Source organism: Mycobacterium sp. 852002-51057_SCH5723018, assembly GCF_001667035.1.
Classification (GTDB): domain Bacteria; phylum Actinomycetota; class Actinomycetes; order Mycobacteriales; family Mycobacteriaceae; genus Mycobacterium.
Genome location: NZ_LZIR01000111.1, coordinates 113442 through 167420 on the forward strand (window position 1 = coordinate 113442; position 53979 = coordinate 167420).

Annotated in this window: 48 protein-coding genes and 2 pseudogenes (1 of these 50 cut by a window edge); 18 read left to right on the plus strand and 32 right to left on the minus strand. The window is 68.7% G+C overall.

Features of this window, described 5'->3' with window-relative positions; translation table 11 throughout:
- Nucleotides 1-1324, minus strand: the 5' portion of a protein-coding gene (locus A5764_RS22825) for an NADP-dependent succinic semialdehyde dehydrogenase (RefSeq protein WP_067117594.1). 95 nt of this gene lie to the left of the window's left edge; the window shows 1324 of its 1419 coding nt (coding positions 1-1324); the start codon lies at nt 1322-1324; its stop codon lies off the left edge, out of view.
- Nucleotides 1325-1401: 77 nt separating this feature from the next.
- Between A5764_RS22825 and A5764_RS22830 the strand changes: the two genes are divergently transcribed.
- Complete coding sequence (locus tag A5764_RS22830) at nt 1402-3048, plus strand: acetolactate synthase large subunit (RefSeq protein WP_067117597.1); 1647 nt, start codon at nt 1402-1404, stop codon at nt 3046-3048.
- 16 nt (nt 3049-3064) lie between these two features.
- Here the strand turns inward: A5764_RS22830 and A5764_RS22835 are convergent, their stop codons facing one another.
- From A5764_RS22835 to A5764_RS22855, 5 genes are all read right to left on the minus strand, one after another.
- Nucleotides 3065-3496, minus strand: coding sequence for a hypothetical protein (locus A5764_RS22835; protein ID WP_156664819.1), 432 nt, complete (start codon nt 3494-3496; stop codon nt 3065-3067).
- 323 nt (nt 3497-3819) lie between these two features.
- On the minus strand, nt 3820-5268 hold the full coding sequence (locus A5764_RS22840; protein WP_067117603.1) for a lipase maturation factor family protein: 1449 nt from the start codon (nt 5266-5268) through the stop codon (nt 3820-3822).
- Nucleotides 5269-5353: 85 nt separating this feature from the next.
- Nucleotides 5354-9592 (minus strand): alpha-(1->3)-arabinofuranosyltransferase, encoded by a 4239-nt coding sequence (locus tag A5764_RS22845; protein WP_067117605.1) that lies wholly within the window; start codon nt 9590-9592, stop codon nt 5354-5356.
- Nucleotides 9593-9707: 115 nt separating this feature from the next.
- The gene (locus tag A5764_RS22850) at nt 9708-9881 is read right to left on the minus strand and encodes a DUF2613 domain-containing protein (RefSeq protein WP_065443914.1); all 174 of its coding nucleotides are present in this window, start codon (nt 9879-9881) and stop codon (nt 9708-9710) included.
- A gap of 112 nt (nt 9882-9993) precedes the next feature.
- Nucleotides 9994-10242 carry a DUF2613 domain-containing protein gene (locus A5764_RS22855; protein ID WP_067117608.1) on the minus strand — a complete coding sequence of 83 codons (249 nt, stop codon included), beginning with the start codon at nt 10240-10242 and terminating at the stop codon, nt 9994-9996.
- A 136-nt stretch (nt 10243-10378) separates the two neighbouring features.
- Between A5764_RS22855 and A5764_RS22860 the strand changes: the two genes are divergently transcribed.
- The 3 genes from A5764_RS22860 (at nt 10379) to A5764_RS22870 (ending at nt 13505) form a co-directional block, all read left to right on the plus strand.
- The gene (locus tag A5764_RS22860; protein ID WP_067117611.1) at nt 10379-11536 is read left to right on the plus strand and encodes a glycoside hydrolase family 3 N-terminal domain-containing protein; all 1158 of its coding nucleotides are present in this window, start codon (nt 10379-10381) and stop codon (nt 11534-11536) included.
- A gap of 78 nt (nt 11537-11614) precedes the next feature.
- Complete coding sequence (locus A5764_RS22865; protein WP_067117614.1) at nt 11615-12232, plus strand: TetR/AcrR family transcriptional regulator; 618 nt, start codon at nt 11615-11617, stop codon at nt 12230-12232.
- Between the two features lie 16 nt (nt 12233-12248).
- Nucleotides 12249-13505: a chloride channel protein gene (locus A5764_RS22870; RefSeq protein WP_067117617.1), complete on the plus strand. Its 1257-nt coding sequence runs from the start codon at nt 12249-12251 to the stop codon at nt 13503-13505.
- Here A5764_RS22870 and A5764_RS22875 read toward each other — a convergent pair.
- Together A5764_RS22875 and A5764_RS22880 are read right to left on the minus strand one after the other, a co-directional pair.
- Complete coding sequence (locus tag A5764_RS22875; protein ID WP_067117620.1) at nt 13502-14347, minus strand: MaoC/PaaZ C-terminal domain-containing protein; 846 nt, start codon at nt 14345-14347, stop codon at nt 13502-13504. The two genes, A5764_RS22870 and A5764_RS22875, sit on opposite strands and share 4 nt — an antisense overlap.
- A 28-nt stretch (nt 14348-14375) precedes the next feature.
- Nucleotides 14376-15740: a 3-oxoacyl-ACP reductase gene (locus A5764_RS22880; protein WP_067117623.1), complete on the minus strand. Its 1365-nt coding sequence runs from the start codon at nt 15738-15740 to the stop codon at nt 14376-14378.
- Between the two features lie 183 nt (nt 15741-15923).
- On the opposite strand from A5764_RS22880, the gene A5764_RS22885 reads away from it, so the two are divergent.
- Nucleotides 15924-17237 (plus strand): acetyl-CoA C-acetyltransferase, encoded by a 1314-nt coding sequence (locus tag A5764_RS22885; RefSeq protein WP_067117625.1) that lies wholly within the window; start codon nt 15924-15926, stop codon nt 17235-17237.
- Nucleotides 17238-17530: 293 nt separating this feature from the next.
- Here the strand turns inward: A5764_RS22885 and A5764_RS22890 are convergent, their stop codons facing one another.
- Nucleotides 17531-19366, minus strand: coding sequence for an acyl-CoA dehydrogenase (locus A5764_RS22890; protein WP_067117628.1), 1836 nt, complete (start codon nt 19364-19366; stop codon nt 17531-17533).
- Between the two features lie 201 nt (nt 19367-19567).
- Between A5764_RS22890 and A5764_RS22895 the strand changes: the two genes are divergently transcribed.
- Together A5764_RS22895 and A5764_RS22900 are read left to right on the plus strand one after the other, a co-directional pair.
- Nucleotides 19568-20584 (plus strand): isopenicillin N synthase family oxygenase, encoded by a 1017-nt coding sequence (locus A5764_RS22895; RefSeq protein WP_067117630.1) that lies wholly within the window; start codon nt 19568-19570, stop codon nt 20582-20584.
- Nucleotides 20585-20634: 50 nt separating this feature from the next.
- On the plus strand, nt 20635-21123 hold the full coding sequence (locus A5764_RS22900; RefSeq protein ID WP_067117633.1) for a flavin reductase family protein: 489 nt from the start codon (nt 20635-20637) through the stop codon (nt 21121-21123).
- A gap of 31 nt (nt 21124-21154) precedes the next feature.
- Here A5764_RS22900 and A5764_RS28545 read toward each other — a convergent pair whose 3' ends face one another.
- The 5 genes from A5764_RS28545 to A5764_RS22920 form a co-directional block, all read right to left on the minus strand.
- Nucleotides 21155-21310, minus strand: coding sequence for a hypothetical protein (locus A5764_RS28545; protein WP_156664820.1), 156 nt, complete (start codon nt 21308-21310; stop codon nt 21155-21157).
- A 29-nt stretch (nt 21311-21339) separates the two neighbouring features.
- Complete coding sequence (locus A5764_RS22905; protein WP_067117636.1) at nt 21340-22086, minus strand: succinate dehydrogenase/fumarate reductase iron-sulfur subunit; 747 nt, start codon at nt 22084-22086, stop codon at nt 21340-21342.
- The gene (locus tag A5764_RS22910) at nt 22087-24015 is read right to left on the minus strand and encodes a fumarate reductase/succinate dehydrogenase flavoprotein subunit (protein WP_067117638.1); all 1929 of its coding nucleotides are present in this window, start codon (nt 24013-24015) and stop codon (nt 22087-22089) included.
- Between the two features lie 42 nt (nt 24016-24057).
- Entirely contained in the window at nt 24058-24879 is an 822-nt protein-coding gene (locus A5764_RS22915) for a hypothetical protein (protein ID WP_067117641.1), read from the minus strand.
- Nucleotides 24880-24958: 79 nt separating this feature from the next.
- The gene (locus A5764_RS22920; RefSeq protein WP_067117645.1) at nt 24959-25264 is read right to left on the minus strand and encodes a hypothetical protein; all 306 of its coding nucleotides are present in this window, start codon (nt 25262-25264) and stop codon (nt 24959-24961) included.
- Between the two features lie 113 nt (nt 25265-25377).
- Between A5764_RS22920 and A5764_RS22925 the strand changes: the two genes are divergently transcribed.
- Entirely contained in the window at nt 25378-26136 is a 759-nt protein-coding gene (locus A5764_RS22925; RefSeq protein WP_067117648.1) for an isocitrate lyase/phosphoenolpyruvate mutase family protein, read from the plus strand.
- Between the two features lie 70 nt (nt 26137-26206).
- Here the strand turns inward: A5764_RS22925 and A5764_RS22930 are convergent, their stop codons facing one another.
- Complete coding sequence (locus tag A5764_RS22930; protein ID WP_067117651.1) at nt 26207-26647, minus strand: Hsp20/alpha crystallin family protein; 441 nt, start codon at nt 26645-26647, stop codon at nt 26207-26209.
- A 214-nt stretch (nt 26648-26861) separates the two neighbouring features.
- Between A5764_RS22930 and nirB the strand changes: the two genes are divergently transcribed.
- Both nirB and nirD read left to right on the plus strand, forming a co-directional pair.
- The gene (nirB, locus tag A5764_RS22935; protein ID WP_082951852.1) at nt 26862-29450 is read left to right on the plus strand and encodes a nitrite reductase large subunit NirB; all 2589 of its coding nucleotides are present in this window, start codon (nt 26862-26864) and stop codon (nt 29448-29450) included.
- A gap of 2 nt (nt 29451-29452) precedes the next feature.
- Nucleotides 29453-29827: a nitrite reductase small subunit NirD gene (nirD, locus tag A5764_RS22940; protein ID WP_067117653.1), complete on the plus strand. Its 375-nt coding sequence runs from the start codon at nt 29453-29455 to the stop codon at nt 29825-29827.
- Here nirD and A5764_RS22945 read toward each other — a convergent pair.
- The 9 genes and pseudogenes from A5764_RS22945 to A5764_RS27790 all read right to left on the minus strand — a co-directional run bounded on the left by A5764_RS22945 (nt 29817) and on the right by A5764_RS27790 (nt 37682).
- Nucleotides 29817-30269 (minus strand): hypothetical protein, encoded by a 453-nt coding sequence (locus A5764_RS22945; protein ID WP_067117656.1) that lies wholly within the window; start codon nt 30267-30269, stop codon nt 29817-29819. The two genes, nirD and A5764_RS22945, sit on opposite strands and share 11 nt — an antisense overlap.
- Before the next feature lie 24 nt (nt 30270-30293).
- Nucleotides 30294-31079: a sirohydrochlorin chelatase gene (locus A5764_RS22950; RefSeq protein ID WP_067117658.1), complete on the minus strand. Its 786-nt coding sequence runs from the start codon at nt 31077-31079 to the stop codon at nt 30294-30296.
- Entirely contained in the window at nt 31070-32218 is a 1149-nt protein-coding gene (locus A5764_RS22955; RefSeq protein WP_067117661.1) for a uroporphyrinogen-III synthase, read from the minus strand. The genes A5764_RS22950 and A5764_RS22955 overlap by 10 nt, the downstream gene beginning before the upstream one ends.
- Before the next feature lie 77 nt (nt 32219-32295).
- Nucleotides 32296-33705 carry a NarK/NasA family nitrate transporter gene (locus A5764_RS22960; protein WP_067117664.1) on the minus strand — a complete coding sequence of 470 codons (1410 nt, stop codon included), beginning with the start codon at nt 33703-33705 and terminating at the stop codon, nt 32296-32298.
- A 338-nt stretch (nt 33706-34043) separates the two neighbouring features.
- Complete coding sequence (locus A5764_RS22965) at nt 34044-34589, minus strand: GNAT family N-acetyltransferase (RefSeq protein ID WP_067117667.1); 546 nt, start codon at nt 34587-34589, stop codon at nt 34044-34046.
- Between the two features lie 35 nt (nt 34590-34624).
- Nucleotides 34625-35539, minus strand: a complete 915-nt coding sequence (locus tag A5764_RS22970; protein WP_156664825.1) for a 5-oxoprolinase/urea amidolyase family protein — start codon at nt 35537-35539, stop codon at nt 34625-34627.
- A gap of 29 nt (nt 35540-35568) precedes the next feature.
- Complete coding sequence (locus A5764_RS22975) at nt 35569-36231, minus strand: allophanate hydrolase subunit 1 (protein ID WP_067117670.1); 663 nt, start codon at nt 36229-36231, stop codon at nt 35569-35571.
- Nucleotides 36232-36343: 112 nt separating this feature from the next.
- Nucleotides 36344-37336, minus strand: a complete 993-nt coding sequence (locus A5764_RS22980; protein WP_067117674.1) for an ABC transporter substrate-binding protein — start codon at nt 37334-37336, stop codon at nt 36344-36346.
- Between the two features lie 9 nt (nt 37337-37345).
- Nucleotides 37346-37682 (minus strand): annotated as a pseudogene (locus A5764_RS27790) (hypothetical protein).
- A gap of 129 nt (nt 37683-37811) precedes the next feature.
- On the opposite strand from A5764_RS27790, the gene A5764_RS22985 reads away from it, so the two are divergent.
- Nucleotides 37812-39206, plus strand: coding sequence for an MFS transporter (locus A5764_RS22985; protein ID WP_067117677.1), 1395 nt, complete (start codon nt 37812-37814; stop codon nt 39204-39206).
- Here the strand turns inward: A5764_RS22985 and A5764_RS22990 are convergent.
- Nucleotides 39203-40465 carry a DNA polymerase domain-containing protein gene (locus A5764_RS22990; protein ID WP_067117680.1) on the minus strand — a complete coding sequence of 421 codons (1263 nt, stop codon included), beginning with the start codon at nt 40463-40465 and terminating at the stop codon, nt 39203-39205. The two genes, A5764_RS22985 and A5764_RS22990, sit on opposite strands and share 4 nt — an antisense overlap.
- A gap of 59 nt (nt 40466-40524) precedes the next feature.
- Here A5764_RS22990 and fadD2 point away from each other — a divergent pair, with 59 nt between their 5' ends.
- Nucleotides 40525-42204 (plus strand): long-chain-fatty-acid--CoA ligase FadD2, encoded by a 1680-nt coding sequence (fadD2, locus tag A5764_RS22995; protein WP_067117754.1) that lies wholly within the window; start codon nt 40525-40527, stop codon nt 42202-42204.
- A gap of 10 nt (nt 42205-42214) precedes the next feature.
- On the opposite strand, the gene A5764_RS23000 is transcribed toward fadD2, so the two are convergent.
- From A5764_RS23000 to A5764_RS23025, 6 genes are all read right to left on the minus strand, one after another.
- Nucleotides 42215-42550, minus strand: a complete 336-nt coding sequence (locus A5764_RS23000; protein WP_369807360.1) for an ATPase — start codon at nt 42548-42550, stop codon at nt 42215-42217.
- A gap of 560 nt (nt 42551-43110) precedes the next feature.
- The gene (locus A5764_RS28550) at nt 43111-43428 is read right to left on the minus strand and encodes a hypothetical protein (RefSeq protein WP_156664821.1); all 318 of its coding nucleotides are present in this window, start codon (nt 43426-43428) and stop codon (nt 43111-43113) included.
- 208 nt (nt 43429-43636) lie between these two features.
- Nucleotides 43637-45847 (minus strand): acyl-CoA dehydrogenase, encoded by a 2211-nt coding sequence (locus A5764_RS23010; protein ID WP_067117689.1) that lies wholly within the window; start codon nt 45845-45847, stop codon nt 43637-43639.
- 51 nt (nt 45848-45898) lie between these two features.
- Nucleotides 45899-46882 (minus strand): 2-hydroxyacid dehydrogenase, encoded by a 984-nt coding sequence (locus A5764_RS23015; RefSeq protein WP_067117692.1) that lies wholly within the window; start codon nt 46880-46882, stop codon nt 45899-45901.
- Entirely contained in the window at nt 46858-48009 is a 1152-nt protein-coding gene (locus A5764_RS23020) for an alpha/beta hydrolase (protein ID WP_067117695.1), read from the minus strand. The genes A5764_RS23015 and A5764_RS23020 overlap by 25 nt, the downstream gene beginning before the upstream one ends.
- Nucleotides 47988-48635, minus strand: coding sequence for a TetR/AcrR family transcriptional regulator (locus A5764_RS23025; protein WP_067117757.1), 648 nt, complete (start codon nt 48633-48635; stop codon nt 47988-47990). Before A5764_RS23025 ends, A5764_RS23020 begins: the two co-directional genes overlap by 22 nt.
- A 98-nt stretch (nt 48636-48733) precedes the next feature.
- On the opposite strand from A5764_RS23025, the gene A5764_RS23030 reads away from it, so the two are divergent.
- Nucleotides 48734-49315: a VOC family protein gene (locus tag A5764_RS23030; protein WP_067117698.1), complete on the plus strand. Its 582-nt coding sequence runs from the start codon at nt 48734-48736 to the stop codon at nt 49313-49315.
- Nucleotides 49316-49359: 44 nt separating this feature from the next.
- Nucleotides 49360-49908: a hypothetical protein gene (locus A5764_RS23035; RefSeq protein ID WP_067117760.1), complete on the plus strand. Its 549-nt coding sequence runs from the start codon at nt 49360-49362 to the stop codon at nt 49906-49908.
- On the opposite strand, the gene A5764_RS23040 is transcribed toward A5764_RS23035, so the two are convergent.
- Nucleotides 49841-50536: a TetR/AcrR family transcriptional regulator gene (locus tag A5764_RS23040; RefSeq protein ID WP_156664822.1), complete on the minus strand. Its 696-nt coding sequence runs from the start codon at nt 50534-50536 to the stop codon at nt 49841-49843. The two genes, A5764_RS23035 and A5764_RS23040, sit on opposite strands and share 68 nt — an antisense overlap.
- A gap of 92 nt (nt 50537-50628) precedes the next feature.
- On the opposite strand from A5764_RS23040, the gene A5764_RS23045 reads away from it, so the two are divergent.
- The 4 genes and pseudogenes from A5764_RS23045 to A5764_RS28560 all read left to right on the plus strand — a co-directional run.
- The gene (locus tag A5764_RS23045; protein WP_067117701.1) at nt 50629-51534 is read left to right on the plus strand and encodes an oxygenase MpaB family protein; all 906 of its coding nucleotides are present in this window, start codon (nt 50629-50631) and stop codon (nt 51532-51534) included.
- Nucleotides 51535-51773: 239 nt separating this feature from the next.
- Nucleotides 51774-52082 (plus strand): PE family protein, encoded by a 309-nt coding sequence (locus tag A5764_RS23050; RefSeq protein ID WP_067117704.1) that lies wholly within the window; start codon nt 51774-51776, stop codon nt 52080-52082.
- 2 nt (nt 52083-52084) lie between these two features.
- Complete coding sequence (locus tag A5764_RS28985; RefSeq protein WP_231989789.1) at nt 52085-53881, plus strand: PPE domain-containing protein; 1797 nt, start codon at nt 52085-52087, stop codon at nt 53879-53881.
- A 27-nt stretch (nt 53882-53908) separates the two neighbouring features.
- Nucleotides 53909-53979: pseudogene (locus A5764_RS28560) on the plus strand (type VII secretion protein EsxS); the annotation flags it as partial.

The following is a 53979-nucleotide window of genomic DNA, read 5'->3' on the forward strand; positions in this document are numbered from 1 at the left end:
CGAGCTCGCGCCCGTAGCCCGATCGCTTGACGCCGCCGAACGGCAATTCGGGGTAGGACACGGTCATTCCGTTGATGAAGACCTGGCCGGCCTCGATGTCGTCGATGAAGCGCTGTTGCTCGGCCTCGTCGCGGGTCCAGGCGTTGGAGCCAAGGCCGAAGGTCGTGGCGTTGGCGATCTCGATGGCGTCGTCGATGTCGGCGGCGCGATAGATCGAGGCCACCGGGCCGAACACCTCTTCGGTGTAGAGGGCCATGTCCTTGGTGATGTCGGTGACCACCGTCGGCGGGTAGAACCACCCCGGCCGGTCGAGAGGCTTGCCGCCGCAGCGGATCGTCGCGCCGGCCGCGGCCGCGTCGTCGACCTGCTTGGCCACGTCGTCGCGGCCCGACTCGGTGGCCAGCGGGCCGACGTCGGTGTCCGGGTCGGTCGGGTCGCCGACCCGCAACGCCTGCGCCCGCTCGACGAACTTCTCGACGAACTCGTCGTAGATGTCGGCGTGGGCGATGAACCGTTTGGCCGCGATGCAGGACTGGCCGTTGTTCTGCACGCGGGCGGTGACCGCGGTCTTGACCGCCTCGTCCAGGTCGGCCGACGGCATCACGATGAACGGGTCGCTGCCGCCGAGCTCGAGCACCGAGGGCTTGATCTCCTCGCCCGCGATGGCTCCGACCGACTGGCCGGCCGGCTCGCTGCCGGTGAGCGTGACCGCCGCGACCCGCGGGTCGCGCAGGATCTTCTCCACGGCGCCCGAGGGAACGAGCAGCGTCTGAAAGCAGCCCTCCGGGAAGCCGCCGCGGGCGATGACGTCGGCCAGATACAGCGCGCACTGCGGCACGTTCGACGCGTGCTTGAGGATCCCGACGTTGCCGGCCATCAGCGCCGGCGCCGCGAATCGGACCGCCTGCCACAGCGGGAAATTCCACGGCATGACGGCCAGCACCACCCCCAGCGGCTGCCACCGGGTGTAGGCCTTCGTCGCGCCCACCTTGCCCGCGTCGGCCGGCTCGTCGGCCAGCATCTTTTCGGCGTTCTCGGCGTAGTAGCGGAATCCCTTGGCGCACTTGATCGCCTCGGCCTTCGCCGAGGCCACCGTCTTACCCATCTCCAGGGTCATCATGGCGGCGGTCTGGTCGGCCTCGGCCTCCAGCAGGTCGGCGGTGGCGTTCGCCCACTCGGCGCGCTGGGCGAAGGTGGTGGAGCGTCGGTAGTCGAGGAAGCGCTCGTGGGCGCGGGCGATGGCCGCCTCGACTTCGTCGTCGGTTGCCGGGTTGAAGGTCTGGACCGTCTCCCCGGTGGCCGGGTTGATCGTGGCGATGGGCACGCTGACATCCTTCGTTTAGTCGTTGAAACCGTCCACTACCCAGCCTGCCACTATCGTGGCCTTCAGGGAGGTGCCGGATGAGCAAAGCGGCCGAGCTGATGGTCAAGTGCCTGGAAAACGAGGGCGTCGCCGTGGTCTTCGGGCTGCCGGGGGAGGAGAACATCCGCTTCGTGCAGGCGCTGGCGTCCTCGGACATCCGCTACGTGCTCACCCGCCACGAGCAGGCCGCGGCGTTCATGGCCGAGATGTACGGGCGCGTCACCGGCCGCGCCGCGGTGGTGTCGACCACGTTGGGGCCGGGCGCGATCAACATGCAGCTCGGCGTCGCCGACGCCACCAGCGACAGCACCCCGATGGTCGCGATCTCGGCGCAGGTCGGCCAGAACCGTCAGTTCAAGGAATCGCACCAATACGTCGACCTGGTGTCGATGTTCGCCCCGATCACCCGGTGGGCGGCGGGCATCCCCACCGCGCAGGCGATACCCGAGATGTTCCGCAAGGCCTTCAAGGTCGCCGAGGCCGAGCGTCCGGCCGCGGTCTACCTCGCCGTGCCCGAGCATATCGACGCAGACGATACGGAATACGACCTGAACCCGTTGCCGCGCAACGTTGTTCGCCCCGACGCGCCGGCGGCGCGCCAGGTGGAGCGCGCCGTCGACATCCTGCGCCAGGCGAAGCGACCGGTGGCGCTGGCCGGGCACGGCGCCGCCCGCGCCGATGCCACCAAGGCCCTGCTCCGCTTCTCCGAGCAATTCGGCATCCCGGTGGCCAACACCTTCCACGGCAAGGGCGTCATGCCCGACGACCACCCCAACAGCATCGGCACCCTCGGCTTCATGCGGCACGACTACGTCAACTTCGGCTTCGACAACGCCGACGTGGTGATCGCGATCGGCTACGAGCTGCAGGAGTTCGACCCGGTCCGGATCAACCCGCAGGCCGACAAGAAGATCATCCACATTCATCGCTTCCCGGCCGAGGTCGACGCGCACTATTCGGTGGACGTCGGCATCATCGGCGACATCAGCGCCTCGCTGGACGCGCTCACCGACGCGCTCGAGGGCCACGCCTACGAGGCCGACCCCGACGTCCCCGGCTTCGGCATGCTGGCCGAGGAATTCGAACGCGGACAACAGGATTCGCGCTACCCGCTGGCGCCCGCGCGTGTCGTCGCCGACACCCGCGCCGCGCTGGGCCGCAGCGACGTGGTGCTGGTCGACACCGGCGCCACCAAGATGTGGATGGCGCGGCTCTATCCGACCTACGAGCGGAACACCTGCCTGATTTCAAATGGCCTGTCCACCATGGGCTTTGCACTGCCGGGCGCCCTCGGCGTCAAGCTGGCGCTCCCGGAGTGCAAGGTGCTGGCCGTCGTCGGCGACGGCGCGTTCATGATGAATTCGCAGGAGATCGAGACCGCGGTGCGGGAGCGGATACCGCTGGTGGTGCTGATCTGGGATGACGGCGGCTACGGCCTCATCGAATGGAAGATGGATCTCGAACTCGGCGAGCACCACTACGTGAAATTCGGCAACCCCGACATCGTCAGCTACGCGGAAAGCTTCGGCGCCAAGGGATATCGCATCAACAGCGCCGACGAGCTGCTGCCCACGCTGCGGGCCGCGCTCGACGACGACGGCGTCTCGCTGATCAGCTGCCCCGTCGACTACTCGGAGAACCTGCGGTTGACCGACCGGCTCGGCGAGCTGGACGAGACGCTGTAACCCGCACCCGCGCGCATCATGATGAGGGTGCCTGTTTGATCTGTATCTGGTCGGTTTGCGCGTATCCCGCCGGGTGCCCGCAGGCCGGAACGATGTAGACGTGCTGGGCTGTGCCGGCAAGGGAATCCGGATCCCACGATAGGTGGGCGTTCGTGGCGTACTGGGCGTAACTGCCGTCCGCGCAATTCACGTTGTTGAGCGTGTCCATCACCCATTGACCATCGACCAACCGCGCCTGGCCGCCCCCGGCCCCGGCCTTGATATACACGCATCCGTCACCGCACGAACTGACCGTCCAATTGGTCGTGAAGGTCGCGCCGGCAGGGGTGGTCGCGGTCTCGACGTAACTGCCGTTCATGGTCGGTGTGTCGGCCCACGCTGTGCCGGCTGCCCCCGCAGCTAGACCGGCGAACACAGCAGTGGCGGCGAAGCCCCGTGCGATAGCCATGCTCTCGTTCCTTTCAGGTGCTCGGTTGTGATGGTCTATCACAGGTTGAGACTCACGGCGATTCGAAGAACTTCACTGCCTCGCCCAGGCCGGTGTCAGGGCGTCGCTGATCTGCTGCCCTGCCCGACGCTGAGCATGACGGTGACCATCCTGCGAGGCGGGACTGCGAAGAACTTCGTGGCGATTGGACGCGTTTTGAAACTCACGAGTGCCAGTGCCGTTCTCGGGGCGGACCTCGACGATGACGCGGGCCGCCGAATCGCCACGGTGACGTTGGTATCGCAGCTCATCCGACATCACCAGGCTCGCCTGACCGGCCGCCCTCAACCGGCGGGTGCCCTCGTCGCTTTCTCGAGCGCCACCGGCCGGACGTATCCACCGATGAGGGCGCGATGCCACCACTGCCGCTCGCTTCGCAGCTCGGCGAACGTGGTGAACCGGTACTCGTACAGCTGCGCGCGCACATACCGCGGCGGCGAATCCGGAAACGGGTTGTGCCGCAACAGGCGCAGCGTCGGTCGGTCGTTGCGCAGCAGCCGCTGCAGCAGCGGCGTCAGCCACGCCTGCGCGTAGCCCGGCGAGATGGCGGCGAACCACATCAGCCAGTCCAGCCGCAGGTGATACGGCGCCCATTGGCGGGGTAGCCGGCGCACGTCGCCGGGCTTGCCCTTGAATCCGTATTCCTTCCAGACGGTCTGCGGCGTGAGGCGCTCTTCGTCGGTGCCCTCGATCACCACCTCGCGGCGCTCGCGGCCGATGCTGCCGAATGCGCCGTAGGTGTTCACCAGATGGAATGGGTTGAAGGACATGTTCATTCGCTGGCGCGGGGACAGCATGTTGCGCACCGGCCAGTAGCTCATGAACAGCACCGCGCCGGCGAGCGCGATCACCAGGCCCGCGAACCACAGCGGCGGCGCGTCCCAGGCGGGGTGCACCGGTAGCCGGATCAGCGCCGCTATCGACGCGTCGTCGATGGCGCTGAACGCCAGGACGATCGTCACCCAATTGAGCCAGGCGAAGTTGCCCGAGGCCACCAGCCACAGCTGGGTGACCACGACGATCCCGGCGGCGACGCTGGCCACCGGCTGCGGCGCGAACAACCCGAACGGCACGATCAGTTGGGCGAAATGGTTCCCCGCCACCTCGACGCGGTGCAGCGGCCTCGGCAGGTGATGGAAGAACCAGCTCAACGGCCCGGGCATGGGCTGGGTCTCGTGGTGGTAGTACAGACAGGTCAGGTCGCGCCAGCACGGGTCGCCGCGCAGTTTGATCAGCCCGGCGCCGAACTCGACGCGGAACAGCAGCAACCGCGCCATCCAGAGCGTCAGCAGCGGGGGCGCCACCCGGTCATTGCCGAGGAAGATCATCAAGAAGCCGGCCTCCAGGAGCAGCGACTCCCAGCCGAACCCGTACCAAACCTGTCCCACGTTGACGATCGACAGGTACAGCACCCACAGCGTCAGCCACATCAGCATCGAGGCCCACAGCGGCGCCAGATCGGCGGCGCCGGCGACGATGGCCGCCGACACCGCCGCGCCCAGCCAGGAGGCCCCCGCGAATAGCCGGTCGGAATAGCGAAGATGAAACAGGCTCGGCGTCCGCCAAAACGACTGCCTGGCCAAAAACCGTAGCACCGGCAGCATTCCGTGCTCCCCGATGAGCGCCCGGAACTGCAGCGCGGCCGCGACGAACGCGAGCACGTAGATGGCCGCGACGCCGCGCTCCAGCACCAGCCTGCCCAGCCAGTATTCGGGCGCCGAAAACCATCCCATGGCGGTAACTCCTCGGGCGGTGGCGATCACACCGAGCCGTATATCCAGTCAAGCAGCAGGAGAACCGGTAGCCAACACCCGGAGGTCATTCGTCGGCGGCCGCGCGGCTCCCGGGGGACACCGTAACAAGCGACGCGGCGAGAACGGCGAGCGAAATCAGCGCCAGCAGTTGCACATTCGCCGAATGCCCGGCGTAACCGTCGACCGACCGCCAGGGATGGCGCGACAGCGCCGCCCCGGCCAGGATCAGCCCCCCAGCGCTCAGAGCGACGGTCGCGCCGTCGCGCCACCGTTGGCGGTGGCGCAACAAGTACCGCAGGCCCAGGGCGGCCCCGACCACCGCCACCCCCACCGCGCCCGCGATGACCGCCCCGGCGGCCAGGACCGCGACCGCCGCCCAGGCTCCCGATGGCCACGGTTGTGCGGGCGGGTCGTCGCTGCGCCCTCGCCGGGTGCGCCATAACGCCAGCGCGGCCAACAGCGGCAGCAGCGCCAGTCCCACGGCCAGCCCCGCGCGGTACAGCGTGTTGGAGGCGAAGGTCAGCGTGATGATGCCAGGGTCGCCCGCCGGCACCACCCAGCCCTGCTGCCAGCCGTTGACGGCGACCGGCGTCAGCCGGGTCCCGTTGCTGGTGCGCGCCACCCAGCCCGGGTTGATGCTTTCGGGGATGACCAGCACCCGGGAGGCGGCAGAGGCGGGGGCCCGCACCTCGCGCCGGCTCGGACCCCACGCGCCGGTAGTGGCGGGAGTCACGAAGGTGCCGGTAGCGCCGGGTACTTCGGCGGACCCGGGGGTCCAGAGCTGGGCCCCGTCCACGACGAACTGGGCGCCGGGGCTGATCAACAGCTCCTGTTGGCCCGCGGGCAGCGCGATCGGGTCGCGTTCACACGGCAGCGCGGCCACCGGTCCGCCATCCAGCAGGGCACCCGCGGTGGTGTGGATCGAGGTGTGCACGAACCTGCCGGCGACGGCGATGACCGGTCCCCCATCGCAGCCGACGGTGATCTCCCGGGACCGGTTGCGCGGGGCGTCGGCGGGCGCGATGGCGCCGCCGTCGGTGCCCAGCACCGCCACCTCGGCCAGCCCCGGCGGCTTGAGCTGGTCGAATCCCAAAGCGTTGCGGTCGATGACGTCTTGCCAGTCGAGCAGGCTGATGCTGACGGTGTCGGTCACCCTGGGTTGCAGAGACAGGGTCTGTGGTTCGCCCGGCTCGAGTTCCCGGACCTGGGGGCCGTCACCGAGGTTGACGGCCACCACCGTCGGGTGCGCCGGCAACTCGGACCGGCTGGGGACCAGGCGCAGCCCGGCGACCTCGGTGGGCCGCGGCAGGGTGACGGTCAGCGTCGGCGGCGACTTGTGCTGCACCACGCGCTGCGGCGCCGTCCAGGCGGTGGCGGGGTCGCCGTCGGTGGCCGCATATGTCGATCCGAGTACGTCCACCACGTCCGAATCGCCTTGGGCCCGAGTGGTATTGGGCTCGGTGATCAGGTCGGCCAGCTTGGGGCCCTGCCGCGGCCGCACCCACAGCGTCGGGGTCACCGACACCGGGTCCGCGACGGTCAGGGTGCGGCTGAAGTTCACCGGCTCCTCCGGCGCCAGCGCCATCGACGCCGCGCAGCGCACGCCGTCGGGCCCCTGGGCGCAGCCCGGCCTGCCGAGCAGTTCGGATCCCAGATCCCACCCCGCGATCGCCGAGCCGGGCGGCGGCCCGGGCACCTGCACCGTGTGCCGCAGCGCCACCGGATGGGCGAATCCGGACGCGTCGTATTGGGTGATCGAGAGGTCGGTGATGCCGAACTGCACACCGGCCGACCCGTCGTCGGTGCCTGCGGCGGTGATGCGCACCCAGGGGGTTTCGCCGTAGGGCAACGCCGCGGCCACTGGCTTGCCGGGCTCGTCGAACCGCACCGTGGTGCTTCCGGTGGCGGTCTCGATCAGGATGCGGCGCACCTGGGCGCCGACCGTTGTGGCGCTGGGGGTGAGCGTGATCGCGCCATTGGTCAGCGGGTGGTCGAAATCCACCTGCAGCCATTGGCCCACGGCCGCCTGCAGCGCGTTGGAAACCCAGGCGGTGGCCGAGTCGCCGTCGATCGCGGCGGCGGGGTTGGTCGCCGGCGCGACGTCGGGCATCGCGGTGGAATCCGACGACGAGCTCGACACGGTGATCCGGCCCCCTGTCCAGGCGCCGTACACGGTATCGGCGCCCGGGGCCGGATAGTCGGGCACCCGGTTGTAGGTGTGCCGGGCATCCCCTGGCGCACGGATCGCCGACGAATGTTGGTCGACGCGGCCGTAGTCGATCTCGCGGGCCACCGGGGAGTCGGTGACGGTCACCCCGGCGCCCGGGGGCAGGCCGGCCCCGCGGGCATCCGGGGTCATCAGCACCGGCCCCAACGGCGGGTGGCCCAGCAGCCGCCGCCGCTCGTCGAGGCGCAGCAGCCCCTCCGGTCCGCCGTCGACCCGGGCCAGCCGCTCGGCGTCGACGAGGTAAGGGCCGCCGGGATCGCCCTGCACGGCGACGCGGTAGATCTCCACCGCCGGGTAGCGGGGGCGAAGCCCGCTGTCGGCGACGAAGCCCGCCAGCGTGCCGGGCCCGACCGGTGCGCCGAACTGGGCCACCTTCTGCAGTCCCGGCGAGCCGTCGATGGCGCGGTGCACCAGGATGGGCCGCGCCGAGCGCGAGTTCTCCGGGTCCAGGTCGTTGCGCAGCACCAAGTACGAAATACCTTGGCGGGCAAGGGTATCGGCCAGGCCGGCCGAGGGGCGTCCGGCGGCGAACAGGCGTTGCACCGAGTCCAGCGCCCGGATGGTCTGCGGCGGGGTCAACGGGATGGAGTCGCGGACCCCCCAGGGGCTGTCGCCGAGCACCTGCAGCGGCTCGTCGTGGCTGTTGCCCCACACCTGGGTGGCGAACGGCGCGCCCGGGACCACCAGCACGCGCCCGGGCGCCGGCGTGCCCTTGTTGTGTTCGCTGAGCCAATTGGCGGCGTCGTGCCAGTACCGGGGTATCGCGCCGAACGTGCCCGGCGGGGCGAGCCGGCCGGTCCACGCCAGCGAGGTGCTGACCAGCAGCGCCGTCAGCACCACCACCGTCACGGCGACCCGCTTGTCGCGCTCGGGGTGGGCGAACGACCGCAGCCACACCGACACGGGCGCGCTACTCGGCCCCCAACCAGGAAGCGGTACCCGGCCCAGCAGCTGCGCGACGCCTAACACCAGGGGGAGCCGGACGACCGACCCCAGCTTGTGCACGTTGCGCAGCGGCGCGCCGGCGGCGTCCAGGAACGCCTGCACCTCATGCGCGACGGGCGACCCCAGGCCGCCGCCGTAGCCGACGGCCATCAGCACGATCCCGATCAACAGCATCGTGACCAGCCGTCCGCGCGCCGGCATCCCGGGGCTGGCCAGCCCGGCCAGCCCGGCCGCCGCGACCAGGCTGGTGGCCAGGATGGCCGCCGACCCGGTCACCAGCGGTGCGCCGGCGGTCGCCGTCGGCGCCACGAACGGGGTCCAGGCGTCGGTGCCGCGCAGGATCTCGGTCAGCGACGACCACTGCGTCGTCACGCCGGACGATTCGATGAAGTCCAGGAACGGGGGACTGACGTGGCGCAGCAGGGCCAGCGCCACCACCCACCACAGCACGGCCAGAACCAGGGACACCAGCCCCCACGCGGTGTAGCGCCACCACAGCCGGTTCGGCCGGTGACAGGCCCACCAGATCACCGCGGGCAGGCACCCGGCCAGCGTCGCGATGGCGTTCACGGCGCCCATCAGGGCCACGGCCAGCCCGGCCTGCGCGGCCAGGGCCCGCACGGATCTATCCGTCCCGAGTTTCGACGCCCGCGCCGATTTCAGAGCCAGGATGGTTGGCAGCAACACCCACGGCGCCAACATCATCGGCAAGGTCTCCGACGAGATGGAGCCCAGCGTGGTCAGCACCCGCGGGGCCAGCGCGAACGCCACCGCGCCGATCACCCGGGACGCCGGGCTGCCGATCCCCAGCGCCTCGGCGACCCGCAGCACCCCCCAAAAACCGACGGTCAGCAGCAACGCCCACCACAGCCGCTGGGTGATCCATCCCGGCACTCCCAGCAGGTGGCCGATCAGGAAGAAGGTGCCGTGCGGAAACAGGTAGCCGTAGGCCTGGTTCTGCGCCTGCCCGAACGGCAGCTCGCTATTCCACAGGTTGGTCGCGCGGGCCAGGAAGCGCAGGGGATTGGCGGTGAGGTCGAGCTTGGTGTCGGGGGAGACCTGCCCCGGCGATTGCGCGAGCGTCAACGCCAGCGCGATCGCGCCGACCAACAGCAACCACCGGCGCGACACAGCCGACTCAGGGGCCGTTCCCGCGGGCTCCACCCGCGCCGGCCCCGCCGCGCGGCTAGAGCTGGATTGCCCGGCTCCTCCCCGGGCCGCCGTGCCGGCCCGCATCGTCGCCGGGCTAGCTACGGTTGCCGTACTCGACCCGGTTGAGCACTGACGACTGCGGATCGCCCCCGGGGAGTGGCGGCTTCGTGTCCTGCTGCACCATCAAGGTGATCCCGAAGATCGCGGCCGCGCCCAGCAACAGACCGACCACGACGCTCGCGGCGGCGGGCGCGATGATGCGGTTCATCGGTGGCTCCTGGGCTTTTGCGGGGGACTTTTGCGGGGGATTGCGGTCGTCGACTTCCAACCTAGGGCCAACCTAGCAGAAGGGCGGTCGCGTGCCCGGACCGTGCGGCGGCTCAGGGACGCAGTCCGGGCGGCAGCTGGTTCAGGCAAGACTGCTTGCTGTTGCAGGGCAGGCAGTGCCCGTGAAAGCAGCGGTCGCCGTAGTCCACCAGGCTCGGCCCGGCCGGGGTCGCCGGGCTGCGGACCGGCGCCACGCCGTGGTCCGCTGTGGGTTCTGCGGCCAGCGTGACGCCGACGGTCGCCGCGGCACCGATCGACAATCCCACCGCGAAGCTGGCAGCGGCCAACGTCCACCCGGTCATGACTGGCTCCTCCCTGCCAGACCTGCCAGACCTGCCCGACAAACCCGACAAAGGGTTCCCGGCCCCTTACTGGCAAGGTACCGGCGGATGCCCCCTGCGGCCGGGGACGAAACGCCCGCCGTGACAACATGGCCCGATGGCTTTCCCGCGCACCCTGGCCGTGCTCGCCGCTGCAACAGTGCTGGTGGCGGGCTGCGGCCACCACGCGACCCGGCCCCCTGGCGGCGCGTCCACCCCGGTCAGCAAGCCGGCGGCCGCCCCCGCGCCACCGGTCTGCGCCGACCCGGCGGCCGTCCCGGCGGCGATGTCGACCCGCGACAAGCTCGCCCAGCTGCTGATGGTGGGGGTCAAGAACGCCGACGACGCCCGCGCGGTGGTGAACGGCTACCACGTCGGCGGCATCTTCATCGGCAGCTGGACGGACCTGTCGATCTTCAAGGGACCGCTGGCCGACATCGCGCACAGCGCGGGCCCCCTTCCGCTGGCCGTCAGCGTCGACGAGGAGGGCGGCCGGGTGTCGCGGCTGAAGTCGCTGATCGGCACCGCGCCCTCGCCCCGCCAGCTGGCCCAGACCCAAACGGTCCAGCAGGTCCACGACCTGGCCGCCGAGCGCGGCAAAAAAATGCGCGACCTGGGCGTCACCATCGACTTCGCTCCCGTCGTCGACGTCAGCGACGAGCCCGACGACGCCGTGATCGGCAACCGCTCGTTCAGCGCCGACCCGGACAAGGTCACCGCCTACGCCGGGGCGTACGCGCAGGGCCTGCGCGACGCCGGGCTGCTGCCCGTGCTCAAGCATTTCCCCGGTCACGGGCACGGCTCCGGCGACTCGCACACCGGCGGCGTGGTGACGCCGCCGCTGAGCGACCTGCAAAACGTTGACCTGGTGCCCTACCGGACGCTGGTGACCGCGGCCCCGGTCGGCGTCATGGTGGGTCATCTGCAGGTTCCCGGGCTGACCGGCGACGAGCCGGCCAGCCTGAGCCGGGCCGCGGTCCAGTTGCTGCGGACGGGCACCGGCTACAACGCCCCGCCCTTCAACGGCCCGGTGTTCAGCGACGACCTGTCCAGCATGGCCGCGATCTCCGATCGGTACGGCGTGTCGGAGGCGGCGCTGCGCACCCTGCAGGCCGGTAGCGATGTCGCGCTGTGGGTGACCACCGACGAAGTTCCCGCGGTCCTGGACCGGCTCGAAAAGGCCGTCGCCGCGGGCGAATTGGCGATGCCGGCGGTCAACGACTCGGTGGTGCGGGTGGCCACCATGAAGGGCCCGAATGGGGCTTGTGGACACTAAGGCGCCGCTTCGTCGTTACGCTGGAGTCAGATAGGCAGGGCCCGAAGGGGCTTGAAAGTGCCTTGAAAGGGCAGAGTGATGGCGGGTGGTACCAAACGTCTACCGCGTGCTGTGCGGGAACAGCAGATGCTGGACGCCGCGGTGCAGATGTTCTCGGTCAACGGCTACCACGAAACCTCGATGGACGCCATCGCCGCCGCCGCGCAGATCTCCAAGCCGATGCTCTACCTGTACTACGGCTCCAAGGAGGACCTGTTCGGGGCCTGCCTGAACCGGGAGCTGGGCCGGTTCATCGATGCGGTGCGCGCCGACATCAACTTCGCGCAAAGCCCAAAGGACTTGCTGCGCAATGCCATCGGATCGTTCCTGCGCTACATCGACGCCAATAGGGCGTCGTGGATCGTGATGTACACCCAGGCCATCAGCTCGCAGGCGTTCGCGCACACCGTGCGCGAGGGGCGCGAGCAGATCATCGAGCTGGTGGCCGGGCTGGTGCGCACGGGCAGCCGCGCCCCGCGGTCGGACGCCGAGCAGCAGATGATGGCGGTGGCGCTGGTGGGCGCGGGCGAGGCGATCGCCAACCGGCTCAGCACCGGCGACATCGATGTCGACGATGCGGCCGAGCTGATGATCGACCTGTTCTGGCACGGCCTTCGGGGCGCGCCGGAGGACCGGGAAGCCGCCGCGGCCGGCTAGACCCTACATTCGGGAGGTGGCCAGCTCGGGTGGATCCCCCCGCCGCAACCTCGACTTCTTCTGCGCCGTCCTCGTCGTCGGACTGCTGGCCGGGGCCGCCGGGTTGGCGACTACCGTGGTGCTGCGCTTCGTCGAGCACCTGACGTACCACTACAGTTTCGGCACGCTGCTCGCCGGGATCAGCGGCAGCAGCCCGGTCCGCCGGGCCCTGGGGCCCGTCGCCGGCGGCGCCCTTGCGGGATTCGGCTGGTGGATGCTGCGGCGCCGCGCCGAGGTGCCGCCGCTCGGGCCGACCATCGCCCGCCACGACCGCATCCCGCGGCTGGCCTGGAGTGTCGACGCCGTGTTGCAGGTGCTGCTGGTCGGCTCCGGGGCATCACTTGGCCGGGAGGGCGCGCCACGCCAATTCGCGGCGGCGCTAGGCGATTTCGGCACCGCCTGGCTGAAGCGGCTGTCCGCCCGGGACCGTGAGATCCTGCTGGCGTGCGCGGCCGGGGCCGGGCTCGGCGCGGTCTACGCCGTCCCGCTGGCCGGCGCGCTGTTCGCCGTCCGCATCATGCTGAACACCTGGCACCCCCGGGCGCTGGGCGCGGCGTGCATCACCTCCAGCCTGGCCGTGGCGATCGGCTCGACCGTCACGCACGACCAGCCCATCCTGGGCTGGCCTAGGGAGGAATCGTCGTATTTGCTGACGGCGCACGCGCTGGTTTTGGTGCCGCTGACCCTGGCGGTCGGGTTGGCGTTCAACCGGCTTATGGCCGCCGCGCGCCCCGACAGGCTGACGCGGACCTGGCTACTGATCCCGGCGCTCGCCGCAGCGGGGCTGGTGATGGGCGTCTGCTCGCACTGGTGGCCGGAGCTGCCCGGCAACGGCCGCAGCATCCTGACCGTCAGCCTCGCCAGCGGCATGACGCTGTCCACGGCGGCCTCGATCCTCCTGTTGAAACCGCTGCTGACCGCGCTGTTCCTGCGCGCCGGTGGGGCCGGCGGAATGCTCACGCCGTCGCTGGCCACCGGCGCGGCCGCGGGGTCGGCGCTCGTGCTGGCGGTCAACTGGGCGGCCGGCACGCACCAGCACACGTCGGCGGTCTCGCTGGCCGGTGCCGCCGGGGTGCTCGCGGTCACCCAGGGTTCACCGATCTGGGCCGCGATCTTCGTCTGGGAGCTCGCCCATCCGCCGATCTGGCTGTTTCCGATGTTTCTGCTGACGACGTGCGGCGCGCACGGGTTGAAGGTGCTCGCGTTGGGTCGCGGCCCCACGCATGGCGGCTAGAGGGCGCCGACGTTCCCGGTCAGATAGGGATATCCCTTGGAGACGTTGCGCAGCGAAATGTCCCATCCGCCGTGATCACCCCCGTCGATATAGAGCCCCGCGGTGCCCGGCAGCACCAACGGCTTGCCGAACCGCACCGTATACTCCACCGCGTCCGGAAGCCTGGCTTCGATATTGGCCAATACCGCAGCGGCACTGAACATTCCATGCGCGATGACCGTCGGAAACCCGAACAGTTTGGCCGCGATCGGGTTGGTGTGGATCGGGTTGTGGTCGCCGCTGGCGACGGCGTAGCGGCGGATCTGGCCGGGCGTGATCCGCAGCACCGTGCTGGGTGGCGGCAGCTTGGGTTGCTTCTGCGGTGGCGGCTTGGGCTCGTCGGACAGGCTGGTGCGCTGCTGGTGCAGGAAGGTGGTCACCTGATGCCAGGCGGTGTCGTTACCGACGCTGACGTCGGTCACCAGGTCCACCAGCAAGCCCTTGCGGTGTTCGCGCAGGTTCTCGGCGTGCACCCGCACCCCGACCGTGTCGGTCACCGCGATCGGGTGGTACTGGGTGATCTTGTTCTCGGTGTGCACCGAACCCATTGCGGCAAACGGGAAGTCGAACCCGGTCACCAGCGACATCATCGCCGGAAAGGTCAACGCGAAGGGGTAGGTCAGCGGCACATGGTTGCCGAAGCGCAGCCCGGTGACCCCCGCGTACTCGGCCACGTTGGTCTGGTCGATGGGCAGCTCCTCGACGGTCACCGTGCGGCTGGGCAGCTGGTCGCCGCGGGGCACCAGCGGCAGGGCCCCGGCCGCCGCCCGCAGCATGTTCTTCAGGCCGCTTGGCTGGTTCATCGCGTTCTCCTGACGACTCTGGCGCGGCTCATGCGCCCAGCATGGCCTGGCCGCAAACGCGGATCACGTTGCCGGTCACCGCGTTTGACGCCGGGCTCGCGAAGTAGGCGATGGTCTCGGCCACGTCGACGGGCTGCCCGCCCTGCAGCAACGAGTTCATCCGTCGGCCCACCTCTCGGGTGGCCAGCGGGATGGCGGCGGTCATCTGGGTTTCGATGAATCCCGGCGCGACGGCGTTGATCGTGATGCCCTTGCCGTACAGCTCCGGCGCCAGCGCCTGGGTGAGGCCGATCATCCCGGCCTTGGTGGTGGCGTAGTTGGTCTGCCCGCGGTTGCCCGCGATGCCGGCCATCGATGACAGGCCGACCACCCGGCCCCCTTCGCCGATGCTGCCGTTGCCGATCAGCCCCTCGGTAAGCCGTTGCGGGGCAAGCAGATTCACGGCCAGCACGGCGTCCCAGCGGGCGTCGTCCATGTTGACCAACAGCTTGTCGCGGGTGATGCCGGCATTGTTGACCAGGATGTCGGCGTGCCCGGCGTAATGGTCGCGCAGGTGCTCGGTGATCTTGTCCACCGCGTCTTCGGCGGTGACGTCGAGCCACAAGGCGGTGCCCCCGACCTGGCTGGCGGTTTCGGCCAGGGCCTCGGCGGCCGACTCCACGTCGATCGCCACGACGCGGGCGCCGTCGCGGGCGAACACTTCGGCGATCGTTGCGCCGATCCCGCGGGCCGCGCCCGTCACGATCGCCACCTTGCGGTCCAGCGGCCGGTCCCAGTCGGCCGGCGGCGTGGAGTCGGCCTCCCCGACGTAGAACACCTGGCCATCGACGTAGGCCGACTTGGCCGACAGGATGAACCGCATCGTGGATTCCAGGCCGGTGGCGGCGGGCTTGGCGGCCGGCGACAGGTACACCAGCGCAACGGTGGAGCCGTTGCGCAGCTCCTTGCCCAGCGAACGGGTGAAGCCCTCCAGCGCCCGCTGCGCGATCCGCTCGTCGCTGCTGCCGGCGGCGTCGGGCGTGGTGCCGACGACCACGACGCGCCCGCTGTGGCCAAGGTTGCGCAGGACCGGGGTGAAGAACTCGTGCAAGGCCGTGAGCCCGGCCGGCGTACTGATGCCGGTGGCGTCGAAGACCAGCCCGCCGAACTGGTCGGCCCAGCGGCCGCCCAGGTTGGCGCCCACCACGTCGTAGTCCTTGTCCAGCGCCGCGCGCAGCGGCTCGACGACCCTGCCCTCACCCCCGATCAGCAGGGATCCGGCCAGGGGCGGGTCGCCGGGCCGGTAGCGGCGGAGTGCCTCGGGTTGCGGGATGCCAAGTTGCTTTGCCAGAAACGATCCCGGGCCGGAGTTGACCACCTGCGAGAACAGATCGGACGAGCCTTTCGGAGCCACTGAGCTGCCTTCCCTTTTCTTTCCGGGTTTTCTTTCCGGGTCTGCCTGGGTCTGTGCGTGCCTTATATGGCAACCGTATCGAGGATGAACTTACTGCAGAGTAAGAAGAGTAAGAACAATGGGTAGTATGGCCCTCGACGGCCGATTCAAAACTGATGCACCGAAGAGATACGCGGAGAAAAAATGGCCCCTGCCAGTTCCCAGACCAGGCGACCGGTCGCTGTGCTCGGCGGCAACCGCATCCCGTTCGCGCGATCGGACGGCGCCTACGCCGAGGCGTCCAACCAAGACATGCTCACCGCGGCCCTCGACGGGCTGGTCGACCGGTTCGGGCTGGCCGGCGAGCGGCTGGGCGCGGTGGTCGGCGGCGCGGTGCTCAAGCACAGCCGCGACTTCAACCTGACCCGCGAATGCGTGCTGGGCTCGGAGCTGTCGTCCTACACCCCGGCCTTCGACATCCAGCAGGCCTGCGGGACGGGGCTGCAGGCGGCGATCGCCGCCGCCGACGGCATCGCGGCCGGCCGCTACGAGGTGGCCGCGGCCGGCGGGGTGGACACCACCTCCGACCCGCCGATCGGCCTGGGTGACAACCTGCGCCGCCAGCTGCTGAAGCTGCGCCGGTCCAAGTCCAACCTGCAACGGCTGAAGCTGGTGGGCACGCTGCCCGCCACGCTGGGCATCGAGATCCCGGCCAACAGCGAGCCGCGCACCGGCCTGTCGATGGGCGAGCACGCCGCCATCACCACCAAGCAGATGGGCATCAAGCGCGTCGACCAGGACGAGCTGGCCGTCGCCAGCCACCGCAACATGTCCGCCGCCTACGACCGCGGCTTCTTCGACGACCTGGTCACGCCGTTTCTGGGCGTCTACCGCGACGACAACCTGCGGCCCAACGCGGGCACCGAGAAGCTGGCGACCCTGCGCCCCGTCTTCGGGGTGAAGAACGGCGACGCCACGATGACCGCCGGCAACTCGACCCCGCTGACCGACGGCGCGTCGCTTGCGCTGCTGGCCAGCGAGGACTGGGCTGCCGCCCACTCGCTGACCCCGCTGGCCTACCTGGTGGACGCCGAAACCGCCGCCGTCGACTACGTCAACGGTCGCGACGGCCTGCTGATGGCGCCGACCTATGCGGTGCCCCGGCTGCTGGCCCGCAACGGGCTGAGCCTGCAGGACTTCGACTTCTACGAGATCCACGAGGCGTTCGCGTCGGTGGTGCTCGCGCACCTACAGGCGTGGGAATCCGAGGAGTACTGCAAGGAGCGGCTGGGCCTGGACGCCGCGCTCGGGTCGATCGATCGGTCCAAGCTCAACGTCAACGGCTCGTCGTTGGCCGCCGGTCACCCCTTCGCCGCCACCGGCGGCCGCATCCTGGCCCAGGCGGCCAAGCAGCTGGCCGAGAAGAAGGCGAACGGAAACGGAGGCGGACCGGTCCGCGCGCTGATTTCCATCTGCGCCGCCGGCGGGCAGGGCGTGGCCGCGATCCTGGAGGCCTGACCGGCCGTCCCGATGAATTGGGTCACAGTCGGTTACCAACCCCGAGCGGTGGGGTAATCCTGGTCCGGATGGCCCCGTGTTGCGGTCTGACCCCCCGACCCCGACGGCAATACGGGGCATCCCTTAATCCGTCGCCCGTCGGCGGAAGATAGCGCCGGGCGTACGAAAAGGGCCGCCGCTGGAATGAGGGGATCCAGCGGCGGTCTTTTTGGTATCTCTCACCCCACCGACACAAGGTCCCCCGCTTCAGCGTGGAAGCGGGGGACCTTGGTGTCTGAGGTGTCTGACCTCTTTTAGAAAGCGGCCTCGTCGAGCTCCATGATCTCGTTGTCCAGGGTCTCGAGCACCTCGCGGGTGCTGGCCAGCAGCGGCAGGAAGTTCTTGGCGAAGAACGACGCGACCGCGATCTTGCCCTCGTAGAAGGACCGCTCGGCGCCGCTGGCGCCGGCGTCGAGCGCGGCCACGGCCACGGCGGCCTGGCGCTGCAGCAGCCAGCCGATGACCAGGTCGCCGACGCTCATCAGGAAGCGCACCGAGCCCAGGCCCACCTTGTAGAGGCTGGTGACGTCCTCCTGGGCGGCCATCAGGTAGCCGGTCAGCGTGGCCGCCATCGCCTGCACGTCGGCCAGCGCCTTGCCCAGCAGCTCGCGCTCGGTCTTCAGCCGCCCGTTTCCGGACTCGCTGTTGACGAACTCCTGGATCTGGCCCGACACGTGGGCCAGCGCCACACCCTTGTCGCGGACGATCTTGCGGAAGAAGAAGTCCTGCGCCTGGATGGCGGTGGTGCCCTCGTAGAGCGAGTCGATCTTGGAGTCGCGGATGTACTGCTCGATCGGGTAGTCCTGCAGGAAGCCCGAACCGCCCAGCGTCTGCAGGCTCTCGGTCAGCTTGGCGTACGCCTGCTCGGAGCCCACACCCTTGACCACCGGCAGCATCAGGTCGTTGACCTTGACGGCCAGGTTCGCGTCCACGCCGTGGAGCGCCTCGGCCACCGCGGCGTCCTGGTAGGTCGAGGTGTAGAGGTACAGCGCGCGCAGACCCTCGGCGTAGGCCTTCTGGGTCATCAGCGACCGGCGTACGTCGGGGTGGTGCGTGATGGTCACCCGCGGCGCGGTCTTGTCGGTCATCTGCGTCATGTCCGCGCCCTGCACGCGCGACTTGGCGTACTCCAGCGCGTTGAGGTAGCCGGTGGACAGGGTGGCGATCGCCTTGGTGCCCACCATCATCCGGGCCTGCTCGATGACCTCGAACATCTGCGCGATGCCGTTGTGCACCTCGCCGACCAGCCAGCCCTTGGCGGGCACGCCGTGCTGGCCGAACGACAGCTCACAGGTCGCCGAGACCTTGAGGCCCATCTTGTGCTCGACGTTGGTCACGAACACGCCGTTGCGCTCGCCCAGCTCGCCGGACTCGAAGTCGAACAGGAACTTGGGCACGAAGAACAGCGACAGTCCCTTGGTGCCCGGGCCGGCGCCCTCGGGGCGGGCCAGCACCAAGTGGAAGATGTTCTCGAACAGGTCACCGGAATCACCCGAGGTGATGAACCGCTTCACGCCGTCGATATGCCAGGAGCCGTCGTCCTGCCTGATCGCCTTGGTCCGGCCGGCGCCGACATCCGAACCGGCGTCCGGCTCGGTGAGCACCATGGTCGAGCCCCAGCCGCGCTCGGCGGCGAGGACGGCCCACTTGCGCTGCTCCTCGGTGCCGAGGTGGTAGAGGATGTTGGCGAAACCGGCGCCGCCGCCGTACATCCACACCGCCGGGTTGGCGCCGAGGATGTGCTCGTGCAGCGCCCACACCAGGACCTTGGGCATCGGCATGCCGCCCAGGGCCTCGTCGATGCCGACCTTGTCCCAGCCGGCCTCCTGCACCGCCTTGACGGAATCCTTGAAAGGCTCCGGCAGCGTCACCGCGTGGGTCTTCGGGTCGAAAACCGGCGGGTTGCGGTCGCTATCGGTGAACGACTCCGCGACCGGGCCCTCGGCCAGCCGGCTGATCTCGGTCAGCATTTCCTGGGCGGTTTCGACGTCGAGGTCGCTGTACTCGCCCTGGCCCAGGGCCTTGTCAACGCCGAAGACTTCGAACAGGTTGAACACCTGGTCGCGGACGTTGCTCTTGTAGTGGCTCACTGAGTTCCTCCTCGTTGAGAATGCCACTTGTGGTTGGGTACTAGGTCTAAGTTACCCACCAGTAACTACCCTAAAATATATCCGTTGGATGGCCCTGCGCAAGCGAGTGTGAGCTAGATTTCACCATCTAATTAACCAACCGGTTGGGAAGGGCCGCTTCGGGCCACCGACAGAGCTTTGACCTGCGGAGATGATGAATCGATGACGGACGTGGGGCGCGTCACTGCCCTGCCCGTGGTGAACCTTCGGTCACAACCGGGGCCGCTGCTCGACGGCCTGCGCGAGGCCGCGCACGAGGTGGGCTTCTTCTACCTGACGGGCCACGGGGTGCCGGCCGAGCTCGCCCGCCGCGTGCTCGGGGCGGCCCGCCGGCTGTTCGAGCTGCCGCAGGCCGACAAGGACGCAGTCGCGATGGTGCGCAGCCCGCACTTCCGCGGCTACACCCGGCTGGGCGGGGAGTTGACGCAAGGCCGGGTGGACTGGCGCGAGCAGATCGACATCGGACCCGAACGCCCCCCGATCGGCGGGCCGGGCCGACCGGACTACCTGTGGCTGCAGGGCCCCAATCAATGGCCGGCGGCCCTGCCCGAATTGCCGCGGATCGTCGAGGAGTGGGACGCCGCGCTGGCCTCGGTGGCCCGCACCCTGCTCCGGCACTGGGCCGCCTCCCTGGGCAGCCCACCGGACGTGTTCGACGCCGCCTTCGCCGGGACGCCCGCCACGCTGATCAAGATCATCCGGTACCCTTCCAGCGCGGCCAGCCCGCAGGGCGTGGGAGCGCACCGCGACGCCGGCGTGCTCACGCTGCTGTTGGCCGAGCCGGGCAGCCGCGGCCTGCAGGTGCGGCCGGCCGGGGGCGACTGGGTCGACGTGCCGCCGCTCCCGGGCGCCTTCATCGTCAACATCGGAGAACTGCTCGAGGTGGCGACCGGCGGCTACCTGCGGGCCACCGAACACCGGGTGAATCTGAACGGCGCGTCGGGGGAGCGGATTTCGGTACCCTACTTCTTCAATCCGCGCCTGGACGCGCAGATCCCGATGCTGTCACTGCCCACGGAATTAGCGGCACTGGCGTCTTCGAGGCATGACCCGTCGGACCCGATCTTTTCGGTCTACGGCCGCAACGCGTGGAAGAGCAGGTTACGGGCCCACCCGGATGTGGCCGCGGCGCATGGGTACTCGGCTGGTGATGGCGACGGCGCGGCGCCCGCCCGGTAGGGTCGGGCAGGAGAAACCGTCTTCGACTTTTCAGGGGCGAATGAGGTCAGGTGAACTCGACGAACAAGCTGACACCGTCCACTCTTCGTGAGGCCTTCGGCCACTTTCCCTCCGGCGTGGTGGCCATCGCCGCCGAGGTCGAGGGGATCCGGGAAGGCTTGGCCGCCAGCACCTTCGTCCCCGTCTCGCTCGAGCCGCCGCTGGTGTCTTTCTGCGTGCAGAACACGTCGACGACGTGGCCCAAGCTCAAGGGCGTCCCGATGCTGGGCATCAGCGTGCTCGGCGAGGCGCACGACGCCGCCGCGCGCACGCTGGCCGCCAAGACCGGCGACCGGTTCGCCGGTCTGGAGACGCTGTCCCGCTCCAGCGGTGCGGTCTTCATCAAGGGCACCGGCCTGTGGCTGGAGAGCGCGATCGAGCAACTGATACCGGCCGGTGACCACACCATCGTGGTCTTGCGGGTCAACGAGGTGACCGTGGACGCCGCGGTGGCGCCCATTGTGTTCCACCGCAGCACATTCCGCCGGCTTGGGGCATAGCGGGCGCGCGCGCCGGGCGCAGGCTCGTCGGCTACGGGCGGTGGCTGAGCTCTTCCCGGTAGCCGGCGACGCGCCGCTCGATTTCGGCGGCGTCCTCGTGCCGGCCCTCCTTGTGCGCGAGCTCGGCGCGGACCGACAACTCACGGATCGCGGTTCGAATCTCGTTGACGCTGGTGGTTCCTCGCATAGGAAGCGGGTACCCGATGCCGCCGGAGGTTAACGGCGAAACAGCTTGTTGCCCAGCCACACCACCGGGTCGTACTTGCGGTCGACGACCCGTTCTTTCATCGGGATCAGCGCGTTGTCGGTGATCTTGATGTTTTCCGGGCACACCTCGGTGCAGCACTTGGTGATGTTGCAGTAGCCCAGGCCGTGCTCTTCCTGCGCCTGGTTGCGCCGGTCCAGCGTGTCCAGCGGGTGCATTTCCAGCTCGGCGATCCGCATCAGGTAGCGCGGGCCGGCGAACGCGTGCTTGTTCTCCTCGTGGTCGCGGACCACGTGGCAGACGTTCTGGCACAGGAAGCATTCGATGCACTTGCGGAACTCCTGCGAGCGCTGGACGTCGACCTGCGCCATCCGGTACTCCCCGGGCTGCAGTTCCTTGGGCGGCGCGAACGACGGTATCTCGCGGGCCTTTTCGTAGTTGAACGAGACGTCGGTGACCAGGTCGCGAATCACCGGGAAGGTCCGCAGCGGCGTGACGGTCACGACCTCGTCCTCGGCAAACGTCGACATCCGGGTCATGCACATCAGCCGGGGATAGCCGTTGACCTCCGCCGAGCACGATCCGCACTTGCCCGCCTTGCAGTTCCACCGCACGGCGAGGTCTGGCGTCTGCGTCTGCTGCAGGCGGTGGATGATGTCGAGCACCACCTCGCCCTCGTTGACCTCAACGGTGAAGTCCTGCAGCTCGCCGCCGGCGTCGTCGCCGCGCCACACCCGCATGGTCGCGTTGTAGGCCATTTACTTCTCCGTCCTTGGGGTCCGCCCGGGATGGCCGGCCAGTTCCTCGTCGGTGTAGTACTTCTCCAGCTCGGAGATCTCGAAGAGCTCGAGCAGGTCCTGCCGCATCGGCACCTGCTCTTTACGGGTGATGGAGATGTCGGGGATCACGTCGTCACCGCCGGCCGCCCGGCAGACCAGCAACAGTTTGCGCCATGACGAGTCCATCGACGGGTGATCGTCGCGGGTGTGCCCGCCGCGGCTCTCGGTGCGCTCCAGCGCGGCCTTGGCCACGCACTCGCTGACCAGCAGCATGTTGCGCAGGTCGATGGCCAGGTTCCAGCCCGGGTTGTACTGGCGATGCCCCTCGACATGCATGTTGTTGAACCGCTCGCGAAGTTTGCCCAGCCGCTCGAGCGCCTCGGTGATTTCCTCCGACTTGCGGATGATGCCGACCAGCTCGTTCATCGAGTCCTGCAGCTCCAGCTGCAGGGTGTACGGGTTCTCGGCGGCGGCGCCGTTGGTCGGTCCCTCGAACGGGGCCAGCGCCCGCTTCGCTGCCGTGTCGACGGCGTCCTGGGCGACCGACGGGCGGCTGCTCAGGGCCCGCACGTAATCCGCGGCGCCCAGGCCGGCGCGCCGGCCGAACACCAGCAGGTCCGACAGCGAGTTGCCGCCGAGCCGGTTGGACCCGTGCATGCCGCCGGAGCACTCACCGGCGGCGAAGAGGCCGGGGACCGTGGCCGCGCCGGTGTCGGCGTCGACCTCCACGCCACCCATCACGTAGTGGCAGGTGGGCCCGACTTCCATTGGCTCCTTGGTGATGTCGACCCCGGCCAGCTCCTTGAACTGGTGGTACATCGACGGCAGGCGCCGGTTGATCTCGGCCGGCGCCAGCCGCGACGCGATGTCGAGGAAGACGCCGCCGTGCGGGCTGCCACGGCCGGCCTTGACCTCAGAGTTGATCGCACGCGCGACCTCGTCGCGCGGCAGCAGGTCCGGGGTGCGGCGGGCCGAGTCGTTGTCCTTGAGCCACTGGTCGGCCTCTTGCTCGGTTTCGGCGTACTGACCCTTGAACACCGGCGGGATGTACTCGAACATGAACCGCTTGCCGTCGGAATTCTTCAGCACCCCCCCGTCGCCGCGGACGCCCTCGGTGACCAGGATCCCTTTCACGCTCGGCGGCCACACCATGCCCGTCGGGTGGAACTGGACGAACTCCATGTTGATCAGCGACGCGCCGGCCCGCAACGCCAGCGCGTGCCCGTCACCGGTGTACTCCCAGGAGTTCGAGGTCACCTTGAACGACTTGCCGATGCCGCCGGTGGCCAACACCACCGCCGGCGCCTCGAACACGACGAACCGGCCGCTCTCGCGCCAATAGCCGAACGCCCCGGCGATCGAGTCGCCATCCTTGAGCAGCTCGGTGATCGTGCATTCGGCGAACACCTTGATCCGCGCCTCGTAGTCGCCGAGTTCGGCGTGGTCCTCCTGCTGCAGCGAGACGATCTTCTGCTGCATGGTGCGGATCAGCTCCAGGCCGGTGCGGTCGCCGACGTGGGCCAGCCGCGGATAGGTGTGCCCGCCGAAGTTGCGCTGGCTGATCTTTCCGTCTTTGGTGCGGTCGAACAGCGCGCCGTAGGTCTCCAGCTCCCAGACCCGGTCCGGTGCCTCCTTGGCGTGCAGCTCGGCCATCCGCCAGTTGTTGAGGAATTTCCCACCGCGCATCGTGTCGCCGAAGTGGGTCTTCCAGTTGTCTTTCGGGTTGGTGTTGCCCATCGAGGCGGCGCACCCGCCCTCGGCCATCACCGTGTGGGCCTTACCGAACAGAGACTTGCACACCACCGCCACCCGCAGGCCGCGTTCCCGCGCCTCGATGACCGCACGCAGCCCCGCGCCGCCGGCACCGATCACGACTACGTCGTAGGAGTGCCGTTCGACCTCAACCATGGAACCTCACTCAGCCTAATCTGGTATTTGTGAAATGGCTTCTCAGCCAATAAATCTGAAGTCTGTTACGGTGCCGCTGGCGACCAGCATGATGTAGAAGTCGGTGAGCGCCAGCGTCCCCAGCGTGATCCAGGCAAACATCATGTGCCGGGTATTCAGCTTGCTCACCTGGGTCCAGATCCAATAGCGCACCGGGTGTTTGGAGAAATGCTTGAGCCGGCCGCCGGTGACATGCCGGCACGAATGGCAGGAAACGGTGTAGGCCCAGAGCAATAGCACGTTGGCCACCAAAATGACGTTGCCCAAACCGAATCCGAACCCGGACGGCGAATGGAAAGCCATGATCGCGTCATAAGTGTTGATGAGCGACACCACGACCGCGACGTAGAAGAAGTAGCGGTGGCTGTTCTGAATGATCAGCGGAAGCCGGGTTTCGCCGGTGTAATGCTCGCGCGGTTCGGGCACCGCGCAGCCGGTCGGCGACTGCCACACCGAGCGGTAGTAGGCCTTGCGGTAGTAGTAGCAGGTGATCCGGAAGCCGAGCAGGAACGGTAATACCAGCATTCCCAACGGAATCCACCACGGGAAGTGACCGAACCACACGCCGAGGTGGCTGGCGCCCGGCTCGCACGAGGCGCTCACGCACGGCGAATAGAACGGCGTCAGGTAATGGTATTTGTCCACCCAATAGCTGCTGCCCCAGAAGGCCCGGGCGGTGGCGTAGAGGATGAACGCCGATAGACCGAGGTTGGTCACCAGCGGCGGTACCCACCAGCGGTCGGTGCGCAGTGTCCGTTCGGGTATTTGCGCGCGGGTGGCCGAGAAAACGCCGGACGCAGGACGGTTCGCCGTGGGTGCGCTCATCTAGTGTTCCTCTTCGAACGGGCTGTCTCGTCGAAGGGTACACAGAGTAGAGGCCCCCTTTTTGTGGGGGGCTCGGTTGTCAGGACCTGCTGTGACCCCCGACACCTTCGTCGTCGACATCGCGCCAGAAATCGCTGTCGTACTGGGTGTCGGGAATGGCGATCTTCTCGCCGGACTGCTGCACCGTGGCGCGCGCCAGGTCCAATTCGGAGACGTCGGTGTCGAGCAATTCGATGTCGGACAGGATCCGGTCGGCGTCGATGACGATGCGCCGCATCGCCGGGCTGTCGCCGTAGCGCGCCCTCAACGAGCTCACGCACCGCCGCAGGCCGCCGATGAGGTGGTGCAGCTCGGCGATTTCAGTAGTGCCAGTGGGGCTCGACAACGGATCTCCTAGGGCTCACGGTGTTACGGATCACAGTACGCCCCCGATAGTATCCACCGGACACGGCTGGTGTCAGACAGGTCACACCCGGCTAGCCAGGGAGCAAACACCCAATGTCACGTCAATCCATCGCCGATCGTGCTACGACGCTGCTCGGGCTGCACCTCCCGGGCAACCCCGTGATCCTGCCCACCGTGTGGGACGCGTGGTCGGCCCGGCTGGCCACCGGCGCCGGGTTCGCGGGGCTCACCGTGGGCAGCCATCCGGTGGCCGACTCCGTCGGCAAACCGGACGGCGAGGGGATGTCCTTCGACGACCTGCTGGCCCGGGTCGCGCAGATCACCGCCGCCGTCGACGTCCCGGTGTCGGTGGACGTCGAATCGGGCTACGGGCAGCCGCCGGCGCGGCTGATCGACGGCCTGCTGAGCGCGGGCGCCGTCGGGCTCAACATCGAAGACACCGTGCACTCCGAGGGCAAGCGGCTGCGATCCGCCGGTGAGCACGCCGAACTGGTTGGCGCGCTGCGGTCGGCCGCCGATGCGGCCGGGGTGCACGTGGTGATCAACGCGCGCACCGATCTTTTTCTCCGCCAGGACGGGGACCAGTCCGATCGCTTGGAACGGGCCGTGTCGCGGCTGACCGAGGCCGCCGCCGCCGGGGCCGACGTCTTGTATCCGGTGGGCCGGCACGACCCGGAAACGTTGCGGCGCTTGGCCGCTGAGCTGCCGCTGCCGGTCAACGCGATAGCGCTGCCCGACCAGGACGACCCCGCCTCGTTCGGCCAGCTGGGCGTCGCCCGGATCAGCTTCGGGCCGTTTCTGCAGTACGCGCTCTCGGCCCGAGCCAAGGAGCTGCTGGCCCGCTGGGGCTGACGGCGAGAAGACGCAAAAGCCCTCGACACGCCGTGCGTGCGAGGGCTTTTGTGTCTGTTCGCGCCAGAGACTACTTCGTGATCGCGATGCGCTGCGGCGCACTTCCGGCGTACGCCGCGGCGACGCGCACCGTTAACACACCAGCGTCGTAACTGGCTGTGATCGCCTCGCCGGTGACGTGCGCGGGCAGCTGGAAGGAGCGGCGGAACGATCCGTACCGGATCTCGCGCAGGGTGCGGCCGTTCCGCTCCTCGGCGTGCTCCTCGCGGTGTTCGCCGTGGATTACCAGGCGGCCGTTCTCGACCTCGACGTTCACGTCCTTCTCGACGTCAACACCGGGCAGTTCCAGGCGGACCACCGCGTCGTCGCCGTCCTTGACGATTTCGGCGGCCGGGGTGAAACCGCTGTTCACCGGCTTGAACCAATCCGCCGCGGCGGCGGGGCCGAAGAAGTCGCGCAGCCACCGTTCGGTGTCCCAGGCCGGTCGCGACCACAATGCGAGGTTGCTCATGGATATCTCCTTACGCTTCCTTGTGAGTTTGCTGTGACCGGCGCCTTGCCGGCCGGCTATTTCTACAAACATGAGTCGATCACGCTAAAGTTCCACCTGGCTGTTCGCCGGCAGCGAACAGCTTCACAGCGGCCCCTGTGAGGTGTGAGGCCGCCGTCATGTGGGCGTCACATTGCGCGATTTCGCGGTAATTTCGGGCCCCTACCCTCGTGGCATGGCTCCATCCGGAAGTGCGCGCGCGCACCGTGCCGCCCGTCACGTCATCGTGGTCGGGCACGGCATGGTCGGCCACCGACTGGTCGAGGCGCTGCTTGCCCGCGACACCGAAGGAACTTGGCGCATCACGGTTTTGGCCGAGGAGGCCGACGCCGCCTACGACCGCGTGGGCCTGACCTCCTACACCGAGAGCTGGGACCGGGCGCTGCTGGCGCTGCCCGGCAACGACTACGCCGGTGACGAGCGGGTTCAGCTGCTGCTGGGTACGCGCGTCACCGAAATCGACCGCGCGACAAAGTCTGTGGTGACCGCGGACGGCCAACGGCACAGCTATGACGCGCTGGTGCTGGCCACCGGGTCCTACGCCTTCGTCCCACCGGTGCCCGGCCATGACCTTCCGCAGTGCCACGTGTACCGCACCCTCGACGACCTCGACGCCATTCGCGCCGACGCGCGGCGCGCGGCGGACGCCGGCCACGTCACCCAGGCGGTGGTCATCGGCGGCGGCCTGCTCGGGCTCGAAGCCGCTAATGCGCTGCGCCAGTTCGGGTTGCAGACGCACGTCATCGAGATGATGCCCCGTTTGATGGCCCAGCAGATCGACGAGGCGGGGGGCGCCCTGCTGGCCAGGATGATCACCGAGCTGGGCATCGCGGTGCACGTCGGGACGGGCACCGAATCGATCGAAACCGTTGAGCATTCCGACGGCTCGGCGTCGGTGCGGGTGCGCCTCACCGACGGGGACGTCATCGACGCCGGCCTGGTGATCTTCGCGGCCGGCATCCGGCCGCGTGACGAGCTCGCTGCGTCCGCCGGATTGGCCCGCGCCGAGCGGGGCGGCGTGCTCACCGACTTATCCTGCCGCACAAGCGATCCCGACATCTACGCGGCCGGCGAGGTGGCGGCGATCGACGGGCGGTGCTACGGCCTGGTCGGGCCGGGGTATACCTCTGCCGAGGTGGTGGCGGATCGGCTGCTGGACGGTGCCGCGGAGTTTCCGGAGGCGGACCTGTCGACCAAGCTCAAGCTGCTCGGCGTCGACGTCGCGAGCTTCGGTGACGCGATGGGGACGACCGAGAACTGTCTCGAGGTCGCTGTCAACGACGCGGTGAACCGGACCTACGCCAAGCTGGTCCTGTCCGATGACGCCAAGACGCTGCTGGGCGGGGTGCTGGTGGGCGATGCCTCGTCGTACGGGGTGTTGCGGCCGATGGTCGGCAGCGAACTGCCGGGGGATCCGCTCGCGCTGATCGCTCCGGCCTCCTCCGGTGGCGGGTCGGCCTTGGGCATTGGGGCGCTGCCGGATTCGGCGCAGATCTGCTCGTGCAACAACGTCACCAAGGGCGACCTGAAGGGCGCGATCACGGGCGGCTGTGCCGACGTTCCCGCGCTCAAGTCGTGCACGGCGGCCGGCACCTCGTGTGGCTCCTGCGTGCCGCTGCTCAAGCAGCTGCTGGAAGCCGAGGGCGTCGAGCAGTCCAAGGCGCTGTGCGAGCACTTCAGCCAGTCGCGCGCGGAGCTGTTCGAGATCATCACCGCCACCGAGATCCGGACATTCTCCGGCTTGCTGGCTCGCTTCGGTAGCGGAAAGGGTTGCGACATCTGCAAACCCGTGGTCGCCTCCATCCTTGCGTCCACCGGCTCCGAGCACATCCTCGACGGTGAGCAGGCCTCGCTGCAGGATTCCAACGACCACTTCCTGGCCAATATCCAAAAGAACGGCAGCTACTCGGTGGTGCCGCGGGTGCCCGGCGGTGACATCAAGCCGGAGCACCTGATTCTGATCGGCCAGATCGCGCAGGACTTCGGGCTGTACACCAAGATCACCGGCGGCCAGCGGATCGACATGTTCGGCGCCCGGGTGGATCAGTTGCCGCAGATCTGGAAGCGGCTGGTGGAGGGCGGCATGGAATCCGGGCACGCCTACGGCAAGGCGTTGCGCACGGTGAAGAGCTGCGTGGGCAGCGACTGGTGTCGCTACGGCCAGCAGGATTCGGTGCAGCTGGCCATCGATCTGGAACTGCGGTACCGGGGCCTGCGTGCGCCACACAAGATCAAGCTCGGCGTCTCGGGCTGCGCGCGCGAGTGCGCCGAGGCGCGCAGCAAGGACGTGGGCGTCATCGCCACCGAAAAAGGTTGGAACCTCTACGTCGGCGGCAACGGCGGCATGACGCCCAAGCACGCCCAGCTGCTGGCCAGCGACCTGGACACCGAGACGCTGGTCCGCTACGTCGACCGGTTCCTCATGTACTACATCCGCACCGCTGACCGGCTGCAGCGGACCGCGCCGTGGGTCGAATCGCTGGACGGCGGACTGGATCACGTGCGCGAGGTGGTGTGCGAGGACTCGCTGGGCCTGGCCGAGGAATTCGAGGCCGCAATGGAGCGGCACGTGCAGAACTACAAGTGCGAATGGAAGGGCGTGCTGGACGACCCCGACAAGCTGTCGCGGTTCGTCTCGTTCGTCAACGCCCCGGACGCGGTCGACTCGACGGTGACCTTCACCGAACGAGCCGGGCGCAAAGTGCCTGTGCCCATTGGCATGCCGCGGGTCCGCGAGGAAACCCCCGGAGGAATTGGAAGGTAATCATGACAATTCTCAACGACGTTCAGGTGTGGACGACCGCGTGCGCGTACGACCGCCTCATCCCGGGTCGTGGCGTCGGGGTGTTGCTTGACGACGGCACCCAGGCCGCGCTGTTCCGGCTGGACGACGGGTCGGTACACGCCATCGGCAACGTCGATCCCTTTTCCGGGGCGGCGGTGCTCTCGCGCGGGATCGTCGGGGACCGCCAAGGCCGTGCCACGGTCCAATCCCCCATCCTGAAGCAGGCTTTCGCGTTCGACGACGGCTCGTGCCTGGACGACCCGCGGTTCTCGGTGCCGGTGTTCCAGGTGCGGGTGACGCGCGAGGGCGACATCCAGATCGGCCGGATGGCGACGCCGATGGCGATCAGCGCGTGATGTCACCGACCAGGTAGCGCTGCATCGTCGGGCCGATCGCGTCGACGATCGCGTCCACCGACATAGAATGCAGCGGCTCGGAGCGTATGCCGTAGCGCATGATGCCCAGCCCCACCAGCTGAGACGCGCACAGCGACGCCCGCACCGCGACCTTGTCGGCGCCCAGGACTCTCAGGATCGGCCCGAAAACCGGGCCGATGAACATGCCCTCGACGATTTCGGCGGTCTTGGCCATCCCCGTGGACGCGACCGCGCTCGCGGCGAAGGGTCCGCCGCCGGCCGCGTCCCACGTGGTGATCAGCATGCGCAACGTCCGGCGGCCCACCTGGTTGGCGCCTCCGGTCACGATCCGATCGACGAACTCCGGTGTGCCGAAGGGCAACCGCAGCATCTTCGCCACCGGATCGAGCAGCCCACGCGAGGGCTCTTCGCGACGCGGCATGCTGCCAGGATCGCCGGAATGCGATCAAATATCAAGCGTCGCGGGCATCGGCGTGTGGGGTCGGTGAGCCCGAAGCAGGCCCCGATGCAGGCCCAGCCGACGCGTCGCGTGCCGCGTTGACACCGGCACCAGCCCCGGCGCGGCCCTGCGGAATCGGTTCGCGACAAGCCGGGCCAGGCCGGGGTGGGTACCCAGCGGCCGGCTGACCAGGTCGGCGCCGCTGGTATGCAGGCGTTCTTGAAACAGGCCGTCGGCCAGCAGGTACGAGGCCACCACGACGCGGCGCGCGCCGCCGGGCCGGGCGGCGGCGACGGCGTCGTCGACGTGTGGGTCGCCGGTGGCCGCGAAGGCCAGCCGCACCCGCGACCCGACCAGCGCGGACAGCGTCGTCGCGGCGACATGAAGGTCGGCACGCGCGCAAGAGTCCGTCGTGCCCGCGGCCGCGAGGATCACCGAATCATCCAGGCGCCAACCACATTTCGTGAGCTGATCGGTGACGATCCGCGCGATCTCCCCGCTGGGCCCCAGCGCGGGGGTGGCGACGACATGGGGGTGCCCGCTGGCCGCGATGTGGGCGGGCAGGTCGCTGCGCACGTGGTAGCCACGCGACAGGAACGCCGGCACCACGATCGCGGGGCGCCCGCTGGCCGCCGCCTGCGACAGCACCTCGCTGGGGGTAGGCCCCAACACGTCGACGAACGCGACCTGCACCCGACGGTCAAGCAGCGCGCTCACCCGCGCCGCCAGTTCTCCGATCATTGCGACACCACCCGGCCTGCGGGTGCCGTGCGCGGCCAGGATCAGGTCCATCGGCCGCCCTGGTCGTCGATGGCGAGCCGGTAGCCGCGCTTGACCACCGTCGCGATGATGTTCTTGTCGCCCAACGCGGTTCGCAGCCGCAGCACCGCCGTGTCGACGGCGTGCGGGTCGTTGCTGTTTCCGGGCAGCACCCGCAACAGGTCGTTGCGCGCCACGACGTCGCCCGGTCGCTGCGCCAGCGCACGCAGTATCGCCATGCCGGACGGCGACAGCAGCTTGATCGAACCGTCCACCAGCACACAGGTGCCGCGGATGTCGACCGCGTGGCCGGCGGCACTCACCGTGCATGACCCGAGCAGCGGCAGCTCCTCGGCGATGTGGCGGGCCAAGGCGCCCAGGCGCATTCGCTCCGGCGACGACGTCGGGACGCCCTTGCGGATCAGCGGCTTGGAGGTCACCGGGCCCACGCACATCGCGTGCACATCGGTGCGCAACGCTTGCAGCACCTGGTCCTCGACGCTGAGGTCGCGGCTGCGTTCCAGCACCGCCGCCGCCGCGGGGGCCGACGTGAAGGTCACCGCGTCGAATTGGCGTCGGGCGATCCCGGTGACCAGCTGATCGAAATCGCCGCCCAATGGCGTTGGCTTCCACCGGTACACCCGGATCGGCACCACGTCGGCGCCCGCAAAACGCAAGCCGCCGATGAATTCGGGGAACGGGTCCCAGGCGTCGGCGGCACCGTGCAGCTGGATGGCCACGCGCATGCCGGATATGCCCGAGTCGAGCAGGTATTCCAGCACCTCCTGTGAGGATTCGGACTCAGGGGACCATTCCTCGTGCAGGCCGGCGGCGCGCACCGCGCCGGTGCCCTTCGGTCCGCGGGAGACGATCCGGGACTTCGACAACGCCGTGACGAGCTGGTTGGACAGCCCCCAGCCCTCGGCCGCGGCCAGCCAGCCGCGGAAGCCGATGCCGGTGTGCACGACCAGAATGTCGGGCGGCTCGGCGATCAAAGCCTCTGTGTGGCGGTGTAATTCGTCATCGTCGGGCAGCGCGATCATGTTGATCGCCGGGGCGCTGCAGACCTCGGCGCCCTGCCGGCTCAGCAGCGCGCACAGCTCTTCGGCGCGCCGTGCGGAGGTAACCGCAACCCGGTAGCCGGTCAGCGGCGCCGATTTCGGTTGGGCCATATGACCTGTGTATGCCTGGGACGTTTCGGCGGCGTTACCGCGCAATTGCTGACGCATTGCCCCTGTTGCGACGACCATCACACCCGCGCGGGCTCGGCGTCGAGGACGGATTCGGCCGCGTTCGGGCCGGGTGGCTGCGGGCGCACATACAGCCGCCACGTCATGGCGGCGGCCCCCACGTAGCAGGCCAGGAAGACCCAATACGCCGACGTCTCGGTCCCGCTATGGAGGTAGGACTCGCGTAGCGCCAGGTCGATTCCCACGCCGCCGAACGCGCCGACCGCCGAGCAGAAGCCGATCAGCGATCCCGACATCGCCCGCGACCAGTGGCGGCGCTGCGCCTCATCGGCGTCCAGCCGGCGGCTGCGCGCCTCGAAGGTCGACGGGATCATCTTGAACACCGACCCGTTGCCCATCCCCGCCAGCACGAACAGGGCGACAAAGCCGGTGACGTAGCCGGTCAAGGTGGCCGAGCCGCCGCCATTGCGGTCGTCGAGGGTGCCGACGGTGACCAGCAGCCCGGCGCTCAGGACCATGCCGCCCAGGACGCCCAGGGTAACGCGGCTACCGCCGATGCGATCGGCCAGCCTCCCGCCGTAGATGCGGGCCAGCGACCCCAACAGGGGTCCCACGAAAGCGATCTGGGCGGCGTGCAGCGAGGCGTGCCTGGCGGTTTCGCCGGCGGCCGTGAAGTGGACCGCCAGCACCTGGCCGAAGGCGAACGCGAACCCGATCCAGGAGCCGAAGGTGCAGATGTAGAGCAGCGAGATCACATAGGTGTCGCGCTCGCGAAGCACCGAGCGCATGGTGTTCACCTCGATGCCGTGCTCGAGGTTGTCCATGAACAGCGCCGCCGCGATGCCGACGATGGCCAGCAGCACCAGGTACACCGCGCACACCCAGTACGGCGCTTCGTGGCCCTTGGATCCTGCCACCGTGGCGAGTACCAGCAGGCCGACCAGCTGGATGACCGCAACACCGAGGTTGCCGACGCCGGCGTTGATGGCCAGCGCCGCGCCCTTGAGCCGCTGCGGGTAGAAGGCGTTGACGTTGGCCAGCGATGCCGCGTAGTTGCCGCCGCCCAGCCCGGTCAGCGCCGCGCACAACACGTACGGCCACAGCGGCAGGCCGGGGTTGGCGAGCAGCGCGATGGTGCCGGCGGTCGGGATCAGCAGGACGAACGCCGAGAACGTCGTCCAGTTGCGGCCACCGAAGCGCGCGATGCCCAAGGTGTAGGGGATGCGCGCGCAGCCTCCGATCAGCGTTGCGACGGCGCCGAGCAGCAGCTTGTCGCCGGCCGAGAAGCCGTAGACGGACGCCGGCATGAACAGCGCCATCACCGACCACAGCGACCAGATCGAAAAGGCGACGTGGTCGCCCGCCACCGTGCACATCAGGTTGCGGCGGGCGATGTCCTTGTTGCCGGCCTCCCAGGCCACCGCGTCTTCCGGATCCCAGTCCGGGATGCGGTGGTTGCGGCGGCCCATGCGGTCGGCACCTTTCCTAGATCTTCGCGAAGGGGTGGGGGCGAAATCGGTTGAGCGCGTTAGGCGGCGAACTGGCGCCGGTGGCGGGCGCGCCGAAAGCGGCATGCCCGGCCGTGTGTTTCGATGCTCACATTAAGAAACCAAGCCCGTCAACTCAATTCGGGCGATATCGCCTGTAAGTTGAATCCCAGTTATCTGGCAAATCCCTGAGGGGCCATGCGGCCTCGCAAATAATCGCCCGCACCAAGTGATTTCGCGCGGCCGTGAAATTTATTGTGAGCTGCAATACATTCCGTAATATGTGATTGATTCACCGAATCGGTATGCCGTGCAACGGCTTACCAAACGTCGCCGCCGCGCCAGTCGCACATCAGGCCCGCGGAGGTGTCGAGGCTGGTTCCGACCGGCAGGACGAACACGGCGTCGTCATCGTCGGGGGTGCGGGTGGGACCGGTGGGGGCCAGCACGGACGTCGGGCCGCGCCACGGCAGCCAGCCGCGCGCCGACCACACCCGGCGGGCCGGGGCCGACGAACTGACGGCGCCCACCTGGTACGCGCCGCGGATCACCTGCTCGCAGCCGTCCAGCAAGGCGTGCACCAGCCCCTGACCGCGCCAGTCCTCGCGCACGGCGACCCCTTCGATGTAACCGCAGCGCAGCGCGTCGCCGCGATAGAGCAGCCGCCGCTGGACCACGGCGGCGTGCGCGATGATCGCGCCGTGCCGCCAGATCAGGGCGTGCATGCCGCCCAGCGCGTGCTCCCAGTCGTCGTCGCTGAAGCCTCCGGCGAACGCGGCGGTGACCATCTGACAGACGCGGTGCCGGGTCTCGCTGTCGAGATCGGAGGTGTGGACCAGGCGGGCGGTGTGTACCTGGGTGTGCACAATCCATGTCTACCAGCCGTGTCCAGCGACCGGGGCTAGGAGAACGGCCCGTCCGCGGCGCTCGACAGCGGCCGGTTCCCGGACGGAGACCGGGGCCGGGCCCAGTGCAGGCGTACCCGCTGACCGGGGCGCACCTGGGCGATCTTGTCGACGTCCTCGTCGATCACGACGCCGACCACCGGATAGCCGCCGGTGACCGGGTGATCGGGACCCAGGATCACCGGTAAACCGTTGGGCGGCACCTGGATCGCACCGCGGGTGGTGCCCTCGCTGGGGAGCTGACGGTCCGGGTAGCGGTACTGCAACGGGCGGCCGACCAAGCGCATGCCCACCCGGTCGCTGCGATCGGATGCCACCCACTCGGTGTGCACCAGGACATCGGGATCGACGAACCAGTCGTCGCGCGGCCCGGGAACCGCCGACAGTTCGACCACGTCGCCGGTGATGGCGGCCACCGGGGCCTGGTCGACCTCGGGATAATCGAGCGTGTGCTCGCCGACCGGTAGCCGGTCCCCGCTGCGCAGCGGCGACGGGCCGATCGCCGACATCACGTCGTAACTGCGCGAGCCCAGCACCGGGTCCACGCAGATGCCGCCGCGCACCGCCAGGTACGTCCGCAGGCCGGCGCGCGGCGCGCCCAGGGAGATCACCTGGCCGTCGCGGACATGATGAATGCTGTTGGTGCCGAACTTGATTCCGTTCACGGTGGGGTCGGTGTCGGCGCCCGTCACGGCGATGTCGACGTCGCCGCCGCGCACCCGGGCCGCCAGGCCGCCGAACGTCACTTCGATGGTGGCGCGGTCGTCGGGGTTGGCGACCAGCCGGTTGGCCAGCGTGTGCGCGCGGCGGTCGGCGGCCCCCGACCGCCCGACGCCGAGGTGGGCCAAGCCCGGCCGGCCGAGGTCCTCGACGACGGCGAACGGTCCGGTGCGCACGATCTCGAGACTGATACCCAGGTTCGGCACGGCCGTCTCCTCGCTCACACGGCCCGGAACTGGACCCACATGCCCTGCGTCAGCAACGCGGGATCGGTCCGGTCCAGATCCCACAGCACCTCGTCGGTGTGACCGATGAGCTGCCAGCCGCCGGGCGATTGCCGCGGATAGATCGCGCTGAACTCCCCGGCCAGCGCGACCGACCCGGCCGGCACGGAGGTCCGCGGCTCGGACCGGCGCGGCACGCGCAGTCGCGCGTCGCCGTCGACCAGGTACGCGAAACCCGGTGCGAAGCCACTGAATCCGACCCGCCACAGGCAACCGGTGTGGGCCTCGATCACCTGCGCCGTGGTCAGCCCGGTGTGGTCGGCGACCTCGGCGAGGTCCGGTCCGTCGTAGACGACGTCGATCACCACGTCGGCGTCGCGGCCCGCCGCGGCCTCGGCCTCGGCGGCGACGCGCATCTTGCGCAGCCGGTGACGGGTGGCGCCCTGCCGGCGCGGGTTGTCCAGCTTGACCAGCACCGTGCGGGCGGCCGGGACGATGTCGAGCACCCCGGGCAACGCCGCGTCACGCAGCGCGTCCACCCACGCCAATACCTCGGCCGTGCTGCCACATTGCAACATCAGCGCCTGGTCGCCGTAGTCGAAAACGATGTTGCCGACCAGCTCGGTCGACAGCTCCTGCGATAGGTCCGTCACGCTCATTACTCGACGGTAACCCCGCGGTCGGGGCAGGCGGGAGGGAATCTCGACGGATTTTCGAGCACTGCCAGAGGTGCCTTAGCGAACGCTCAATCAAGCGGTACGCCAAGGGCATCTAGCCCAGGATCTTGCCGATCAGCGCGGGCAGCTGGTCGGCGACCAGCGGGTAGCTCAGCGGGGAGGCGAACGCGATCGCGCCGGCCTGGTCCCTGGTGGTGAAGATGTGGCGGTTCTGGGTGGTGGCCGCCGCTCCGGCGATTTCGGGGTCGGCCAGCAGCGCCTTCTGGTCGTCAGGGGTCTCGGTCGTCCAGATCACCACGTCGGCGGAATCGAGCACACCCTTGATCTGATCGCGCGGAATGACGGCGCGGTGGTCGCTGCCGAACGGCTTGATGCTGTCGGCGATCACCAGGCCCATCTGGTTGAGGAAGTCGGTGCGCCAGCCCGCCAGGGTCGCCACCACGGTGCCCTGAAAGAACGTGCCCTGCATCAGCAGGGCTCTCTTGCCCTTCCACTGCGGGTTCTTTTGGGCGACGGCGGCAAACCTCTGGTCGACGGCGTCGATCAGGGACTTCATCTGATCGGCCTGAAACACCGCCTGCCCGACGGCGGTGGCCTGCTGCTTCCACGGCTCGAAGAACGCGTCACCGTCGGACTGCGCGACGGTCGGCGCGATCGCCGAGAGCTTCTGATAGGTGTCGGCGTCCACGCCGGCATTGATGGCGACGATCAGGTCCGGTTTGAGCCCGGCGATCTGGTCGATCGGAATCCCGTTGTCCAGGTTCAGCACCACCGGCTGGGCCGCCCCCAGCCTGGGCTGGGCCCACGGCCACACCGCGAACGGCTGATCACCGAACCAGTTGGTCACCGCGATGGGTACCACGCCCACCGCCAGCAGGTCGTCCTGCTCGGTGTAGCCGGCGCTGACGACGCGCTTGGGCGGCTCCTTGACGACGGTCTGACCGAACAGATGGGTGATCGTCACCGAGCCGGCGGCGGCGCCGGGCGCCGGTTTGCTTGACGAGCAGCCCGCCCCCACGGCCGAGCATCCGGCGATCGCGGTGACCCCTGCGAGCTGCAGAAAGCCGCGACGACTCCATCCGGTCATCGCGTGAGATTATCGCGTCCCCCGCTGCCACCTACGCCGCCGCGCGGTTGCTCGGCCCAGCGGCATGCCGGCGTCGAGGAAGTCCAGGCACCGATAGATCGTCTCGGGCGTCTTGGGTGCGCTGTCATAGGCAGCCATCATGGCGCCCACCATCGCGCCGACGAACACGCGGATCTCGAAATCGGTTGGGGGACGGCCAATTCGATCGCGGCTTCGGCGATCTGTTCGACGGTGGTGGCGGCGTAGCCGTTTCGTCGAACAGGCGGAACGCCTCGCGCCGGATGGCCTGGCGGGTCGTGATCTTCTTGCGCTCCCGCTGTGCCAGCGGCCGGTCAGTCGCCTGCATGGTCCGATTCTCGCGCGTAGGCGGCCCGAAAAGTTCTGACAGTGGGGCGCGAGGCGTTGCGATCTTTGCGTATCCCCGGCGTAACCGCGCACGAAAGGACCGGTAACAGGTCCTCTCTACCGTCAGAGCGTGACTACCACCAGCCCGGAGACCACCCCAGTCCTCGCGCCCTCGCGCGAGCGCCACCGCGGACGGCACTGGATCGACGACTGGCGGCCCGAAGACCCCGCGTTCTGGGAGACGACCGGCAAGCCGATCGCCCGTCGCAACCTGATCTTCTCCATCTTCGCCGAGCACGTCGGATTCAGCGTGTGGATGCTGTGGAGCATCGTCGTCGTCCACATGACGGCCGGCCCGCACGGGCACGCCGCCGCGTCCGGTTGGGCGCTGACCGCCAGCCAGGCCCTGTTCCTGGTCGCGGTGCCCAGCGGTGTCGGCGCCTTCCTGCGGTTGCCCTACACCTTCGCGGTCCCGGTCTTCGGCGGCCGCAACTGGACGACCACCTCGGCGATGCTGCTGGTGATCCCGTGCCTGCTGCTGGCCTGGGCGGTGGGCCACCCGCACATGCCTTTCCCGGCGCTGGTGGCGATCGCCGCGACCGCGGGCTTCGGCGGCGGCAACTTCGCGTCGTCGATGGCCAACATCTCGTTCTTCTACCCCGAGAAGGACAAGGGCTGGGCGCTGGGCCTCAACGCCGCCGGGGGCAACCTCGGCGTGGCGGTCGTGCAGAAGATCATTCCGCCGATCGTGATCGCGGGCGGCGGGGTGGCCCTGTCGCGTGCCGGCCTGTTTTACGTGCCACTGGCCGTCGTGGCCGCGGTGTGTGCCTTCCTGTTCATGAACAACCTCACCGAGGCCAAGGCCGACGTGAAGCCGGTTTGGCAGTCGCTGCGGCACCGCGACACGTGGATCATGTCGCTGTTGTACATCGGCACATTCGGGTCGTTCATCGGCTACTCGGCGGCGTTCCCGACGCTGCTCAAGACAGTGTTCGGGCGCGGTGACATCGCGCTGGCGTGGGCTTTCGTCGGCGCGGGCATCGGGTCGGTGATCCGCCCGGTGGGGGGCAAGCTCGCCGACCGCATCGGCGGGGCCCGCATCACCGCCTTCAGCTTCGTCATGCTCGCCGTCGGTGCGGCGGCGGTCCTGTGGTCCGTCCACGCCAAGAACCTGCCGGTGTTCTTTGCCAGCTTCATGTTCCTGTTTGTGGCCACCGGGATCGGCAACGGCTCCACCTACCGGATGATCTCGCGGATCTTCAAGGTCAAGGGTGAGCTTGCCGGCGGCGATCCGGACACCATGGTGCACATGCGCCGCCAGGCCGCCGGTGCGCTGGGCGTCATCTCGTCGATCGGGGCCTTCGGCGGGTTCGTCGTGCCGCTGGCCTACGCCTGGTCGAAGTCGCACTTCGGCACCATCGAGCCGGCGCTGCGGTTCTACGTCGGCTTCTTCCTCGCGCTGCTCGTGGTCACCTGGGCCGCCTACCTGCGCAAGAAGACCCCAATGGCGCAGCTGGGCGTCTAGGAGTCCTGGTATTTGGGCTGGTACTTGACCCAAGGGCTGTAGTCCGCGATCAGCTCTTCCTGCGGCGGGCGCTGGTCGGCGGGCACGTGCTGCAGGTTGATCCGGATGCGGTACCAGATCGAGCTCGGCCCGCGCATGCCGTCGACCAGGACGTCGGCCGGCTGCAGCAGCCCCGCCGCGCCCGGATAGCGGTCCCGCCAGGCGTCGAGGGCGGCCATCGCCTCCTCCTTGGTCTTGGTACGGGCGATCTCGATGAGCGGCTTGGACGAGGGCCGCCTGCCACCGGCGCCCTTGCCGCCCTTGGCCGCCCCCTTCGGGGCCTTCTCGGGCGGGCCCAATTCCTCGGCCAGCACCAGCAGCCGGTCGAGTTCGCCCACCGCGTCGTCCATTCCCGCCCACGGGTCGCCCAGCTCGGCGAACCGGGCGGGCACGGTTTCGATGGTGAACGCCTCGGGGTTGCAGCCGGCCACCTCGTCCCAATGCAGCGGCGTGGACACGCGGGCGTCCGGGGTGGCCCGCACCGAATATGCGGAGGCGACGGTGCGGTCCTTGGCGTTCTGGTTGAAGTCGACGAAGACGCCTTCGCGCTCTTCCTTCCACCAGCGGCTGGTCGCGGCTTCGGGCACCCGGCGCTCCACCTCGCGGGCGACGGTCTGGGCGGCCAGCCGCACCTGGCGGAATCCCCAGCGCGGGGCGATGCGGGCGTAGATGTGGAAGCCCCGCGACCCGGAGGTCTTCGGCCACGCGACCAGGCCGTAGTCCTCCAGTACTTCGCGGGCCACCAGCGCGACGTCGACGATGCGCTGCCAGGCCACCCCGGGCATCGGGTCCAGGTCGACCCGCAGCTCGTCGGGGTGATCGAGGTCGTCGGCCAGCACCGGGTGGGGGTTGAGGTCGACGCAGCCCAGGTTGATCACCCACGCCAGCCCGGCGGCGTCGTGGATGACGGCTTCCGCGGCGGAAGTGCCGCGCGCGTAATGCAATTCGGCGACGTCGACCCACTCGGGCCGGTTGGCCGGCGCCCGCTTCTGGAAAACGGCCTCTTGCCCGATGCCCTTGACGAAGCGCTTGAGGATCATCGGGCGCCCCGCCACCCCGCGCAACGCCCCGTCGGCGACGGACAGGTAATAGCGGACCAGGTCGAGTTTGGTGTAGGGGCCCGCGCCGCCGTGGCGTTCGAACACCACCTTGTCCGGATGGGTGATGGTGACCCGGTTCCCGGCCACCTCCAGCGAAACCGGACCGGTCATGTTCATCATGGTAAGTCGCGGGGTACATACCCGTTGTAATGCGACCGACGTCACATATGGTGGGATCCATGCCAAATCTCCTTGGCCTGCCGGGGCAGGCTGTTGCGAAAGTTCAGCAGTACCTCGACCGCGGCACGGCCGAGCTGCACTACGTGCGCAAGATCTTCGAGGCCGGGGGTTTTCCGCTGGAGCCACCCCAACACGTCGCCGCGATGGCCAACGACATCCGCAAGTGGGGCGAGATCGGGATGCTTCCCGCGCTGCATGCCCGGCGCAACCCGGACAAGGTGGCCGTCATCGACGACGACGGCGAGTTGACCTGGAAGGAACTCGACGACGCCGCCAATGCGGTCGCGCACGGTCTGCTGGACAAGGGCGTCAAGGGTGGGGACGGTGTCGCGATCCTGGCGCGCAACAGCCGCTGGTTTGCCATCGCCGAGTTCGGGTGTGCTCGAGTCGGTGCTCGCATCATCTTGCTCAACAGCTCGTTCTCCGGACCACAGATCAAGGAGGTGTCCGAGCGCGAAGATGCCAAACTCATCATCTACGACGATGAGTACACCGAAGACGTCGGCAAGGCCGATCCTCCGCTGGGCAAACTGCGGGCGCTGGGCAGCAACCCCGACTCCGACAAGGCCTCGGGCAGCAAGGACGAGACACTGGCCGATCTGATCGAACGCAGCAGCGGCGAGCCCGCCCCCAAGGCGAGCAAGCATTCATCGGTCATCATTTTGACCAGCGGCACCACCGGCACGCCGAAGGGCGCGAATCGCAGCACGCCGCCGACCCTCGCGCCGATCGGCGGCATCTTGTCGCACGTCCCGTTCAAGGCCGGCGAGGTGACGGCGCTGCCGGCACCGATGTTCCACGCCCTGGGCTTCTTGCACGCCACGATTGGAGCGTTCCTGGGCTCGACGCTGTTGCTGCACCGCAAGTTCAAGCCCGATGTGGTGTTGAAGGACGTTGAGAAGCACAAGGTGACCGCGATCGTCGTCGTCCCGGTGATGTTGTCGCGGATGCTGGAGGCGCTGGAAAAGATGGACGACAGGCCCGACCTGTCGAGCCTGCGAATCGTCTTCGTCTCTGGTTCCGCGTTGAACGCCGATGTCGCCGAACGGGGCCTCAAAGAGCTCGGACCCGTCATCTACAACATGTACGGCTCGACCGAGATCGCCTTCGCCACCATTGCCGAGCCCAAACACTTGGAGTACAACCCGTCCACCGCCGGACCGGTTGTCAAAGGCGTCAAGGTCAAGATCTATGACGAAAACGGCAAGGAGCTGCCCCAGGGCGAAGTCGGCCGGATCTTCGTCGGCAACGCCTTTCCCTTCGAGGGCTACACCGGCGGCGGCAACAAACAGATCATCAACGGGATGTTGTCCTCGGGCGACGTCGGTTACTTCGACGAAAACGGTCTGCTCTACATCAGCGGCCGCGACGACGAGATGATCGTGTCCGGCGGCGAGAACGTCTTCCCCGCCGAAGTGGAGGATTGCCTCAGCGGGCATCCCGAGGTGGTCGAGGCCACCGCAATCGGTGTCGAAGACAAGGAGTGGGGCCACCGCCTGCGCGCCTTCGTGGTCAAGAAGGAGGGCTCTGATGTCGACGAGGACACCCTCAAGAAGCACGTGAAGGACCAGCTGGCCAAGTACAAGGTGCCCCGAGAGGTGGTCTTCCTCGACGAGTTGCCGCGCAACCCTACCGGCAAGGTCCTCAAGCGCGAGCTGCGCGAGATGGAGATCGACTAGCCCTCGCGGGTCACCTGCGCGCCTGAATGGCGCGCGTGATCTGGGTCGAGAGCTTGGGGTCCGTCAGCAGCTGGTCGATCAGCGCCGTGAGGACCTCCTGTCCGGTCACACGCGCGACTCCGATCCGGTCGGCCGCGTCGCGCTGCCACACGTCGAGCGCGCGGTGCGTGGCCAGGGGCAGGTCGACGGTGCGCCGCGTCCGTCGATCGCGAGCTGGAGGGGCCGGCGCTGGACCCAACCTGCTGAGGCGCTGGGTGGGCCCCGTCTGCTCGGGACCGGGTGGCGTGGGGCCCGCGGCGTAACGGGAGAAGCGGTTGGGACCGGAATCGCTCCGGCCAGAGGTGATACTCATCGCGGCGACCCTCTCTGGGTGCGGATCAGTAGATCCGCTTGTCAGTATGCGCGTCGTCGAGCACCCTCCCATTGAATCACCGTCAGGCGGTCGCGGCGCGCCGTCGGCGCCCGCCACGCGCACCGGGGGCACGGCCCGACGTCGGCGTCGGCCGAGGTGAAAGGGTCATCCAATTCGGTCAGCCCATAATTTCGGTTTGCTGTAGCCGCCACATAAGCCGTGCCTCGGTGTGAATTCCTGCTTTAATGAAACCAGATTCTACGTATCTTTGAATGCGTAGATTCACGCGGTTGCGTACTTCAGTAGATGGCGTGTGAGCAGCGTATATGTTAGATCCTGAGGTACTGAGGTCAGTAGCCGCGGATTCCACTACCTAGCGGGCGCCCCGGGAATGGATTAGCACTGGCGTCGGTTTAGTGTGGTGCAATAGCGGGTAGCTGGAGTTGCGGATAGCTCAGAAATATGGATACCGTTTTTTAGGGCTGTTTGAGACGTCCAAGAAGGCTTTACCTGCTGATCGTCGACAGCGTGAAAGGAGTTCACCAATGTTGACTTCACTGGTCTCCCTGCGAAAAGCCGCGGTTGGTGTGGCGGGCGGCGGCCTGCTGGCTGGAGCGCTGTTCTTCGGTGGCACCCCCGCCGCGCACGCCGCTCCACCCGCCGTCCCGGGCACAACGTTCGATGCGTCGGGCCCCCACGGCGGGCCTGACTTCCCACTTAGGCCCGGCGGCGGCGGCGGTGGTCACGGCGGCGGTGGCCACGGCGGCGGTGGTCACGGTGGCTGGGGCGGCCACGGTGGCGGTTGGGGTGATCACGGCGGTTGGGGTGATCACGGTGGCTGGGGCGGTCACCCGGGCTGGTGGGGCGGTCACCCAGGCTGGGGCAACGGTGGTTGGGGTCCTCCCGGCCTCGGATATCGCCCGTGGTGGAACTGGTGGTGGTGAGCTAACGCCGCTGCGACGCGTAGCGGCTGAGACTCCATGCCGACCTGGGACCGGCCCCCGGGTCGGCATGGGCACAGCGATCAAGAGCCGGGCCGTGCCGACCTGACAGACGTGCATCAGGTCGGCACGGTTCTGTTCAGGGGTCGCGGGGCAGGCCCAGCAGCCGTTCGGCGATGATGTTGAGCTGCACCTCCGACGTGCCGCCGTAGATCGTGGTGGCCCGGCTGGCCAGCAGGTACTCGCCCCACTTGCCCGCTAACTCGTTGGTGTCGCCGATGGCGGCGTCGCTGCCGAAAGACGACACCGCGAATTCGGCGTAACCCTGACCGGTGCGCATCGACAGCAGCTTGGAGATCGCCGCCGACGGCATGGCTGCTGCGGGTCCCAAGCCGCCGGCCAGCGTCAACAACGTTGAGCGCAGGTTCAGCACCTTGGCCGCGTGGCCCTCGGCGATCAACTGCCCGGCGCGGTGCTGGGCGATCTGATCGAACTGCCCGTCACGGACGAACTCGACGAACTCCGGGAGGGTCGCCAGGAAATTGGCGTCGCTGCTGCCGATCGACACCCGCTCGGCCGTCAGGGTGTTGCGGCTGACTTCCCAGCCCCGGTTGACTTCGCCCAGCACACACTCGTCGGGCACGAAGGCGTCGTCGATGTAGACGGTGTTGAACATCGCGTTCCCGGTGAGCTCGCGCAGCGGCTTGACCGTGACGCCCTCGCTCTTCATGTCCAGCAGGAAGTATGTGATGCCGTTGTGCTTCGGCGCGCTGGGGTCGGTCCTCGCCAGGAGCGCTCCCCAGTGCGAATACTGCGCGGCCGTGGTCCAGATCTTCTGCCCGGTGATCCGCCAGCCGCCGTCGACCCGGGTGGCCTTGGTCGTCAGCCCCGCCAGGTCTGACCCGGCCCCCGGTTCGGAAAACAGCTGGCACCAGATCATGTCGCCGCGGAAGGTCGGCGGCAGGAACCGTTGCTTTTGCTCCTCGGTCCCGAACGCGACGATCGACGGGATGATCCACGCCGCGATGCCGACCTGCGGCCGTTTGACCCGCCCGGCGCTGAACTCCTGGGCGATGATGACCTGCTCCACCGGGCTGGCGGCCCGGCCCCACGGCTTGGGCAGGTAGGGAAGCACCCAGCCGGCCTCGACGATCGCGACCCGGCGCGGCTCGCGCTCCATCTGCTTGAGCGCCGCGACCTCCGCGCGGATCTCGGCCCGCAGCTTCTCGGTGTCGGGGTCCAGGTCGATGTTCACCGCGCGCATCCCCGTGGTGGTCGCCGTGTCCACCACCCGTTGCGGATATTCCGAACCGCGGCCGAAGGAGGCGGCCAGCATCAGCGCGCGTCGATAGTAGACGCCTGCGTCGTGTTCCCAGGTGAAGCCGATCCCGCCATGCACCTGGATGCAGTCCTGCGTGCACCGCTGGGCGGCCGCCGGCGCCAGCGTCGCCGCCACGGCCGCCGCGAACTCGACATGGGAAGCCGCGTCCCCGTGGCTGGCCTCGTCGATCGCCCGGGCGGCGTCCCACACCGCCGCGGTGGCCCGCTCGGTGTCGGCGATCATCTCCGCGCACTTGTGCTTGATGGCCTGGAACTGCCCGATCGGCCTGCCGAACTGCTCACGGATCTTGGCGTACTGCGACGCCGTGTCGGTCGCCCAGCGCGCCACGCCGATGGCCTCGGCCGATAGCAGGGTGGACATCAGCGCGTGCGCGGTCGCCATGCTCAGGTTGCTCAGCGCCGCGTCGTTGCCGACCTCGACGGCGTTGGCCCGCACGTGAGCGATGGGCCGCAACGGGTCCAGGCTTTTGACCGGCTCGATCTCGAGCTGCTCGGCGCGCAGCACGATCCATTCCTCGCCGCTGTCGATCGCGACGGGCAGCACCAGCACGGACGCCTGCGCGGCGGCGGGAACCGCGCGCGCCTCGCCGCGGATCACCAGCGCTTCGTTTTCCGGGCCGTGCCGGGTCGCCGTCAGGCCGGACTCGAGCGCGTACGCGGCGATGGCCGCGCCGGACGCCAGCTCGGAGAGCACCTTGGCCTCCGGATCATGGGCGGCGATCAGCGCGCTCGCGATCGCCGACGGCACAAACGGCCCGGGCACCGCGCCGTAGCCGAATTCGGCCAGCACGACGGCCAACTCGAGGATCCCGAAGCCCTGCCCGCCGACGGCCTCGCCCAGATGGACGCCCTGAAGCCCCTGGTCGGCGGCCGCCTGCCAGTACGGCGGCGGGTTCTCGAGTGGAGTCTCCATCGCCGCATGCAGCACCTCCGACGGCGCCACCCGCGCCACCAGGGATCGCACCGAGTCGGCGAGGTCTTGATGCTCAGGAGTGATTGCGATCGGCATTGGTCGCCTTCCCACGGCTCACGGCTCCGCTTCCGCGAAGCACCTTCCAAGCTAACAACCGGTCGGTTGGTTGACTACCGGGTTCACCACGTGGGCCAACGGTTGCCCGTCGCGCAGCCGGCGGCAATTGGCGACGGCCTCGGTGAGATACCTCCGCATGGTGTCGGCGGTGTACCAGGTGACGTGCGGTGTCAGCACCACGTTGTCCAGTTCCAGTAGCCGATTGTCGGCCGCCACCGGCTCCGCCTCGAAAACGTCGAGGCCCGCCGCGGCCAGCCGCCCGCCGCGCAGCGCGTCGACGAGCGCCTCCTCGTCGACCACGGCGCCGCGTGACGTATTGACCAGCACCGCGGTCGGTTTCATCCGGGCCAGCGCGTCGCGGTCGAGCAGATGGTGGGTCTGCGCCGTCAGCGGCAGGTGCAGCGAGACGATGTCGCTGGCGGCCAGCAACTCGGCCAGCGGCCGCCAGCCGGGCCTTCCGTCGTCACGGGTGCTGGTGTGCAGGACGGTCGCTCCCATCGCCCCGACGATCTCGCTCACCCGCTTGGCGATGTTGCCGTAGCCGACCAGCCCGGCGGTGCAGCCGCCGATGTCGCGCACCGTCTCGCCCAGCTCGGGATCGGCCGGCCAGCCGCGGCCCCGGCGCACGGCACGGTCCAGCTGCGGCAGCCGGCGCAGCGCGGCCAGCATCAGCAGCACGGTGCCCTCCGCCACCGACGGCGCGTTGGCGCCGGGCATGTTGGCGACCGCGATGCCGCATTCCGTCGCGGTCGCTACGTCGATGGTGTTCACGCCGGCCCCGAGTTTGTGCACCAGCCGCAGCCGGCCACCTTTCCGCAGGTCGGCGCCCGATAGCGGCCGCAGCACGTGCCACATCACGTCCGCTTGCGGCAGCTCGGAGTAAAAGGCCTCGTCGTCGCGTTCGGCGCACCATCGGACGTCAAGCCAATCCGATTCTGCCGCAACGAAATCGAGCACTTTGGCGCCGGGAACGAAGTGAGCGAGAACCCTTACCGCCACCGCTTGGTGATCCACCCGGCGATGGTATCGGCCTGCTCGCCGCGGGCGCCCGGGGTGGTGAAGTAGTGGTCGCTTTCGATCGAGGACTGGACCTTGTCGGTGCTGGCCAGCGCCGTGTAGATGCGCCGGGCGTCGGACGGGAAGACACCGGTGTCGGCCTCGGCGTTGATCACCAGCGCCGGGCAGCTGATGCGGGCCAGGTGCGGCTCGGCGCGCGTCTGCGCCGCCCGCAGGCTCCACATGCCCAGCCAGTTGCGCAGCGTGCAGGCCGCGGCGATGCCCTGCGCGGAGCGGTTGGCCTTGGCCGGGACGCCCGCATAACACAGGTTCGGTTGGCGCTTGGTGGGCTCGATGCTCGGGTCGACCATGCGGGGATCGGCCCAGGTGCGCATCACGGTGAACGGCCGATCCGAAAAGCCCGCGGCGCGAACGCGTTTGAGTTCGCGTTCGGCCCAATCGGTGATGGCGTGGTTGCGTGCGCCCTGCGCGCGGCGGTAGCGGGTGAGGAACTCCGCCGAATACGGCGGCCCGTTGCGCTCGTCGAACAGGTCGAGGTCGCCATCGGTGGCCACCGGGTCGTTTTCGTCGACGACGGCGGCGTCCATCCAGGACGTGAGCACGTCCGGGCGGCCGGGATGGGCGGCGGTGGCGACGTAGCCGTCGCCCGGGATCAGCTCGGCGAGCCCGGTCGCCGGGCGCATCCCTTCCAATGGGGTCACGTTCGGGTCGACGGCCTGCGACTGGTAGGCGGCCATCAACGAACCGCCCCCCGAATTACCCAGCAGCACCACGGTTTCGACGCCCTGCACCTCGCGCAGCCAGCGAACCCCGACGCCGATGTCGACCAGCGCGTGGTCGAGCAGGAAGCGGCTTTCGAAGCCGCGGAACCTGGTGTTCCAGCCCAGAAATCCGATGCCGCGGGTGGCCATGTAGTCGGCGAGATAATGCTCGGAGAAGTCGATCTGGTAGTGCGCGGCGATCATCGCCATCGTCGGCTTGCGTCCCGCCCCGCGGTGGTACAGACCCTGGCACGGATGCCCGCCGGCGCCGGCGCGACCGGCGGTGGGCGACGGCAACCCGACGAACTCGCGGACAATCCCCGCGGCGCCGCCATGACGACTCAATTCGGCTCCCCTTCGCATGCGTAGATGGCTCGGTAGTAGATGTTGGCCAGCGTCCGGATGCAGGCCGCGTCGTCGGGTTGGGCCTGTCCGGTGAGCTGGGCGTAACAGAATTGGTTGAACATGGCCACGATCGCCTCGGCGATCAGTTGCGGGTCGTCGTCGGGGCAGTAGCCCTCGGCCTGCGCGCGCCGGACCGTTTCGGCGATGAAAGACGTGGGCACAGAGCAGATTTCGGCCCAGTATTGGGCGAAGTCGTCGTTGACCATCGCCAGCTGCGACACGCTTATCACCTCGGCCAGCCGGTTGCGGTAGGTGTGCCAGTGGGCGGCGGCGGCCTGGTGTGCGCGCTCGCGGTCGGAGAGGCCGTGTTCGGTCACCGAACGCGCGCGCTCGTTGGCCTCATCGCGGAACCGCAGCGCCCATTGGCGCACCATCGCCTCTTTGGAGTCGTAATAGTTGTAAAAGGACGCCGCCGAGCGGCCCGCCTCGGCGGCGATGTCGGCGATGGTCGTAGCCAGGATCCCCTTGCGGGCGATCACGGTTCGGGCGGCCAGGTCGATCGCGGCCTGCGTCCGCCTGCCGCGATGCGTCGGAAACGCCGGGGCCTGGCCGGGCCGTCCATCGCGTGCTGCCGCCGTCGACACGTGCACGCACCTCCCTGGAGCAAAACTGAACCTGATGTTAGATTCAGATTCAGCTCTTGGCCAGCACCGGGCCCCGGCGGACCGATAGGAGCCGCACGATGATCAAGCCGCACAACCCCAACACCGAATTCGAGATCGGCGGGATCAACCATGTCGCGCTGGTGTGTTCGGACATGGCGCGCACCGTGGACTTTTACGCAGGCGTCCTGGGTATGCCGCTGATCAAGTCGCTCGACCTGCCCGGCGGTCAGGGGCAGCATTTCTTCTTCGACGCCGGCAACGGCGACTGCGTGGCCTTCTTCTGGTTCGCCGACGCCCCCGATCGGGTGCCGGGCATCTCGTCGCCGGGGGCCATCCCGGGCATCGGGGACATCACCAGCGCGGTGAGCACCATGAACCACTTGGCCTTCCACGTGCCGGCCGACAAGTTCGACGCCTATCGGCAGCGGCTCAAGGAAAAGGGCGTGCGGGTGGGCCCGGTGCTCAACCACGACGAGAGCGAGATGCAGGTGTCGGCGACAGTGCATCCCGGCGTGTATGTGCGCTCGTTCTACTTCCAGGATCCCGACGGGATCACGCTCGAGTTTGCCTGCTGGGTCAAGGAATTCGATTCCTCCGACGCCCAGGCCGTCCCCAGGACCGACGCCGACCGTCGGCCTCGGGCGCACGCCGTACGCTAAACGGCGAAGCCTGAGCCAGGGCCCGAGCCCGGGGAAAGCCCATGATGACCGACGGCATTTTGACCGACGCGCAGATCGCGGCGCTGACGCGCGCGCAGCGGCAGGAACTGGTAAAGCGGCTCGAGCAACCGCTCAGCGAGCTGATCGATCCGGCGCTACTCCATCGCATACGCCGAATCCGGTTGGGCCTGATGGTCGGTGGTGCGATCGCCCTGATTCCCTGGATCGGGTATCTCTCCTTGACGCTGCCCGAGCGCTATGTCGCCTACAACTGGCGCGTCACCTGGGTCGGGTTTGACCTGTTGCTGGTCGTGTTCATGGTCGCCACGGCCGTGCTGGGCTACCTGCGCCGGCAGCTGCTGGTGCTTGCGGCTTTCACTTCGGGAATTCTGCTGATCTGCGACGCGTGGTTCGACCTGATGACCGCGGGACCCCGGGATATCTGGCTGTCGACGGTCACGGCGCTGGGCATCGAGGTGCCGCTGGCGACATTCATGATCATCGGCGCGCAACGCGTCATGCGGCTCACGATGATGCGTCTGTGGCTCCTCGATCCCGGGATGCGGTTGTGGCAGCTGCCGCTGTTCCCGTGAGCCCGTACAGGTTCGGGTCGGTGAGTTCGTCGAGCAGTGCGGCCAGCTGATCGACGAGCTGATCCGGCTCGAGCCGGACTTCGCCGGCCAACCAGGCGCTGATCGTTTGCACGACGCCCCCGACGGCGAAGTGGGCCCCGGCCTTGATGCGGTCGTTTGCCGGCATCCGGAGCGCGTCCCCGGCGTACTGGCCCGACAGCATGGCGAACAGCGCGCTGGATTCGGCGCGCTTGCGCACGATCACGGCGTTGGCCAACTGCGTGCTGAACAGCAGCCGCCCGATGCGGGCGTCCTCGGCGATGGTCCGAACGATGTTGGCCATCCCGGCGCGGCTCTGCTCGTGCACCGGTACCGCCGCCACCGCGGCCTGGGTGGTGGCGGCCAGCTCGGCGACAATCCAGTCGAACACGCCGCTGACGAATTCGTCCTTGTCGGTGAAGCTTTCGTAGAAGTAGCGGGCCGCGAGGCCGGCCCGGCCGCAGATGCCGCGGACGGTCAGATCCGAAAGGTCCTGCTGCTCGGCCCCCAGCAGGTCCAGGCCCGCGGCCAGTAGCCGGCGGCGGCGGCCGGCAAGCCGTTCGGCGGCCTCGATGCCACGGTAGGGCCGCGCGCTGGAAGCTCCTGGCATAACTCCCATCTTGACACCGACGCGGGCACCCGACAACATCAGGAAACAGGCGTTCGCACATTTAGCGGGCCGGTGGCGAGGGAGGACTCACCGTGGCAATTCACGAGCCGGTCCGGCAGGTGGAGCGCGCAATTGCGGACCCGTCGCGGCGATCCCTCTCGGCGCGCTCGCGGCGCAGCCGCAGGTTGGGCATCGACCAGGGCTTGATGGGCGTGGCGCTGCTGGCCGGCCCGGCGAACGTGATCATGCAGCTGGCGCGGCCCGGCGTCGGTTACGGGGTTCTGGAGAGCCGCGTCGAAAGCGGCCGGGTGGACCTGCATCCGATCAAGCGGGCGCGCACCACCTTCACCTACCTCGCCGTGGCCACCGCCGGCAGCGAGGCGCAGAAGGACGCCTTCCGCCGCGCGGTCAACCGGGCCCACGCGCAGGTGTACTCCACTCCCGATAGCCCGGTGTCCTACAACGCCTTCGACGTCGACCTGCAGCTGTGGGTCGCTGCCTGCCTGTACAAGGGCGCCGTCGACATCTATCGGACCTTCGTCGGCGAACTGGACGGTCCGGACGCCGACCGTCACTACCGCGAGGGCATGGCGCTCGGCACCACCCTGCAGGTGCCGCCCGAGAACTGGCCGGCGGACCGGGCGGCCTTCGACGGGTACTGGCAAGAGTCGCTGGCCAGGGTGCACATCGACGAGGCCGTGCGCGATTACCTGTATCCCATTGCCGCGGGCCGCATTCCGGGCTTGAGCCTGCCGGGCCCGCTGCAGCGCCTGTCGGATAGCTTCGCGTTGCTGATCACCACCGGATTTCTGCCCCAGCGGTTTCGCGACGAGATGCGGTTGCCGTGGGATGCGCGCAGGCAACGGCGCTTCGACCGCCTGATGGCGGTGCTGCGCGCGGTCAACCGCGCGATGCCGCGGTTCGTCCGCCGGTTCCCGTTCAACGTCCTGCTGGCCGACGTCGACCGCCGCATCAGGACCGGGCGTCCCCTGGTCTAGCCGGCGCGACGCGACGGATTCGGTCGAGGCCACAAGCCACCGCCGGGCCGGCGCTTTTGGCTGCCAGCTCCAAATCACCATGCATGACCGGCTTCCTCCGGCCATCGACAGCGAGCCTCACGGCACACCTCTGCCCCGCCGCGGGGCTCGGAAATCTACTCGGGTCAAGTTGTTAACGACAATCATTTTCAGTACGCTTCTGGGCAATCAGCCCAAATTTCCAAACGAGGAGCACTGTCATGACATTGCGAGTCGTGCCCGAAGGCCTGGCCGCCGCAAGCGCGACGGTCGAAGCGTTGACTGCCCGGCTGGCGGCCGTCCAGGCCGGCGCCGCCCCGTTGATCACGGCTGTGGTGCCGCCGGCCGCCGATCCGGTGTCGCTGCAAACCGCTGGTGGGTTCAGCGCCCAGGGGCAGGAGCATGCCGCGGTGGCGGGGCAGAGCGTCGAAGATCTGGGTCGCTCCGGTCTCGGAGTGAGCCAGTCGGGCGCCAGTTATGCCACCGGTGATGCGGCCGCGGCATCGTCGTATTTCGCCGCAGGAGGCTGAGCATGACGGCGCCCATCTGGATGGCCTCACCGCCGGAGGTGCACTCGGCGTTGCTGAGCAGCGGCCCCGGGCCCGGGCCCCTGGTGGCGGCGGCGGAGGCCTGGACCTCGCTGAGTGTTGAGTACGCGTCGTTGGCCGAGGAGCTCAGCGCGTTGGTGGCGTCGGTGCAGGCCGGCGCCTGGGAGGGGCCAAGCGCCGAATCGTTTGCGGCCGCGTATGTGCCATACCTGGCGTGGTTGATGCAGGCCAGCGCCAACAGCGCGGCGGCGGCCACGCAGCTGGAGACCGCGGCCGCCGGCTACACCGCCGCGTTGGCGGCCATGCCGACGCTGCCCGAACTGGCCACGAACCACGTGGTTCATGGGGTGCTGTTGGCCACGAATTTCTTCGGGATCAACACCATCCCGATCGCCGTCAATGAGGCGGATTACGTGCGGATGTGGATTCAGGCGGCCCTCACGATGGCGGGCTACCAAGCGGTCTCCAGTGCCGCGGTGGCGTCGACTCCGCAGACCACCCCGGCGCCCCAAATCGTGAAATCCGACGCCAACCCGGCGTCGACGGCCACCGACCTGGTGCAGAGCGCCGAGCAGCAGCTGCAGGGCCTGGTGCAGCAGATCCAGCAGTTCCTGCAGGACCCGCTGTCGATTCCGCAACAGATCTCGCAGATATTGGAAGGCAATTCCCAGACCGACAATCCGCTGCAGCTTCCGCCGCAGCTAGTGGATTTCCTGCAGAACAGTCTGGGGATCGGGAATACCCAGCTTACGCACGACCCCTTGGTCGACAACCCGCTGAATCAGCTCATTTCGCAGATCCTGCAGAACTTCGGGGTCAATTGGAGTCCCTCCGAGGGCACCGTCAACGGACTCGAATACGACGACTATGCGGATCCGAGCCAATCTATCTTTTATGTTGTTCGATCCCTCGAAGTTCTCGAGGATTTCGAACAGTTCGGCGTATACCTGACGCAAAATCCGGTGCAGGCGTTTCAGTACCTGGTCAGCCTGGAGCTGTTCGACTTCCCGCTCCACATAGAGGCAGTCCTCTCCTACGCGGTCACCCAGCCGGCGCTGGCCCTCGCGGCGCTCCCCGCCATCGCCCCCGCAGCGCTGGGCGGCTTGGGGGCGCTGGGCGCACTGGGCGCTGTGCCACCGGCCGCTGCTGCGGCGCCGGCCCTGGCACCCGTCGCCGCCGCGCCCAGCGTGTTGCCGGCCGTGGGGCTGGCCTCGATTGCCGTGCCGGCCGCGGCCCCTGCGGCGGCGGCGCCGGCGGCCGCGCCCACGCCTGCACCCCCCGCGCCTGCGGCTCCGGCCCCGCCACCGCCCCCGCCTGCACCCGCGGCCGGACCAGGATTTGTCCCTCCGTATGCCGTGCCTCCCGGCATCGGGGCCGGTTCCGGGATGAGTTCCAGCGCAAGCGCGGTCGCGAAGAGGAAGACTCCGACTCGCGACGCCGTCGGGGCGGCGGCAGCGGCAGCATCCGCCCGGGCGGCGGCACCGGCGCGTCGGCGGCGACGGGCGCGACAGCGTAGCTATGGCGATGAATTCATGGACATGAACGTCGACGTGGATCCGGATTGGGGTTCAGCGACGGCCGCGCAGGCCTCGGCCTCGGACCAGGGCGCCGGAAACCTCGGGTTCGCCGGCACGGCGCCCAAGGAGTCGGTCGCCGGGGCGGCCGGCCTGACCACGCTGGCCGGTGACGAGTTCGGCGGTGGCCCCAAGATGCCGATGATGCCCGGCACGTGGGACCCGGACGGCGCTCCCGGGGAAGGCGACGGAGCGCGCGACAGCTAGCAACCCGAAACAACGAAGGGAATCGTTATGAGTTTGTTGGATGCTCATATTCCGCAGTTGGTGGCCGCGCAGTCGGCGTTTGGTGCCAAGGCGGCGTT

What these genes read in the sequence shown, in the direction of transcription:
- A5764_RS22830 (WP_067117597.1), top strand. Translation starts at nt 1,402, where the DNA reads ATGAGCAAAGCGGCCGAGCTGATGGTCAAGTGCCTGGAAAACGAGGGC.
- A5764_RS22835 (WP_156664819.1), bottom strand. Translation starts at nt 3,496, where the DNA reads ATGGCTATCGCACGGGGCTTCGCCGCCACTGCTGTGTTCGCCGGTCTA.
- A5764_RS22840 (WP_067117603.1), bottom strand. Translation starts at nt 5,268, where the DNA reads ATGGGATGGTTTTCGGCGCCCGAATACTGGCTGGGCAGGCTGGTGCTG.
- A5764_RS22850 (WP_065443914.1), bottom strand. Translation starts at nt 9,881, where the DNA reads ATGAACCGCATCATCGCGCCCGCCGCCGCGAGCGTCGTGGTCGGTCTG.
- A5764_RS22855 (WP_067117608.1), bottom strand. Translation starts at nt 10,242, where the DNA reads ATGACCGGGTGGACGTTGGCCGCTGCCAGCTTCGCGGTGGGATTGTCG.
- A5764_RS22860 (WP_067117611.1), top strand. Translation starts at nt 10,379, where the DNA reads ATGGCTTTCCCGCGCACCCTGGCCGTGCTCGCCGCTGCAACAGTGCTG.
- A5764_RS22865 (WP_067117614.1), top strand. Translation starts at nt 11,615, where the DNA reads ATGGCGGGTGGTACCAAACGTCTACCGCGTGCTGTGCGGGAACAGCAG.
- A5764_RS22875 (WP_067117620.1), bottom strand. Translation starts at nt 14,347, where the DNA reads ATGAACCAGCCAAGCGGCCTGAAGAACATGCTGCGGGCGGCGGCCGGG.
- A5764_RS22885 (WP_067117625.1), top strand. Translation starts at nt 15,924, where the DNA reads ATGGCCCCTGCCAGTTCCCAGACCAGGCGACCGGTCGCTGTGCTCGGC.
- A5764_RS22895 (WP_067117630.1), top strand. Translation starts at nt 19,568, where the DNA reads ATGACGGACGTGGGGCGCGTCACTGCCCTGCCCGTGGTGAACCTTCGG.
- A5764_RS28545 (WP_156664820.1), bottom strand. Translation starts at nt 21,310, where the DNA reads ATGCGAGGAACCACCAGCGTCAACGAGATTCGAACCGCGATCCGTGAG.
- A5764_RS22905 (WP_067117636.1), bottom strand. Translation starts at nt 22,086, where the DNA reads ATGGCCTACAACGCGACCATGCGGGTGTGGCGCGGCGACGACGCCGGC.
- A5764_RS22910 (WP_067117638.1), bottom strand. Translation starts at nt 24,015, where the DNA reads ATGGTTGAGGTCGAACGGCACTCCTACGACGTAGTCGTGATCGGTGCC.
- A5764_RS22915 (WP_067117641.1), bottom strand. Translation starts at nt 24,879, where the DNA reads ATGAGCGCACCCACGGCGAACCGTCCTGCGTCCGGCGTTTTCTCGGCC.
- A5764_RS22925 (WP_067117648.1), top strand. Translation starts at nt 25,378, where the DNA reads ATGTCACGTCAATCCATCGCCGATCGTGCTACGACGCTGCTCGGGCTG.
- A5764_RS22930 (WP_067117651.1), bottom strand. Translation starts at nt 26,647, where the DNA reads ATGAGCAACCTCGCATTGTGGTCGCGACCGGCCTGGGACACCGAACGG.
- nirB (WP_082951852.1), top strand. Translation starts at nt 26,862, where the DNA reads ATGGCTCCATCCGGAAGTGCGCGCGCGCACCGTGCCGCCCGTCACGTC.
- nirD (WP_067117653.1), top strand. Translation starts at nt 29,453, where the DNA reads ATGACAATTCTCAACGACGTTCAGGTGTGGACGACCGCGTGCGCGTAC.
- A5764_RS22945 (WP_067117656.1), bottom strand. Translation starts at nt 30,269, where the DNA reads ATGCCGCGTCGCGAAGAGCCCTCGCGTGGGCTGCTCGATCCGGTGGCG.
- A5764_RS22950 (WP_067117658.1), bottom strand. Translation starts at nt 31,079, where the DNA reads ATGGACCTGATCCTGGCCGCGCACGGCACCCGCAGGCCGGGTGGTGTC.
- A5764_RS22955 (WP_067117661.1), bottom strand. Translation starts at nt 32,218, where the DNA reads ATGGCCCAACCGAAATCGGCGCCGCTGACCGGCTACCGGGTTGCGGTT.
- A5764_RS22960 (WP_067117664.1), bottom strand. Translation starts at nt 33,705, where the DNA reads ATGGGCCGCCGCAACCACCGCATCCCGGACTGGGATCCGGAAGACGCG.
- A5764_RS22975 (WP_067117670.1), bottom strand. Translation starts at nt 36,231, where the DNA reads ATGAGCGTGACGGACCTATCGCAGGAGCTGTCGACCGAGCTGGTCGGC.
- A5764_RS22980 (WP_067117674.1), bottom strand. Translation starts at nt 37,336, where the DNA reads ATGACCGGATGGAGTCGTCGCGGCTTTCTGCAGCTCGCAGGGGTCACC.
- A5764_RS22990 (WP_067117680.1), bottom strand. Translation starts at nt 40,465, where the DNA reads ATGATGAACATGACCGGTCCGGTTTCGCTGGAGGTGGCCGGGAACCGG.
- fadD2 (WP_067117754.1), top strand. Translation starts at nt 40,525, where the DNA reads ATGCCAAATCTCCTTGGCCTGCCGGGGCAGGCTGTTGCGAAAGTTCAG.
- A5764_RS23010 (WP_067117689.1), bottom strand. Translation starts at nt 45,847, where the DNA reads ATGCCGATCGCAATCACTCCTGAGCATCAAGACCTCGCCGACTCGGTG.
- A5764_RS23020 (WP_067117695.1), bottom strand. Translation starts at nt 48,009, where the DNA reads ATGCGAAGGGGAGCCGAATTGAGTCGTCATGGCGGCGCCGCGGGGATT.
- A5764_RS23030 (WP_067117698.1), top strand. Translation starts at nt 48,734, where the DNA reads ATGATCAAGCCGCACAACCCCAACACCGAATTCGAGATCGGCGGGATC.
- A5764_RS23035 (WP_067117760.1), top strand. Translation starts at nt 49,360, where the DNA reads ATGACCGACGGCATTTTGACCGACGCGCAGATCGCGGCGCTGACGCGC.
- A5764_RS23040 (WP_156664822.1), bottom strand. Translation starts at nt 50,536, where the DNA reads ATGCCAGGAGCTTCCAGCGCGCGGCCCTACCGTGGCATCGAGGCCGCC.
- A5764_RS23050 (WP_067117704.1), top strand. Translation starts at nt 51,774, where the DNA reads ATGACATTGCGAGTCGTGCCCGAAGGCCTGGCCGCCGCAAGCGCGACG.
- A5764_RS28985 (WP_231989789.1), top strand. Translation starts at nt 52,085, where the DNA reads ATGACGGCGCCCATCTGGATGGCCTCACCGCCGGAGGTGCACTCGGCG.